Source organism: Paenibacillus piscarius, from assembly GCF_022234545.1.
GTDB lineage: Bacteria > Bacillota > Bacilli > Paenibacillales > Paenibacillaceae > Paenibacillus_AQ > Paenibacillus_AQ piscarius.
The window spans coordinates 1-57,671 of the sequence record NZ_JAIEUI010000031.1 but is presented as its reverse complement, the minus strand read 5'-3'; the positions used below and the strand labels follow the sequence as shown (position 1 = coordinate 57,671).

The 57,671-nt window shown below is 53.9% G+C and carries 45 protein-coding genes (1 of these 45 running past the window's edge); 4 read left to right on the top strand and 41 right to left on the bottom strand.

Features of this window, described 5'->3' with window-relative positions; all coding sequences use genetic code 11:
- The 33 genes from K1558_RS30480 to K1558_RS30320 form a co-directional block, all read right to left on the bottom strand.
- Positions 1 to 278 carry the 5' end (the start) of a sensor histidine kinase gene (locus tag K1558_RS30480; RefSeq protein WP_238655725.1) on the bottom strand. It extends 1,456 nt beyond the left edge of the window, so only the first 278 of its 1,734 coding nucleotides appear in the window; it begins with the start codon at positions 276 to 278; its stop codon lies off the left edge, out of view.
- A gap of 262 nt (positions 279 to 540) precedes the next feature.
- Positions 541 to 1,344 carry an alpha/beta hydrolase gene (locus tag K1558_RS30475; RefSeq protein ID WP_238655724.1) on the bottom strand — a complete coding sequence of 268 codons (804 nt, stop codon included), beginning with the start codon at positions 1,342 to 1,344 and terminating at the stop codon, positions 541 to 543.
- Between the two features lie 26 nt (positions 1,345 to 1,370).
- Positions 1,371 to 2,837 (bottom strand): sucrose phosphorylase, encoded by a 1,467-nt coding sequence (gtfA, locus tag K1558_RS30470; protein ID WP_238655723.1) that lies wholly within the window; start codon positions 2,835 to 2,837, stop codon positions 1,371 to 1,373.
- 13 nt (positions 2,838 to 2,850) lie between these two features.
- A complete protein-coding gene (locus tag K1558_RS30465) occupies positions 2,851 to 3,807 on the bottom strand; it encodes a carbohydrate kinase family protein (RefSeq protein WP_238655722.1) in 957 nt (318 codons plus the stop codon).
- Positions 3,808 to 3,936: 129 nt separating this feature from the next.
- Positions 3,937 to 4,872: an alpha/beta hydrolase gene (locus K1558_RS30460; protein ID WP_238655721.1), complete on the bottom strand. Its 936-nt coding sequence runs from the start codon at positions 4,870 to 4,872 to the stop codon at positions 3,937 to 3,939.
- A 53-nt stretch (positions 4,873 to 4,925) separates the two neighbouring features.
- On the bottom strand, positions 4,926 to 5,900 hold the full coding sequence (locus K1558_RS30455; RefSeq protein WP_238655720.1) for a LacI family DNA-binding transcriptional regulator: 975 nt from the start codon (positions 5,898 to 5,900) through the stop codon (positions 4,926 to 4,928).
- A gap of 605 nt (positions 5,901 to 6,505) precedes the next feature.
- Positions 6,506 to 7,495, bottom strand: coding sequence for a LacI family DNA-binding transcriptional regulator (locus K1558_RS30450; protein WP_238655719.1), 990 nt, complete (start codon positions 7,493 to 7,495; stop codon positions 6,506 to 6,508).
- Positions 7,496 to 7,722: 227 nt separating this feature from the next.
- Entirely contained in the window at positions 7,723 to 8,547 is an 825-nt protein-coding gene (locus K1558_RS30445; RefSeq protein WP_238655718.1) for a carbohydrate ABC transporter permease, read from the bottom strand.
- Positions 8,547 to 9,428 carry a carbohydrate ABC transporter permease gene (locus K1558_RS30440; RefSeq protein ID WP_238655717.1) on the bottom strand — a complete coding sequence of 294 codons (882 nt, stop codon included), beginning with the start codon at positions 9,426 to 9,428 and terminating at the stop codon, positions 8,547 to 8,549. The genes K1558_RS30445 and K1558_RS30440 overlap by 1 nt, the downstream gene beginning before the upstream one ends.
- 87 nt (positions 9,429 to 9,515) lie before the next feature.
- A complete protein-coding gene (locus K1558_RS30435) occupies positions 9,516 to 10,880 on the bottom strand; it encodes an ABC transporter substrate-binding protein (RefSeq protein WP_238655716.1) in 1,365 nt (454 codons plus the stop codon).
- Between the two features lie 433 nt (positions 10,881 to 11,313).
- Positions 11,314 to 12,921 carry a response regulator gene (locus K1558_RS30430; RefSeq protein WP_238655715.1) on the bottom strand — a complete coding sequence of 536 codons (1,608 nt, stop codon included), beginning with the start codon at positions 12,919 to 12,921 and terminating at the stop codon, positions 11,314 to 11,316.
- The gene (locus tag K1558_RS33120) at positions 12,896 to 14,608 is read right to left on the bottom strand and encodes a sensor histidine kinase (protein ID WP_238655714.1); all 1,713 of its coding nucleotides are present in this window, start codon (positions 14,606 to 14,608) and stop codon (positions 12,896 to 12,898) included. Before K1558_RS33120 ends, K1558_RS30430 begins: the two co-directional genes overlap by 26 nt.
- Before the next feature lie 58 nt (positions 14,609 to 14,666).
- Positions 14,667 to 16,382, bottom strand: coding sequence for an extracellular solute-binding protein (locus tag K1558_RS30420; protein ID WP_238655713.1), 1,716 nt, complete (start codon positions 16,380 to 16,382; stop codon positions 14,667 to 14,669).
- Between the two features lie 105 nt (positions 16,383 to 16,487).
- Positions 16,488 to 17,366 (bottom strand): carbohydrate ABC transporter permease, encoded by an 879-nt coding sequence (locus K1558_RS30415; RefSeq protein ID WP_238655712.1) that lies wholly within the window; start codon positions 17,364 to 17,366, stop codon positions 16,488 to 16,490.
- A gap of 18 nt (positions 17,367 to 17,384) precedes the next feature.
- The gene (locus K1558_RS30410; RefSeq protein WP_420800484.1) at positions 17,385 to 18,344 is read right to left on the bottom strand and encodes an ABC transporter permease; all 960 of its coding nucleotides are present in this window, start codon (positions 18,342 to 18,344) and stop codon (positions 17,385 to 17,387) included.
- 682 nt (positions 18,345 to 19,026) lie between these two features.
- Positions 19,027 to 23,358 carry an endo-1,4-beta-xylanase gene (locus tag K1558_RS30405; protein ID WP_238655711.1) on the bottom strand — a complete coding sequence of 1,444 codons (4,332 nt, stop codon included), beginning with the start codon at positions 23,356 to 23,358 and terminating at the stop codon, positions 19,027 to 19,029.
- Positions 23,359 to 23,480: 122 nt separating this feature from the next.
- Positions 23,481 to 23,864, bottom strand: a complete 384-nt coding sequence (locus K1558_RS30400; RefSeq protein WP_238655710.1) for a hypothetical protein — start codon at positions 23,862 to 23,864, stop codon at positions 23,481 to 23,483.
- 375 nt (positions 23,865 to 24,239) lie between these two features.
- Positions 24,240 to 26,609, bottom strand: coding sequence for a glycoside hydrolase family 95 protein (locus K1558_RS30395; protein ID WP_238655709.1), 2,370 nt, complete (start codon positions 26,607 to 26,609; stop codon positions 24,240 to 24,242).
- A gap of 85 nt (positions 26,610 to 26,694) precedes the next feature.
- A complete protein-coding gene (locus tag K1558_RS30390; protein WP_238655708.1) occupies positions 26,695 to 28,428 on the bottom strand; it encodes a hypothetical protein in 1,734 nt (577 codons plus the stop codon).
- Positions 28,429 to 28,443: 15 nt separating this feature from the next.
- Complete coding sequence (locus tag K1558_RS30385) at positions 28,444 to 29,316, bottom strand: carbohydrate ABC transporter permease (protein ID WP_238655707.1); 873 nt, start codon at positions 29,314 to 29,316, stop codon at positions 28,444 to 28,446.
- Positions 29,317 to 29,344: 28 nt separating this feature from the next.
- Positions 29,345 to 30,211 (bottom strand): ABC transporter permease, encoded by an 867-nt coding sequence (locus K1558_RS30380; protein ID WP_274529163.1) that lies wholly within the window; start codon positions 30,209 to 30,211, stop codon positions 29,345 to 29,347.
- Between the two features lie 119 nt (positions 30,212 to 30,330).
- Complete coding sequence (locus tag K1558_RS30375; protein ID WP_238655705.1) at positions 30,331 to 31,926, bottom strand: extracellular solute-binding protein; 1,596 nt, start codon at positions 31,924 to 31,926, stop codon at positions 30,331 to 30,333.
- Between the two features lie 336 nt (positions 31,927 to 32,262).
- Positions 32,263 to 34,500, bottom strand: coding sequence for a helix-turn-helix domain-containing protein (locus tag K1558_RS30370; protein WP_238655704.1), 2,238 nt, complete (start codon positions 34,498 to 34,500; stop codon positions 32,263 to 32,265).
- An 18-nt stretch (positions 34,501 to 34,518) separates the two neighbouring features.
- Positions 34,519 to 35,721: an MFS transporter gene (locus K1558_RS30365; protein ID WP_238655703.1), complete on the bottom strand. Its 1,203-nt coding sequence runs from the start codon at positions 35,719 to 35,721 to the stop codon at positions 34,519 to 34,521.
- A gap of 10 nt (positions 35,722 to 35,731) precedes the next feature.
- Complete coding sequence (locus K1558_RS30360) at positions 35,732 to 36,715, bottom strand: ROK family protein (RefSeq protein WP_238655702.1); 984 nt, start codon at positions 36,713 to 36,715, stop codon at positions 35,732 to 35,734.
- 41 nt (positions 36,716 to 36,756) lie between these two features.
- The gene (locus K1558_RS30355; protein ID WP_238655701.1) at positions 36,757 to 37,944 is read right to left on the bottom strand and encodes an ROK family transcriptional regulator; all 1,188 of its coding nucleotides are present in this window, start codon (positions 37,942 to 37,944) and stop codon (positions 36,757 to 36,759) included.
- A 140-nt stretch (positions 37,945 to 38,084) separates the two neighbouring features.
- A complete protein-coding gene (locus tag K1558_RS30350) occupies positions 38,085 to 38,696 on the bottom strand; it encodes a GNAT family N-acetyltransferase (RefSeq protein WP_238655700.1) in 612 nt (203 codons plus the stop codon).
- Positions 38,697 to 38,761: 65 nt separating this feature from the next.
- Positions 38,762 to 39,340, bottom strand: a complete 579-nt coding sequence (locus tag K1558_RS30345; RefSeq protein ID WP_238655699.1) for a TetR/AcrR family transcriptional regulator — start codon at positions 39,338 to 39,340, stop codon at positions 38,762 to 38,764.
- A gap of 384 nt (positions 39,341 to 39,724) precedes the next feature.
- A complete protein-coding gene (locus K1558_RS30340) occupies positions 39,725 to 40,150 on the bottom strand; it encodes a type II toxin-antitoxin system HicB family antitoxin (RefSeq protein WP_238655698.1) in 426 nt (141 codons plus the stop codon).
- Positions 40,151 to 40,174: 24 nt separating this feature from the next.
- Positions 40,175 to 40,366, bottom strand: coding sequence for a type II toxin-antitoxin system HicA family toxin (locus K1558_RS30335; RefSeq protein ID WP_238655697.1), 192 nt, complete (start codon positions 40,364 to 40,366; stop codon positions 40,175 to 40,177).
- Positions 40,367 to 40,434: 68 nt separating this feature from the next.
- Complete coding sequence (locus tag K1558_RS30330; RefSeq protein ID WP_238655696.1) at positions 40,435 to 40,695, bottom strand: hypothetical protein; 261 nt, start codon at positions 40,693 to 40,695, stop codon at positions 40,435 to 40,437.
- Positions 40,696 to 41,077: 382 nt separating this feature from the next.
- Positions 41,078 to 43,024 carry an alpha-L-arabinofuranosidase C-terminal domain-containing protein gene (locus K1558_RS30325; RefSeq protein WP_238655695.1) on the bottom strand — a complete coding sequence of 649 codons (1,947 nt, stop codon included), beginning with the start codon at positions 43,022 to 43,024 and terminating at the stop codon, positions 41,078 to 41,080.
- 58 nt (positions 43,025 to 43,082) lie between these two features.
- Entirely contained in the window at positions 43,083 to 44,096 is a 1,014-nt protein-coding gene (locus K1558_RS30320) for a glycoside hydrolase family 5 protein (protein ID WP_238655694.1), read from the bottom strand.
- Between the two features lie 187 nt (positions 44,097 to 44,283).
- Between K1558_RS30320 and K1558_RS30315 the strand changes: the two genes are divergently transcribed.
- Positions 44,284 to 45,081: an AraC family transcriptional regulator gene (locus tag K1558_RS30315; protein WP_238655693.1), complete on the top strand. Its 798-nt coding sequence runs from the start codon at positions 44,284 to 44,286 to the stop codon at positions 45,079 to 45,081.
- A gap of 27 nt (positions 45,082 to 45,108) precedes the next feature.
- Here K1558_RS30315 and K1558_RS30310 read toward each other — a convergent pair whose 3' ends face one another.
- From K1558_RS30310 to K1558_RS30280, 7 genes are all read right to left on the bottom strand, one after another.
- Complete coding sequence (locus tag K1558_RS30310; RefSeq protein ID WP_238655692.1) at positions 45,109 to 45,558, bottom strand: macro domain-containing protein; 450 nt, start codon at positions 45,556 to 45,558, stop codon at positions 45,109 to 45,111.
- Positions 45,559 to 45,809: 251 nt separating this feature from the next.
- Complete coding sequence (locus K1558_RS30305; RefSeq protein ID WP_238655691.1) at positions 45,810 to 48,203, bottom strand: glycoside hydrolase family 2 TIM barrel-domain containing protein; 2,394 nt, start codon at positions 48,201 to 48,203, stop codon at positions 45,810 to 45,812.
- 42 nt (positions 48,204 to 48,245) lie between these two features.
- Positions 48,246 to 49,832 (bottom strand): DUF3502 domain-containing protein, encoded by a 1,587-nt coding sequence (locus K1558_RS30300; RefSeq protein WP_238655690.1) that lies wholly within the window; start codon positions 49,830 to 49,832, stop codon positions 48,246 to 48,248.
- Between the two features lie 93 nt (positions 49,833 to 49,925).
- Positions 49,926 to 50,837, bottom strand: a complete 912-nt coding sequence (locus K1558_RS30295; protein ID WP_238655689.1) for a carbohydrate ABC transporter permease — start codon at positions 50,835 to 50,837, stop codon at positions 49,926 to 49,928.
- Between the two features lie 12 nt (positions 50,838 to 50,849).
- Positions 50,850 to 51,818 carry an ABC transporter permease gene (locus K1558_RS30290; protein ID WP_420800483.1) on the bottom strand — a complete coding sequence of 323 codons (969 nt, stop codon included), beginning with the start codon at positions 51,816 to 51,818 and terminating at the stop codon, positions 50,850 to 50,852.
- 268 nt (positions 51,819 to 52,086) lie between these two features.
- Positions 52,087 to 53,136: a LacI family DNA-binding transcriptional regulator gene (locus K1558_RS30285; RefSeq protein ID WP_238655688.1), complete on the bottom strand. Its 1,050-nt coding sequence runs from the start codon at positions 53,134 to 53,136 to the stop codon at positions 52,087 to 52,089.
- Positions 53,137 to 53,373: 237 nt separating this feature from the next.
- Positions 53,374 to 54,057: a CPBP family intramembrane glutamic endopeptidase gene (locus K1558_RS30280; RefSeq protein WP_238655687.1), complete on the bottom strand. Its 684-nt coding sequence runs from the start codon at positions 54,055 to 54,057 to the stop codon at positions 53,374 to 53,376.
- Between the two features lie 204 nt (positions 54,058 to 54,261).
- Between K1558_RS30280 and K1558_RS30275 the strand changes: the two genes are divergently transcribed.
- Together K1558_RS30275 and K1558_RS30270 are read left to right on the top strand one after the other, a co-directional pair.
- Complete coding sequence (locus tag K1558_RS30275) at positions 54,262 to 54,996, top strand: response regulator transcription factor (protein WP_238655686.1); 735 nt, start codon at positions 54,262 to 54,264, stop codon at positions 54,994 to 54,996.
- Entirely contained in the window at positions 54,993 to 56,732 is a 1,740-nt protein-coding gene (locus K1558_RS30270; RefSeq protein WP_238655685.1) for a HAMP domain-containing sensor histidine kinase, read from the top strand. The genes K1558_RS30275 and K1558_RS30270 overlap by 4 nt, the downstream gene beginning before the upstream one ends.
- Before the next feature lie 43 nt (positions 56,733 to 56,775).
- Here the strand turns inward: K1558_RS30270 and K1558_RS30265 are convergent, their stop codons facing one another.
- Complete coding sequence (locus K1558_RS30265; RefSeq protein WP_238655684.1) at positions 56,776 to 57,156, bottom strand: hypothetical protein; 381 nt, start codon at positions 57,154 to 57,156, stop codon at positions 56,776 to 56,778.
- A gap of 119 nt (positions 57,157 to 57,275) precedes the next feature.
- Between K1558_RS30265 and K1558_RS30260 the strand changes: the two genes are divergently transcribed.
- Positions 57,276 to 57,560: a DUF6809 family protein gene (locus K1558_RS30260; RefSeq protein WP_238655683.1), complete on the top strand. Its 285-nt coding sequence runs from the start codon at positions 57,276 to 57,278 to the stop codon at positions 57,558 to 57,560.
- Positions 57,561 to 57,671: the final 111 nt, after the last annotated feature.

Below are 57,671 nucleotides of genomic sequence, written 5' to 3'. Positions count from 1 at the left end.
ACCTTGAAGTACTTACTGCTCTCGTCCAATCCCGCTGTATTCACTGCGGCGTCGATGTTGCGGTCGAACACCTCAATCAGATCCTTAGAGAAGTTATTGAAGTTGTTGTGGATGTTCGCCTGATAGAGGGCAAGCGTATTGCGCGAGCTTGTTATGGCATTGCTGCGCAAGACTTCCAGGGAGTAGATATTGCTCAGCACTAGGACAGACAGCAGGATCGCCAGGATCACGGCCATCTGTAAGGTGAATTTGAATACGATGCTGTTCGTTCGGATCATAGGCCTGCCTCTTCCTCCCTGGAATTTAAGCCGCCCCTGAGCCAGCCAGACTCAGGGGCGTACGATAATGTTATTTGCAGTTAGTTACGCCGAAGTTACCCGTATTGGGATAGCCGTGACTCCGGAGAAGTTTTGGACTTTCGGCCGCTGTTGTGTTCGAATTTCCTGAATTAACCGCATTACGCGGTAGAAATTCAAACACAAAGGCGGACGCTACCGCTCCTACAGTTCCAAAATTCCCCTCCGCCACTTTTCCCAATTATTATTTAACTACAGGACTAGTCGCCCAGCTCAAAGCAGCTTCGATATGCTTATCCCAGTACACCCAGTTATGGTCGCCGGGGCCTTCTTCATAGTAATGGGCGGCCTGCTCGCCTTCCAGGAATTGATGGAACCGGCGGTTCACATCGAGCAGCATATCCTCGGTGCCGCACGCCATGTACAGCTCCGGCAGGGCAAGGCCCTGCGCCTTCACGTCACGCACCAGCTGCTCGGGGTCCTTGTCGCTGCCAAGCAATTGGCTCAGATCGCCGAACACGCTGGCATAGTAGGAATAACTGGCAATTCCGTCTTTATAGTCTGGGGCAATATTGGCCACTCTATACGGAATTAATGCCGAGGACAAGGCGATGATGCGGCCGAAGCGCTCCGCATACTTCAGTCCGTTGCGGATGGCACCGTAGCCGCCCATCGATAAGCCGCCGATCCAGGTATCCTCGCGGGCCGCCGACAGTGGGAACAGCTTGCGGGTGAAGTCTACCAGCTCCCTGCCGATATATTCCCCATAGTATTCTTCACGCAGTTCATCGTTTACATAGAAGCGGTTCTCTCCGGCCGGCATGAAGACCGCCACCTGATGCCTGTCTGCCAGCTCTCTGATCCTGGAGAAGTTCAGCCAGTCGTTCTGGCTGCCGGAGAAGCCGTGCAGCAGATAGAGCGACTTCAAGGGCTGGCCCGACCAGGCCGGCAATCCCCAGCCCTCCGGCAGATCCACCGGCAATATTGCCTGAATCGAGACCTCCCGTTTCAGACTTGCCGAGAACAGGCTGATTTGCATTGTAGCCATCATATTTCCCCCTTATCGAATTAGAATCAGACCCAGTATACCGCTTCCTGTCCCTGCTCATCTATATATTCGATAACAGTCTGATAACTTTGCAGGTTGATATGCAGCTTGCAATATTCTGTACCCTTCTCCCACATCAGCCGGATCTCATCATTGGCTGCCTCCAGCACCCGGAAGGTTCCTCCGAAGGCACCGTATTCGTTGCGGAAGCGGATCAGCTTCATCAGCCGCTGTACAACCTCGCGCTGCGATTCGGCTTCAATCTCCTCCAGCGTATAGTTATGGCGGTTGATCTCCCGCCCTTCGCCTGTCAGAGCCACCTGCTCCAGATCGTTGCGGCCAGCCAGCAGGCCCACATAATAGACCTGCGGAATCCCCGGCGCGAAGAACTGGATCGCCCTTGCCGCCAGATACGCATCGTCATCCTCATTCAGCGCACTGTAATACGTGCAGCGGATCTGATGCACATCGAAGCCATCCGGGGCTTTATGCTCCTCCGACAGAATCAGGCTCAGGTTCGCTCCCCGCTCTACGCAGAGGTCCACCAGCTCCCGGGCTTCCTTCGTATCGATCAGATCATCCAGATCCGGCTTCACCGGAATGCCGTCATGGCAATCCAGCATGGTGAACTGCTTATGCGGGCGGGTCCGCAGATAATCATACAGCGCTGTATTGGTTCTGCCGGTCAGGGCTTCAAGCACCCGGTAAGGCAGGATGAAATCATAGATCCAGCATCCGTATTCGGACAGCTTCTCTTGAATGCTGTGGTGGGAATGCACTTCGGGCAGCAGCTCAATCTCCAGCGAGTCGGCCATCTCTTTGATCCAACCCAGGAATTCATAGATCTCCGGCTCCACATAAAAACAGCTAGTGCCCAGCTTCTTAATCACATACCCGACCGCATCCAGCCTGACAATCCGCACATTCTGCTGCTTGAAATTCAGGAAGAACTGCCGCAGCAGCTCCCGGGTCAGCGGAGAATGAACGTCAAGATCAATCTGCTCGGAAGGATCGGTCTTGCCGAAGGTCGTCCAGACCTTCTCTTCCTCCCCGCTGCCGAGGGTGTAGGAGGAATATGGCAAGGGGCGCCGCAGGAACATTTTATCAATGTCGGCCTGTGCAGGAACTCCGTCCGCCCATATTTTATCCAGTGTAAGGAACAGATCGGCGTATTCAGAGGCCCGGCCCTTCGCGAGGAAGTCCTGGAAGTACGGCGATTGCCTGGAGATATGATTGACCATCAGATCCACCAGCACGTCGAATTCAGCGCCGATGCGGCGCATATCCTCCCAGGTGCCGAACGCAGGCTCAATCTCCAGATACGTCAGAGGAGCGAAGCCGCGGTCCCCCGAGGACGGAAACGGTGGAAGAATATGAATCCCCCCGGCGAACAGCCCGTCCAAGGGTCCATGCAGCACCTGATGAAGCTGCTTCAGGCCGCCGCCCAGCGAATCGGGATAGGTAATCAGCTGTACTTGATTCTTTAGTGTCATCTCTCAGAGCCTCCTACAGGTTGTATTCTTCTTGGATCGCTTCCAGCGCAGGCAGCTCTACTACCGCACCTGTATATTTCAATTTATAGGCGCTGACGGCAAGCCCTGACTCCAGCGCCTCTCTAAGCGTATTGCCTTTGACGATAGCGGTATAGAATCCCGACCAGAAGGCATCTCCCGCGCCCGTCGTATCTTCTACAACGTCAGCCTTGGTAGAGAGAGCCAGCGTCTCTTGTCCATTGGAGACCAATGCGCCATCCTTGCCCAGCGTCAGAATGACCAGCTTCGCGCCCAGCGCCAGGAATCTGGCCAGCTGCTCCTCCGGGGTTCCGGGGCCGAACAGGCGCGCGGCATCATCCTCCGACGGCTTGATAATATCCACCTGCGGGATCATCGCTTTGACATAGGCCACCCCGTCCTCTCCCGGCTGCCATATCGCCGGATGATAATTAGGGTCGAAGCCAATCAGCAGCTTATGCTTCCTGGCCACCTCAATCACCCGTTCAATGGCAGCCCGCGAAGGCTGTCTGGAGACCGGCCAGCAGGAGAAGTGGACAATCCGGGATTGAATCAGCGCTTGCTCCAGCGCCTCCGTATACTCCAGCCGGCAATCTGCCGCGCGGTAGAAGATGGGAACCGGTGTCGCCTGGCTCTTCGTAATCACCACCATGCTGGTCGACTCCTCCACCTGCTGGATTCCGCCGGTATCCATCCCGGCGCTCTGCAGCCTGCGGATCAGGAAGCTGCCCAGGCTATCCCGCCCCACCGCAGAAGCGACCTGCGAGCGGATGCCCAGCTTTCGCACATTGATGGCAATATTGGACGGCGACCCGCCGAAATACCGGGTATATCCGTTACATTCCGAAGCATCCCCGTATTCATTGGAGATCATATCCACGAGCAGCTCGCCCACTGTCAGCACATCATTTTTCTTATCTTCAAGCGGTATGGCCTCATCAAGTTTAAACACCCGTACTCCCCCTAACACTCCATTATCCTGTGATCAACTTTATTCTATGGTTTCCGGACAGGCGTTACTTTCAAAAAACCGTACACTTTTTACAATTCAAAGGGTACTTTCCCGGGGGACCAGCAGGATTCAGGAATTCAGGGCCTTCGCCAGGGCATGGATATACTCCTGCATCGCCCGGTTGCTGATTGCGGCTGCGGGAACAACATGCTCGAAGCCATGATATCCGCCGGGATACAGGTGGAATTCCACATCGACACCAGCCTGCGCCAGCCGGGTTACATAGTCCAGCGTCTCATCGCGGAACAGATCGAGCTGCCCGATACAGATATAAGCGGGCGGCAGGCCCGTCAGATCCTCGGCCCGGGCCGGAGCCGCATAAGGGGAAACCTCCGCGTCTCCGGCCGGTCCGCCCAGAACCATCTCCCAGGCGGTCAGATTGTTCGCCCGGTTCCACAGCGCAGGATGGGTAATCTCATGGCTGGAGGGCGTCAGATTGCGGTCGTCCAGCATCGGGTACAGCGGAAGCTGGAAGCAGAGGGCCGGACCGCCCTTATCCCGGGCCATCAGCGCCAGGGCAGCCGCCAGCCCCCCGCCTGCGCTTGCGCCTCCGACAGCAATCCGCGAGCGGTCAATATTGAGCCCGTTCCCGGCTTCGGCCAGCCATACCAGAGCTGCGTAGCTGTCTTCGATGGCTGCCGGAAACGGATGCTCCGGGGCCAGCCGGTAGTCGGGCGACACAATGACACAATTGGCTGCCTGAACGAAGCGGCCGCATAACGCATCGTCGCCGCCGGGATTCCCCAGAATATAACCGCCGCCATGGGTCCAGAGCAGGGCAGGCAGCGCATGTTCATTTCTGTTAGCCGGTTCATAGATTCTGACCGGTACAGGATGAGCGCCGGGCACGGACAATACTTGCTCTGTAATGCAGACGCCCTCCAGTGATTCGGCTGGCATAGGAACACTGCTTCTGGCTGCGGCCAGACCTTCCGGCAATTGCAGCGGCGGCAAGCCGGCGAAGCCCTCCTGTAATTCAGGGGCGATGCGGTGAATGAAATCCATTTATGGTTCCTCCATATCGTTCGTGTGTGAATGATGCACTGTGTACAACCTGTTCATGTAGTTCCCTTCTCGGATAACCGGACAGGGAGAATCGTCTCCAGCGGAACCGGCTCTCCGGCAATCTGCTGAAGCAGATATTGCACGGCCAGCTCGCCCATCTGCTTGATCGGCTGTACGATGGTTGTCAGATCCTCGGCCTCTAAGGCGGCAATGCCGTCGTAGCCTACAACCTTGACCTGATCCGGCACTGCTCTGCCCAGCCGCCTGCATTGCTTAAGCACCTGCATCGCCAGCATATCGCTGCTCGCGAATACCCCGTCAAGCTCAGGACGCTCCTGAAACAGGCTGCTGACCATTTTCTCATAATCCTTATATTTGAAGCCGTTCAGATCGGTCTGCCGCACGGTATATTCAACCTCTTGTCCGCTGACCTGCTCCAGGAAGGCATCATGCCTTTGCTTGGCCAGCAGATTCAGGCGCAGATTCCCGCTGAGGTAGGCGATGCTCTTACATTTTTTGCGCAGCAGTAATCGGGTAGCCAATACGCCGCCCTGATAGTTATCGGAGGCAATGAACGGGATTGTCTTCGAGATCTGCCGGTCCAGTGACACCAGCGGCAGGTTGATCGACTTATAATCGCTCACGCTCATCGTATGGCTGCCCATAATGATGCCGTCGACCCGGCTGGCCCGGAGCAGATCGATGTATTCCTTCTCTTTTTTCTTATGGTGCAGGGAATTGCACAGCATGAGCTTATAGCCCTGCTCGTAGGCGTAAGCCTCAATATGCTTCGTGACCTCTCCGAAGAATGGATGGGAGATGTCGGGCAGAATCAGTCCAATAATATTAGATTTCTTGCGCAGCAGGGAGCGGGCTACCTCACTCGGATGGTAATTCAGCTCCTCCATGGCGCTGTTTACCTTGTGCTTCAGTTGTTCACTCAGGTACCCCCGGTTATTCAGCACACGGGAGACGGTAGTGACGGACACGCCCGCTCTCTCAGCGACATCTTTGATCGTTACAGTCATCCGTACCTCCAGTCCCGGGTCGGCCTGCCGCCTCTGCATCGTGGGCAGGGACGGGGCTCTATGTTAACCGGTTGATATAATAGGGCAGCAGCAGCTCTGAAACTTTAAGAATGGACTTCGAGCTAAGATTAGGCTGATTCTGCTACCCGTTGGTGAATTCTACTCTTAAATTCAAGTAAGTGATTGTATTTCCTGCAATAGAAAACGCATAGCTGACCGTAAAATGAGATTCTATTGTATTTCATACAGTGGATTATCATGTTTTGGGAGAAAATCGGCCTTTTTTCAACTTTCAATTGTACGGAATACAATAGATTCTATTTTGAAGGCTTTTTTACAGCATTCTATTGTATAAAATACAGTTGCAATCGCTCCAGCGCCTACAGCACCCGAAGAACTGCTGCGGGAAAATTCACAATACTAACTCTGATACTGTAATGGGAGCAACATCAGGTTTAGTGTATGGATTGAATCAGTAAGACGAAACCACCTACTATTTGTGTTCGGTTTTTCGCATACATTTGTCTCATCATGCCCGTTCCACTATTTTTAATCTGATACTCTATTTAGAGCAAACTCTGGCAGAAATCTGCCAGCCGCCAGGGTCAGGTCGTACCGCGTTCAACCACCGTTACCGGAAAAGTATTCACCTTCGGCACCGTCTGGCCTTCAATTTGCTGAATAACCTGCTCGATAATGGCTTCGCTCATCTCGCGAACCGGCTGCCGGATGGTGCTTAACCGCGGTGAGATTAGTGAAGCGACCTGCACATCATCATAGCCCACGATCCGCATCGCCGAAGGGATGGGCTTATCCAGCAGGTTGCAGGCATGAATAACCTCGGCGGCGATCACGTCACTGCTGGCGAACACGCCGTCGATTTCAGGGTGCTCCTGAAGGTATGCGGCAATCGCGGTATCGCCACCGGTATAGCTGCCGTCCTGCACTTCAAGCTGCAGCGTCAGCGGCGCAAGCCCGGCTTGCTTCAGCTCCTCTTCATAGCCCTGCCTTCTCAGACTGGCCAGCATGAAGTGGTGCTGGGGCCCGTCAATTCCCCGGTAGATATGGACAGGATGCTGACAGCCCTTGGAGATTAACAGCCGGGCAGCAAGCCGCCCGCCCTCCAGATTATCCGAGGTGACCACCGGAATATCGTCCGCAATGATCCGGTCGAAGGAGACAACCGGCAGATCCAGATGCAGATAATGCTGCACATCCAGCACGGCACTGCCCATGATGATGGCATCGGCCTGATTTTTCTGGAGCATCCCGATGTATTCCACTTCCTTCTGCACATCGCGGTTGGAATTGCACAGCAGGAGCTTGTAGCCCTTCAGGTCTGCATAATACTCAAGATAACTGGTTAACTCTGCAAAAAACGGATGGGAAATCGTCGGGATAATCAGCCCGATCATATTGGACTTCTTGCGGAATAAGGCCCGGGCCATCTCATTCGGCTGATAATTCATTTCCTTCATGACCCGGTAGACCTTCTCTTTGGTCTTCTCACTGATGTACCCTCTATTGTTAAGCACCCGGGAGACGGTATTGACCGACAGCCCCGCCTGCTTCGCGACATCCTTCAGATTCGCCATAGGAACCACCTTGCTTTTTAGTTCCAATTATAGAGGAATTCTGCCTGAATTTCAGCTATATGAGCGTAATCGTCGCTCCGGTGAACATTTGGACTTCCGGCCGCTGTTGTCACCAGATTTCTTGAATTATTCCGCTCTGGCGGATGAAATCCGTTGACAAAGGCGGACGCTACCGCTCCTACAGTTCCAAATTTCCCCTCCGCTCCTTTCCCGCTTCTCCGCTCCCCTTATTTCAGCGCGCCCTCCGTGATTCCCTTGATAATTTGCTTTTGCAGGAAAAGGTAGATGATCAGCACCGGAATAATGGTCATGATCAGCCCGGCCATCAGCGGGGCATAATCCACGGAATAGGAGGAGAAGAAGGTGTATGTGGACAGCGGCAGGGTCTTCTGGTCCGGCGACAGCAGCACAAGGCTGGGCAGGAGATAATCATTCCAGATCCAGAGCACATCCAGCACCAGCAGCGTGACGAATACCGGCTTCAGTAAGGGCAGGACAATGCTGAAGAACGTGCGCAGTGTAGAGCTTCCCTCAATAAAAGCCGACTCTTCCAGCTCATAAGGAATTCCTTTGATGAAGCCGTGGAAGGTGAAGACGCCGAACGGCACCCCGAAGCCGAGATACATGAACAGCAGCGTCAGCTTGGTATTCAGCAGCCCCATATTCCCGTAGAGCATTACCATGGGGATCATGAGCACCTGGAACGGAAGCGCCATCGAGGCCAGCATGAGGAAGAAGATAATGCCGTTCACCTTCCACTTGAAGCGGACGAACAGGTACCCGGTCATCGCCGAGAAAATAATAATAACCGCCACAGACACTGCCGTGATGATCAGGGAATTCATGAACCCCTGCAGGAAATCCATATTCTTAAAGGCGCTCGCATAATTGCCGAAGCTAATCGAGGTAGGCAAGGACAAAGGGCTCTCGAAGAATTGCTGGGTGGTCTTGAAGGAGTTCATAATAATCAGCAGGAATGGTGTCAAAAAAGCCAGCAGCAGCATGTACAGTAATCCTGTCTTGAATCCGGCGAAAATACGCTGGTTCGTCATTAGGATTCCACCTCCAGCTTCTTGAGCAGATAGGATTGCGTCAGCGCAATCACCGCCACGACGGCGAACAAGACCACGGCTTCGGCCTGGCCGACCCCGTATTGATTTGACAGGAAGGCCTTCTGCACGATATGGTAGGTGGCCAGCTCGGTTGAATTGAACGGTCCGCCCTTGGTTAAGGCCAGGTTGATGTCATACGTCAGGAAGGAGCGGGACAATGAGATGAAAATGCAGATGACAATCGCCGGAACGGTAAGCGGCAGAATAATTTTGCGGATGACTGAAGCCCGGCCCGCGCCGTCGATGCTCGCTGCCTCCAGCACATCTCCCGGAACGCTGGTGAATCCGGCGATGTAGATGATCATCAGATACCCGACGAGCTGCCAGGCGGTCGCAATAATCAGCGCCCAGAAGGCCGTCCCTGTGTCCGTCAGCCAGGAGGTCTGGAACATCGCCCAGCCGTATTTGTTGCCCAGGTAAGGCAGCACCTGTGAGAATAAGGTCTGCCACAGGTAGCCGAGCACAATCCCGCCGACCAGATTGGGGGTGAAGAAGCCGGTGCGCAGCCACTGCTCCCCCTTCCCGCCCCGCGACAGCGCCAGCGCAATGAAGAAGGCGAAGAGGTTGGCAATCACCACGGTGAAGAAGACATATTTCAACGTGAACCACAGCTGGTTCAAGAAGACCTTATCCCGGAATACCTCAACATAGTTCGTGAACCCGATCAGGCTGCTGTCCCCTGTCCGCACATCCCAGTTCGTAAAGGTCAAATATAAGCCGACAATGAACGGTATGATCACAACGGCGGTAAAAGCCAGGATCGAAGGACCGCCGAAGACCAGAAAGGTCCCCGCGTTCCTCAGTGATAACTTTTTATTCATGGCGCTGCCCCCTTTCCTGCTTACAGGACGGGCCGGGGGGAATCCCAGTCCATCCTGTTCCAACAGAAGCTTATGAAGCTCAAAACTCTATTTTCCTGCGTAAGATTTCCAGTAATCCTGAACCTCCTGGGCGAGACCCTGGCGGTCGATGTTGCCTACGAGATACTTCTGCATCGAAGCACCCGTCTTGGCCCAGTAATCCTGCGGCAGATAATTGATGACACCGATGTTGATGATCTTCCCTTGCTTCACGTATTCGCTGACGGCATTGGACATGATATTCGTACTCTCTGCCTTCAGATCCTTATACGGCATGGACAGGCCCATGTCGGTAATGATGGCCTTCTGTCCTTCTTCACTGGTAACCATCCATTCGATAAAAGCCTTGGCGGCCTCCTGCTGCTCAGGTGAAGACTTCGAGTTGTCGATGGCGAACAGCTTCGGCTCGCTGTAAGCAATTTGTGTGTTGCCGAAATCGTCCGGGTTGTTGCTGATAGGCAGCGGCAGAATACCGAACTCGGCATCGCGGCCTTCAAGCGATCCTATGACCGCCCAACTCCAGTCACCCATGAAGTAGAAGGCAGCATTGCCCTTGGCGAAATCGGCGCTGTCCCGGTTATAATCGGAGACCAGCGGATCACTCTTGCGGGCATTGTATTGCTTCAGCAGGTCGAACGTATCCATCAGGCCGGTGAACTGCGGATTCTCCGCCAGATTCACCTTCCCGTCCTTCAGCTCATCTACGAACTTGCGGTTGTCCTCCACCTTCTGCGATTGCAGGGAATAGGTGAGCCCCAGGTAGTGGGCGCCGAGCGACCAGTCTGCCCCGTGAACCATCACCGGTGCCTTGCCGGCTGCTTCAAGCTTCTTGAAGACCGCTTCCAGATCGTCGCGGGTCTTCACTGAAGCCGGATCAAAGGTCCCGCCGATGCCCTCTTCCACGGCACGCTTGTTGTACAGGAGGCCATACCCTTGGGCAGTCCAGGGAATACCCAGGAATTGTCCGTCCAGTAACGCGCCGTCGATGGCTCCCGGATTGGTGAGAGCTTCATACTTGGCCTTCTCAGGCTCCAGATTCAGAAAATCATCTTTATACTGAAGAATCGTTCCGGCATCCAGATTGACCATCGTGGCCGGATTGCCGGAGGCGAGCAGCGATTGGAACTTCTCCAGCTGCGCGCCCCCGATCGGAGTAGGAATCAGTTCAATGGTTACCTGCGGATTCAGCTCATGATACTTCTTGAACAGCTCTTCGAACACGGTATTCACTTCTGCGGAGGTATTGAAGAAGGTAAGCTTAACGTCCTTGGAGGCCTGCTCTGTCTGTGTTGCCCCGTTCCCCTTGTCTTCCTTGACAGCATTGTTTGCCGAATTCCCTTTGGAGCAGCCTGCGAGTAATCCGGTGACCACCGTCAGAGCGATAGCGAAGCTTGCAGCTTTTCTCAATTTCAAGTGAACTCCCCCTTGCTTTTCGTTGGAATGAATGCGCATTCATTCTGAATGCAACTTTATGATAACCGGTTAACATATTTATGTCAATCGGTTATCATATTTAAATTTTAGCTAATGAAAAGGGGACCAATAGTGCAGGCTGCGGCGAAAAAAGCATCTGGCTCTCATCCCCTCCCCACAGCTGCCCATGTAATCGGTTTTTCGATTACATTCCGTCCACACGCCGCTCCAAGCCCAACTGTAATCGGTTTTCCGATTACATTCCGTCCACGCGCCGCTCCAAGCCCAACTGTAATCGGTTTTTCGATTACATTCCGCCCTCCACCCTCGCCCCGGCCCATTGTGTCCGATTTCCACCGCTCAGCAGCAAAAAAAGGCCCCGGCCCCAATGAGCCGAAACCTTTGCTGTTCGCGGATAAGCATTAACTCTCCCCTACAACTTCCCACGATAATCCTGCGGCGTCATGCCGAATTGCTCCTTGAACACCTTGATGAAATACTGGCTGTTGGCGTAGCCGAGCTGCTCCGAGATTTCATAGATTTTCAGATCGGAATCCCGCAGACTCGCGACTGCCTGCTCCATCTTGAGGTTCAGGATATACTCGCTGATGCTGGTGCCGGTCACCTGCTTGAACAGCCGGGACACATACGCAGGGTGCAGCGAGACCGTGTCTGCAACGAATTGCTGGCTGGCCTCCGCCAGATTGGCGGCAATACAGCTCTGGATGTCCTTGATAATGTCCAGCCGGTTGTTGCGGGTGTCCCGTTCGAGCTTGCCCTGCAGGGTATCCACCATCGCCTCGCCCCAGGTGATGAGCTGAGAGACCGAACGGAAGAGCGTCTTCTCCAGCAGCTCCCGGCCCACCAGATCCGATAACAGGGCATGATTCTTATGGGCAATATAGTGAAAAGAGCCCAGGATCATGCTGCGGATCTCCTCGATATACTCCTCATTATAGGCCGGCAGACTGTTGCTGAAGTCCTTCATCTGCTGCAGCCTCTCCTTGTAGCCCTGCCACTGGCCGGTCTCCAGCAGGTGCATCAGGGACGGGGAAGCATACAGGTCCTTCAGCGGCTGGACCGGCGAGCTTTTCTGCTTGTCCGTCAGGGAGATGAAGTAGCCCCGGTCATTACCGACCTGCTGCCTAAGCGCAGACAGGGAGTCGTCATACATGGAGCGGATATCCAGCGGGAATATGCCGGGATAGGACAGAATGACCGAAATCCCGCCATTCAGATATTCGTTCACACTGCTGTGCAGCTGGTGGGTCTTATGAGCGAGCTGTTTCAACAACTGCTCCGGCTCCGCAGCTGCCTCTTCCCTGCTCTTCACGAGAAACACCAGATTCTCATAGGCATCCCGGCAATGCCACACCTCGAACCCCTCTTCCAACAGCTCGCAGGCGATGTTCGTCACCGCATATTCGAACAGCAGCTGGCTGTCCAGCCCGAAATTGGTGAAATGCTCCTCCAGGCGGATCAGGAACAGGAACACAGGATCTTGCAGGTGAAAATTCAATTGATAGCCGGCCAGCTTCTCCTTCAATCGTTCCTCCGGATAAGCCTTGCCTTGAATCAGCTCAGCCAGCAGCTTATCCTTCAGCGCCGGAAGATGCTCCTTGAAGGCCAGCAGCGCCTGCTGATAGGAGGCGGTCCGGTCCAGCTCGGTCTGGATCGACTTGATCGTGCTCTCCAGGGCAGCGCGCAGCTTCTGGTGATCCAGCGGCTTAACCAGGTACTCGACAACCCCCTGCTGAAGCGCCTCCCGCGCGTATTCAAACTCGGCATAGCCGGTAAGCAGGATACACTTGATCCTCCGGTGGGTCCGCCTCACCTGCTTCACCAGCTCCAGCCCGCTCATGCCCGGCATGGCAATATCCGTAATGATAATATCTACGGGAACCTGCTCCATCAGCTGCAGCGCCTGCGGGCCGGAGTAAGCCTTGTATACTTTGTCGACGCCGAATTCCTGCCAGGGAAAAGCAAGCTCCAGATCGTCCACGACATATTGTTCATCATCTACCAGCAGAATTTGCAGCATACGCGTCTGCCTCCTTTGCTATTCGTATCCAGTAACAGGTTCCTTCGGACAGTGAGGATTCCAGAGATAACCCGGAGTCCTTGCCGAAGTAGAGGCGCAGCCGCTGATTCACGTTCCTCAGCCCGGTTCCAAGCCGTTCATTGCTGATGATATTGTCATCAATATGACGGCGGACCATATTCAGCCTCTCCTCCGTCATGCCGATGCCGTTATCCTTCACTGTAATCAGCAGCGAGGAAGCCTCTTCCTTGGCGGTAATCGTAATAATGCCGGGCCGCAGGCTGGGTTCAATGCCATGCTTGATGCAGTTCTCCACCAGCGGCTGCAAAATCATTCTAGGCAGACGATACTTCCCCGCCTCCGCCGTAACGTCGATCTCGAAGGTAATTTCCTTTTTGCGGAGATGCACCATATGCAGGTAATGCTCTACGAATGTAATCTCATCCTGCAGCGTGGAATCAAGCTGCTCAATCTTGTGAATATACCGGCAGTACGAGGCCAGATGAAGCGTCATCGCGGTCACCGCCTGATAGTCCTCAATGCTGGCCTTGCTCTGGATGAAATTAAGACAGTTATAGAGAAAATGCGGGTTAATCTGCGCCTGATACTGCTTCAGCTTTGCCTCCTTGACCTCCAACTCACCCAGCAGCACCTGCTCAATCAGCGTCTGGGTATTCTCCGCCATCCGGTTGAAGGAATTGCCGAGTACCTTGAACTCATTGACCTGCAGATCCACAGCACGGCTGGAGAAGTCGCCCCGGTCGAACCGGTCGATCGCTTTGCGCAGCATAATGACAGGCTTCTGGACCTGCCTCCTGAGCAGCAGCGTGTAGAACATAATGCCGACCAGCACCACCAGCACCGCATAGAGGAACAGCCGGTTGTTGCGGTTAATCGGTTCGATATACTGGCGTTTGGGATATGCGTCTATGAAATACAAATCCAGCAGATCCGCCTTCATATAGTTAATCAGATACTCCGTCTGATTCGTATTCATAGAGAGTGTGCCTCTGTCCCCGCCGATCATAGGCCCCATGGACTGCAGCAGCTCACCGGGGAACTCGGCCCCGCCCTCAATGAACTTCTGCTGCGTGGCATCGAACAGAACCGGCGTCCCGGATACATATTGCTCCAGCATCTTGACCAGGTTATCCAGGGAGATGCGCACTTCAATGAGCAGCGAGCTGATATGGCTGCGTACCACGTTGGAGTAATACCCTTTGCCATCCTTATCCATGTGCAGCACCCAGCGGTTAAGCTTCTGTGCCGGAGGCGAGAACGTACTGAAGGAGAAGGACGAATCCGAGGATACCGTCTCTTCCTCATCCTCATAATACAGAATGACTGTATTCTTCCAGGACGTGGAGGCTGCGTTCAAGGCCAGCTTATCAATAATGGTCAGCTTCATATCATATCTGGCATACTGATCCCCGAACTTCAGAATATACGGATATCCACGCACAGACTGGTCCTGTGACAAAGTAATGGTATTTGTCAGCACCTGTTCAAACTGCGTGGATAGCTGGGAGGTCATGAATTCAACCTCGTACATTTTATTTTTTCTCAGCTCGTTCTGAATGTCCTTGACGTTCAGCCTGTAGATCAGCCAGAACGCACCCACAATAATCAGGAGCATCAGCATAAGAACTAATGACAACCACTGAAAGATAGACAGACGATATTTCACACTTTGCTCCTCCGAATGAAAGGACGGCCTGAGGGGCCGCCCTTGTCTGCTGATTCTGTTACTTCTGAATGGATTCGTACCACTCATTGACCTCTTCGGTCACTTTATCGCCGCCTGTAGTTTTCCATTTCTCTACGAAAGTATCGAATTCGTCCACGGACGCTTTGTCATAAATGATTTTGTTCAGAATTTCCTTCTCCAGCTTCTCCAGCATATCTCCACGGGAGAGCTGTGTCTCAGTAGGTGTACCTGTGAACATCTCAGGCATAACGCTGTCCTTCTGGTCGATGATGATCTTGGCCGCCTTGATCTGCTCAGGAATACGCTCGGACAGGTTCTTCTCATACTGGTTGGCAGGCTCTGCTCCATCAGCCAGCTTAGCCAGTGTGTTCATCATCAGGTTCGGGATAATCGCACCGTCATAAGTCAGCGTGTAACGGATCGCATCCACCCAGCCGCCAGGGATCTTATCGGTATCCTGCTCTTTCAGCACGGTGCCGTCTTCAGCGATATCATAGTCATAGCCTTTGGCGAAGCCGTTAACGAAGGTAGTACTCTCCGGGTTGGCCCAGTGGTCAAACAGATAGTTCTGGTAGACGAAGAAGGCGTCCTTGTGCTCCATATCCTTGTTGATCAGAACAGCGCCGGAGGCAATCTTCGTACCGTGTCTGCCCACCTTGCCGTCTGGTCCTGCAGGAAGCGGATACGCCTTATGCAACGCACCCGGAACGTTCTTCTGCAGATCCGGCAGCGGCCAGCCTGTCATCCAGTAAGGGCCGACAATGATACCGGCTTTGCCTGCAGTGAAGGCTTCTGTTGCTTTGTTCTCATCATACAGACCGGATTCGGAGGAGATATATCCTGCCTTCATCCATTTCTGCATCGTGGCCAGGCCTTCCTTCATCTCCGGCTGAACCGAGCCGTAAGCCAGTTTGTTATCTGCGGTCTTGTTCCACTGGTTTGGCATCGCGCCGAACATCCCGAAGATCCAGCCGGATTCAGACATCCAGGTGTTGAGGTTATTTTTGAAGCCTACAGCGAGGCCTACCGTATCCTTTTTGCCGTTGCCGTCAGGGTCCTGGTTCGTGAACGCGTCAAGCACGGTTTCAAGCTCGGCCAGATTGGTTGGAGCCTTGAGGTTGAGCTTCTGCAGCCAATCCTCGCGGATATACATCACTGGGTCATTATTATAAGCGTTTTCGAGAATCGGAATACCCATACGTTTGCCGTCTCTCATGTAAGGATTCCATACGCTTGGCTCTTCTGCCATCGCTTGCTTGTAGATATCAGAAGCATATTTATCGAACAATTCGCCCGCATCCGTGAACTGGCCGCTGTCGATCAGATCAGAGATCAGGGAAGGGCTTCCACGGAAGGAGATGATGTCCGGCATTTTCTCGCCTGAGGTCAGCATCAGACGCAGCTTGGTTTCATAAGCATTGTTCTGGTCGCTGACTGTCCAGAGATACTTGATATCGATGCCCAGCGTATCCTTGGCCCATTTGGTGTGTACGTTGTTCTCAATGTTCTCGCCGTTCTTGAATTTCAGACTGCTTGCAATCGGAAACACCGTGCTAATCGTTACAGGCTCAGTGTACTTCCCATTCTCAAAAGGAGCGGAATACATCGAATCCCCATTTGCCGCAGGCTTGTCTGCCCCGTCTGTGCTGCCCTTGGCCGCATTGTTGCCGTCGCCGCCGCATCCGGCCAGCAGGCCGGCCAGCATCGCTGTAGATAACACTGCCCCGGTAGAGAATTTCATTTTCTTTATCATTATGATCTTGCACCCCTTTAAATAAAATTTAATCATATTAAGTATATGAGTCAATCTTTTTTAGCTTCCAGCGCGTGCATCACCCCCTTTCGTTAGGAAGGGCGGCTATTCCTTAACCGCCCCGAGGACAATTCCCTTCACGAAGAAACGCTGCAGGAACGGATACACGATGAGAATCGGCGCCATTCCGATGAAGATCTGGGCGGCCTTGACCGTCCGCTGCGAGATATTCTCCAGATCCTCCGGACGTACGGTCACTTTACTGAAGTCCTGCTGGACAATGACCGACTGCAGGAAGGTCGCCAGCGGATAGTTGCGGTGATCCGTCATATAGAGCAGGCCGTCGAACCAGGAGTTCCAATGCCCGACGATTGTGAACAGCGACAGTGTAGCGATGGCCGGCAGGGATACCGGGAGATATACGCTGAACAAGGTTCTGAAGTGGCCGGCACCGTCAATGAAAGCGGCCTCCTCCATTTCCTTAGGCACGGCCCGGAAGAAGTTAAGCAGCAGAATGATGTTCCATACCGAGACGGCACCCGGCAGAATCAGCACCCACAAGGAGTTCATCAGATGCAGCTTCTGAATCAGAATGTACATCGGCACCAGACCGCCGCTGAACAGCATCGTGAACACCAGCAGCCAGATATAGATATTCCGCCGTCTGAACCGGGCGCTGTCCTTGGACAGAGCATAGGCGGCCAGAAGGACGATCCCCATGCTAAAAGCAGTTCCCAGCACCGTCCGCTGCAGCGTCACCCAGATGGACCGGGTGAAATTCTCATTGGCTACGGTTTTGGTATAAGCGTCCACGGTGAAATCTACCGGCCACAGCCCGACGAGATTGGCATTGGCAGCTGATTTGCCGCTGAACGATACGGCAAGGACGTGAATCAGCGGGACAAGACACATGATCGAAATGGCGATCATCAGAGTATAGTTGAACACGGTGAAGATGCGGTAAGGTTTTGTTTTATGATACATGCCAGATTGGCCTCCATTCTAGAAAATACGGTAGTTAGCAAATTTGTACGACAGGCGGTAAGCTGTTACGATCAGGACAAAGCTGACAACGGATTTGAACAATCCGACCGCTGTGGAGAAGCTGAACTTACCGTCAACAATTCCTAGTCTGTAGACAAATGTATCGATGATGTCCCCTTTATCGAAGACAAGCGCGTTGTACAGGTTGAAGATCTGGTCGAAGCCGCCGTTAAGCACGTTACCAAGCGCCAACGTTCCAACCACGATGGTAATCGGCAGCATGGCCGGCATGGTAATTGACCAGGTCTGCTGCCAGCGGCCTGCTCCGTCCACTTCAGCCGCCTCATACAGCGCCGGGTTGATTCCCGCAAGAGAGGCCAGGAAGACGATGGTGTTGAAGCCGAACTCTTTCCAGACATCACTCACGACAACAACGAATCTGAACCAGTTCCCGTCACCCAGGAAAAAGATCGGCTGGATGCCGAATACACTCACCAGCACCTGATTAATTAAGCCTCCATCTCTGGCCAGCAGGTCGGAGAGGATACCGCCCAGGATTACCCAGGACAGGAAGTGGGGCATATAGACAATGGTTTGTACCATTTTCTTGAACGCCATCTTGCGGATCTCATTGAGCAGCAGTGCGAACAGGAATGGAACGATCAGGTTGGCGATCATTTTCAGACCCGCAATAATCAGAGTGTTCCAGATCACCTGCACGTTCTCGGGAATGCTGAACAGATATTCGAAATGCTCCAGCCCTACCCATTTGGACCCGCTGAAGCCTAAGCCCGGCTTATAGTTTTTGAAGGCAATCGCCAGGCCCGTCATCGGGATATAGGCGAAGATCACTGTCAGGATCAGAGCCGGCAGAACCATCAGATCAAGACTGAGGTTCTTCGTCCATTTTGATTTTTTTCGGGGCTTCCCCGCATTGACATCCAGTTTCTCGCCTTTTACGCTGGCTGGCGTAACCATGTTTTTCATGCTTCTGCTCCCCTTTGCTGGTCAACGTGTATCCGTTTACTTTGTTTATAGATTTATCATACCTAGCGGAGCATGGCAGTTACATGATAAATCCAGAGCATCGATAACAAAATGATAACCAAGTTAAGTGTGGGGGGTGGAGTTGCATGAGTTGTTGGCTTGGGTGGACGCTCCACGAACGAAACGTTGTTACAATCGCTGTTGTCTCCAGATTTTATTTATTCTCCTTAGCGGTGAAAATCCGGGGACAAAGGCGACCGCTGCCGCTTTTCCACAATCGTTCCGTTCTCTCCGCTGTTTAAGCGGGGGGCAATTCGAGTAGATTCCAGCTGCGCCGCCTCCAAACGAGGTTTGGGCCGCTTACTACAGAATTAGTTGGAAAAACGTATCTTAATTTAGCCGGCTTGGAGCTTTTGAGGAAATTAGGTGGATTAATGTTATTTATTTTCGGGAAAATCTTCTTTTTGTTCTGATCCCGGCCTAACAAGTGCCTTTTTTCCAACTGTTGTCCCGCTAGGTCTATTCCGCGCGCGAACAAGTGCCTAAAATCCAACTATGTCCTGACGCAGAAGCCGGACAAAGCGGGGAAGGCAGATAAAAACAGCGGCCCCCCCTTATAAGGAGAACCGCTGCTCAATCGAATTTATCCACTCTATCCGCTTGTTCTTTAGAATTACTCGCTTATGCTGAAGGTCCGGTACACCAGTACTGCCGCATGAGCCTTGGTCATCTGGGCCTTCGGCAGGAAGTAGCCGTCCGGTGTGCCCTGGATCAGACCAGCAGCCCGCAGCTTCCCGGCAGCGGATGAAGCCTCAGGCGTCAGCTGGTTCTGATCCTTGAAGCCTGCCACTGCTGTAGGAGAAGGCTTCAGCGTGATCCTTTGCAGAGCAGCCAGTCTGTACATCATAACCGCCATCTCCTGGCGGCTGACGGCATCATTCGGGCTAAACAGCCCGTCTGCTCTGCCTTTAACTATACCTAATGCGCTTGCAATGCCCACGGCCTCGGCATAAGCCGAATCCTTGCTGACATCCTTGAAGCCCGCAGCGCCTGCTGTAGCCTGAAGGTCGAAGGCACTGACCAGCAGCTGGGCGAATTCTGCCCGGCTCATCATAGCGCCGGAAGCATAGGAAGCCTCTGCCCCGATAGGAATAATTCCCCTTGCCGCCAGAGCTTCAATGCTCTCACCGGCCCACTTGCTGTCCTTCTGCTCCGGGATGCTGACGGTGGAGACGGCATACTGGCCCAGCTGCTTCGGCTGGAAGGATACGGTGGCAGAAGCCTGGTCGTATTTACGGTCCTTCACTGCTGCAAGCTTTCCGTTCTCCAGTACCTGGTATACCGCAATCTGATGCGCGCGCTTGCCGGTCTTCAGCTCATAAGGGAGCATAAGCGTAAGGGCATCCGCGCTGACCTCTGTGACCACTGCTCCGTGAATGGCAAGCGAGAAGTCCAGTACAGTTGCCCCATCCAGGCGGGCCTTCACCGCTGCCGCCAGACTATCCTGCGCTATTCGCTTCACTTGCAGTTGTAGGATATCCCCAGCCTTAGTATTCTGCAATTTCAGCAGCTCCGTGTTCAGGCTTAAGACCGCACCGAAGCCGCTCTCAATCTGAATCTCTTTAATCTTGGGCTGTGCAGCGAGACTCTGGAGCGGAAGCCCAAGCTGCAGCACTTCGGCTCCTGCCGCAGGCTGGGCGGCAATCTTCAGAATGCCGCTGTCCAGCGACTGCTGCACGGCCTTACCTACTTCCTCCTGCGGGAGATTCACCTTCACAAGTCCCGCCTGATCCGGGGCAGACTGTACAGTAAGCTGTCCGCCGGTGAAGGTCACTGCCGGACCAGGGGCCTGTGAGGATGGAACCGGGCCTGAGGATGGGGACGAGGAAGTCCCATCTGTAGGAGTTTGCGTTGCCTCCTCAGGCGCCACAAAGGTCAAAATCCCGAAATTAGACGTATCCTTCCACGTATTCTCGCCCTTGTCATTCCACTTGCTTGTGCTGCGTGTGCCGTCACCGCGGTCGTCATTGATCTGCAGGTCAAGCCCGATCGCATTTCCCGCTTTGGCCTTGATGGTTCCGAAGTCGATCTTCGCTTCTACTCGATAACCGGCTTCTGTACGGACCACCGCACTGGTCAATCTGTTATCCGAGGCTCCTCCGCCGAAGGACGCCACATTATTGATATTGATCCGGTATTGGCCGTCATCCCCCTCATAATAAGGAGTTCTGCCGAAATTCTCATCGATGAAGATCTCCACCGAATCCTGATCCCATGGATTTACAGCATCCGCCTTGAGCACAGCATCCTTCACATCCACGATCAGATATAGGCTATCCTCCGTCCACATCGATCTGGCTTCTGCGGTGGTGCTGTAAGGAGCGGAAGTCAATTTGACGTCAAAAGGCTTCGCCTGCTCCCATACCGCGTCCATCTGCCCGTCAATCTGCACCTGCCCCTTCACCGACTCCGCCGAATTAGGCATTACAGCGAGCTGAAGGACACCGTAACGGCTGGTATCCGTATCCTGGGATTGGCTTCTGTCATTCCAATAGGCAGGAACTGAGCCTGGAGCACCGGCATCGCTGACACGGATATCGAAGCCAAGCTCCTTGCCGGCAGAACCTTTGACCGTTACGAGCGGTATTTTGGCTTCAATAGTATAACCGCCTTCACGTTCCTTGCTGGTGAAGCTGACGCCTGCTGTCCCTGTGCCTGAACGCTGCAGGCTGATCTTGCGGTCATCCGGCTCATAGGCTGTGGTCTTCCCATTGTTCTCATCCAGGAAAATCTCAACCTTGTCTTCCCCGTTCACACTGGTGTCGGTAACCTCTGCCTTGACATACAGGTTATCCGTATCCCACAGCGTATGAACCTTGGCAGTTACAGTACTGCCCTGTTCAAGAGCAATCCCTGCGGTCTTGTTCCACAGTGCTTGCCCGGCTGCGCCTGCTTGAGGTGTACCCTCCAGCGCTACGGCTACATTGTGGATGTCAGGCAGCTTGGAGGGGTCAGCCGCTCCCCAGAAGGCAGGCTTCGCCTTGAGCTGCTCATCGAATAACATGGCATGGTTATTGTAGCTTTTCTCATCCTGCACGCCCCAGATGGAGACTGAGGAGATCGTGTCCTTATACTTCTTGTAGAGCTCAAATAGATCGTTATACCGCTTGCCCTGCCGCGCAGCGATATCCGCCGGCAGCGGGGAGGACGGACTAATGCCCGAATCGACATCCAGCTCGGTGATCTGAATATCCAGCCCAAGCTGGGAGAATTGCTGAATGGTCTTCTCGATCTCTGGAATGGACGGTGAATACAGGCCATGGTGAGACTGGAGGCCCACGCCGTCGATCAGATTCTTCGCCTTAAGCGTCTTCAGCAGCTTGTAGATATGCTCACGCTTTTCGGGAATCTCAGTGTAATAATCATTGTAATAGAGCTTCGCCTCCGGGTCGGCCGCACGGGCGAACTCGAACGCCTTCTCGATGTAATCCGGGCCAATCAGGTTATACCACGGGGATAATCTCATGCCGTCCGGACCGCCGCCATTGTCGGCAATCGCTTCGTTTACTACATCCCAGGCATAGATTTGACCCTTATACCGGTGCATTACGGTCTCAATATAATTCTGCAGGCGATCCAGCAGCAGCTCCCGGCTGGCCGGCAGGCCGTCAGGACCTGTGAACATCCACTCCGCAGCATCGACGTGCCAGAGCAGCGCGTGTCCGCGGAGTCCCATGCCGTTCGCCTGGGCAAAATTCACATATTTATCCGCTCCGTCGAACACATAAGTGCCCTCGGAAGGCGCTAGGAACTTGGGCTTCATTTCATAGGTAGCTGTAATGCTGTTAAAATGCTTCTTCAGCAGCTCCCCGTAGACCCCTTCCATCTGCCAGGAATACGCTGCAGCTCCGATGGCGAAGTCGGCGGCGTAGATATCTTTTAACGACGGAATATCCTGTTCAATGCTCAGCTCTGTAGCAGGCTCCACAACCACATCATCGACATAGAAGGACAACGTATCTACCGTATCCTCTGTAATGTAAGGCGTCTCCACGAACAGATTCAGCTCAGACGGCTGATCGCTGTACTGGAACGTTCCCTTCAGCAGATGCCACTGATCCCACTCATCGGCCTTGATGCTCACCTTATCGATTGCATTCCAGCTCTCGGAGCCGGCTTTTTTATACACGGTCATCTGCAGACTTTTGTCAGCCTCCGGCTTCTCCTTCAGACGGACATGCAGCGAGAACTGGTAGCTCTTGCCCGGCCGCAGATGCTCCTTCACACTCAGACTTGGCCCGTAGAAGCTGCGCTCTCTTCCCTCGACCAGCATACTGCGGGTCCCGGTGTTGGCGGTATCCTGGCTCACGGACAGTGACTCCGGTCCAATCCGGTTCTTCCAGCCCTGAAGCGTTCCGTCTTCAAAATCCGTTCTCAGCCCCTCCTCCCCATCCGGGACTTCAACTGCTGCGGCAGTGATCTTGACATCATCCACGTAGAATGCAGTTCCTGCTGCGGCTTCCGCGTAGATTTCGGTGAAGCCTACCTTATCGCCTGTAATATAAGTACCTTCGAGATAAGTCCATTCCTCCGGCCACTGGGCCCCGTTCAACTCCGCTACAGGCTTCCAATCCTCGGCTTCGCCGATTTTGGTATGTACCGTGAATTTGACCGGCGACGGCGATTTCACCCATGCGCCTACGGTGTAGGCTGTATTCGGAGCCATATGGTCCGTCAGCACGTGGTTGGGGCCCTCCCAATCCTTGGTTCGACCATCCACATACAGGCTGTAGGCGCCACCGTGGTAGACTTCGTTCGTAACTGTAAGCTGTTCGTCGCCTTTCTTGGTCCAGCCCTGCGTGGTGCCGTCTTCATAGTCTGAAGCGAGAACCACGGCAGGTCCTTCCTCGGACGCCGCATAAGCTGGTGTGCGCATCGGCAGCACCGAGGCCGCGAGCACGGCCAGCGCAAGCCCTAAGCTCATTATTCGTTTACGTTTAGACATCTGTACCCTCCTAATTTCCATCATAATTAAGCGCTTACACAATGAATTATAGTCGATTGGAAATCGTTTACAAATAACAATTTGATAGTATTGATAACAAAATAATAAGGGGAGCGGGGAAATTAGCGGTTTTCCGCATTCACACGGCCTCTCTTGCACCAGTTACATGTTTCGAACCACGCGCCCCCGCCTCTGTACAATGTAGTCGGTTTTTCGATTACATTCGGTCCGCACAGCACCACCTGGCGAAATGTAGTCGGTTTTTCGATTACATTTGGTCCGCTCAGCACCACCTGGCGAAATGTAGTTGGTTTTTCGATTACATTTGGTCCGCACAGCACCACCTGGAGCAATGTAGTCGGTTTTTCGATTACATTTGGTCCGCACAGCACCATCTGGAGCAATGTAGTCGGTTTTTCGATTACATTCGGTCCGCACAGCACCACCTGGCGTAATGTAGTCGGTTTTCCGATTACATTCGGTCCGCACAGCACCATCCGGCGCATTGTATACTGTTTTCCACATACATTTGCTCCGCGCAGCACCATCCGGCGCGATGTATGCTGTTTTCCACATACATCCGGTCCCCACGGGCACCATCCGGCGCATTGTATGCTGTTTTCCACATACATCCGGTCCGCACAGCACCACCTGGCGAAATGTAGTCGGTTTTTCGATTACATTCGGTCCGCACGGCATCATCCGGCGCGATGTATGCTGTTTTTCGATTATCTTGCTTACCCCCTGGTGACTGATCTCTGCCCCGCCGTAATCCGGTAGACTCCCTACTCCACACAAACAAGCAGCACACTCCATCCCTCCGAAGTGTGCTGCAAACTATACAGTCTATGAGTTACTCTTCCTTATTTACTCTATCCGCTTCACTCCGCATACCGCACAACGACACGTTCCCCAGCCTGCATCTGAACCCGTACCAGCCCGTCCGCCCCAGGCTCGACATGCTGCCGGAGTTCCCCGCGCTCTACCACTAACGGGCGGTCTGCCAGAATGGAGCATTCTCCGCCAAGGTGAGCAGTGATCTCCGCTTGTCCGAGACTGCCGGCGCTCCAGATCAGGCTCACTTCGTAGCCGCCGCGGGCCCGCAGTCCATTCACCCGGCCTTCGCCCCAACTGGAAGGCAAGGCTGGCAGAAGCTCCAGATACCCCTGATGCGATTGCAGCAGCATCTCGGCGATTCCGGCCGTAGCGGCGAAGTTCCCGTCGATTTGGAACGGCGGATGGGCATCGAACAGATTCGGGTACACCCCGCCGCGTTCATTATTGATCGCATCCGGCTTGACCAGGGTAAGCAGATTGGAGATTAGCTGCTTGGCGCGGTCGCCCTGCTTGAACCGGGCCCACAGGCCGATTTTCCAGCCTAGGCTCCAGCCGGTTCCGCCGTCCCCGCGAATCTCCAGCGACGTTCTGGCCGCCTCGAACAGCTCAGGCACCAGCGACGCCGTGACCGCTCTTCCCGGATAGACGCCGACCAGATGGGAGACATGGCGGTGATGCACATCCTCGTCCTCCAGATCCGCCGACCATTCCTGCAGCCGTCCGCCCACGCCAATCTGCAGCGGCAGCAGCCGCGCACGGGCGGCCTCCAGCTCAGCCGCGAACTCCCCGTCCAGCCCGAGCTGCTCCGCAGCCTGGATACAGTTCGTGAACAGCTCGGCGATCAGCGACAGATCCATCGTGGCCGCTTCACTGACTGCATACTTCTTGTCCCCGTCCACGATCTTATGCTCGGGCGAAGTGGAAGGCGAAGTAATGAGATAGCCGTCCTTGTTCTCGATCAGCCAGTCCAGGCAGAACAGGGCCGCCTCCTTCATTACCGGGTAGGCCGTCTCCCGCAGATAGGACAGATCGCCGCCGAAGGCATAATGCTCCCACAGATGCTGGGTGAGCCAGACGCCGCCCATCGGCCAGAACGCCCATACCGGGTCGCCGTCGCCATATCCGCCGACCGGGGCACTCTGCCCCCAGAGGTCGGCATTATGATGGGCGACCCAGCCGCGCGCACCATAATTCGTGCGCGCCGTCTCGCTGCCGTTAACCGCCAGCCGCCGGGTATAGTCAATCAGCGGCTGGTGCAGTTCGGCCAGATTGCTGACCTCGGCAGGCCAGTAGTTCATCTCCGCGTTGATATTCAGCGTATAATTGCTGCTCCACGGAGCGCGGGTATCCTGGTTCCAGATCCCCTGGAGGTTCGCCGGCTGTGTGCCCGGCCGGGAGCTGGCAATCAGCAGGTAGCGGCCGTAATGGAACAGCAGCTCCACCAGCCCCGGGTCCTCACTGCCGTAAGCGGCAATCCGCTGGTCCATCGGCATTCCTTCCGGTGCGGGACTCTCCCCAAGGTGCAGCTCCACCCGGTCAAACAGCGCGCGGTGGTCTGCAACATGACGGTCCAGCAGCCCGGCGTATGGCTCACCGATAACGCACTGCACCGCTTGCGCGGTCTGCTGCTGCACATCATAATCGGCCTTCACCGTGCCGGACTGCGCATCGAAGGAGGTCGCGGCGCTGAAATACAGCACAGCCTCCGTGGCCCCTGTGACCCGGATGCCATCCGGAGTGGCTTCAAAACTGCCCCCGGTCTGGACCGCAGCCAGGCGGCCGTGGAACTTCAGGCTCCGTGGCGACTCCCCGCCGTAACGAACCGGCTGTTCGACATCGTAGTAGTTCGGGGCTACATATTCGGGAGCATGTCCCGTGATCGTATAATGCCCGTCCTCCACCGCCGAACGGAAGCGGAGCGGGCTGTCCAGCTTCGCCCGGAAGCTGAGCTTATGCTCCTTATCGGCCGTGAGGCGCATAATAATCACCTGGTCCGGATGAGAGGCGAAGACCTCCCGGGTGTAACGGACGCCGCCAATAACATAGGAGACAGTGCCAATTCCCGTGGACAGGTCCAGATGCCGGCTGTACTGATCCGCCGTCTGCCCGTGCTCCATCGTCAGCAGCAGATCCCCGAACGGCAGGTAGGATTGCGCGTAGGGGCCCATCATTTTTTTGCATAGCTCATCCGCTTCCTCGTTGCGGCCTTCCGCAATCAGCTCGCGCACTCTCGGCAGCACCTCGCGGGCCTCCGGGTTATTCCAGTCGGTCGGATACCCTGACCACAGGGTGTCTTCATTCAGGGCCAGACGCTCCTGCTCAATGCCGCCAAAAATCATTGCTCCCAGCCGTCCATTCCCGACTGGAAGCGCCTCCACCCAAAAATTCGCCGGGGTGTTAAATGATATATTCATTATGCCAGCTACCTCCATGCACCTCTATTTCTGAACCGTCAGATCCTGATCGATCCTGACAACACTACCATTATAGCTGCATCTGTCAGGAAAGACGAATCCTCATCGTGTAGTCCAGCGGAGTGATCAGCGTGACGATGACCTTCTGGCAGCCGTCCGGGTAATTCATGCCCCGGATCGCTGCCAGGTGATGCTCATGGCAGCCCTGCTCCAGCTCCATCCAGTCCTCCCCGGAGCTGTAGCGCAGCGTGCCCGAGGTCCAGAAGGACGCCCCGCTCATGTCCGGCACGGGAACCAGCCCCGGGCTGTCCAGGCTGCCCTCGCTGCCGAACAGCAGGACGATCTGGGTCAGCACATCGGCCGGAGACATCGCAGTGAAATGCAGCTCCCAGCCGTCCTCCCGCTCGCTTATCCCGACTTGAACGCGGCTCGTCTGGTTATGGGTAAGCGGCCGCTCGCCATGGGGCAGCAGATACCACGGGCTGGCAGGCAAGCCGGTGCGCGAAGGCAGCTTATCGGCAGGAATAGTGCCGTAGTACCCTTTCCCGGCTACAGACTCCAGACGGTAGCCGCCCGGCAATTCCGTCAGCGTATCCATCGTCACCAGACCCGGCTCGAAGCTGGAGGCCAGCTGAACCCCCAGCAGTCTGGCCCGGCCGTGCCGCAGCGAGAACAGGGACGACGCTTCAGTCATCACGCTGACGCTGGTTGCTCCGCTGAGAATTCGGGCGACTGGTGCACCGAATTCAGTATGCTGCTTGCTGTGGCGGACCGGACCGCCGTAGCCGTCCTGCCCGATCCGGCTAAGCAGCTCCCGGCGGTTGAACCCGCTGTTAATCACCTTACGGTAGCTGTCCGGCAGCTCCGCCGGGCGGACGGCATCCGCCTCCAGCTGCGGATACAGCAGGAAGCCCAGCATAATCTGATTGGGCAGCGAACCCGGATGGGTAACCGAGTCGCCCGCCAGCTCCGCCAGAGCAGCGAATTCGGGGTCGCGGTCATGCTCAGCCATCAGCTTGTAGCAGAGATAGTAGTCTGCCAGCGAGAAGACACTGCCGAAGTCCTGCCGCCCCGAATAATCCGTAACCACCTCACCGTCCGGGTGGACGAGATATTTCATCATCCGCAGATTCAGGCGGACCGGCTCCAGCAGCTCGGGCCGGTTCAGATCCTGGGCGGCATAATAGAGCATGATGTCACTGACGGTGTTATAGATGCCGTTACTCCGCTCGGTCCACTCCCCGTCCGGGGTAATGTCCATGCCCTCCTGGAGCCATTCCCCGGCTCTGAGCCGCAGCGCCTCCAGCCCGAAGATCCGGTACAGGGAGCCCAGCGCCGCAGTCAGCACCCAGCGGTGGTTCGGTGTATGCACCCCGCCGCTCAGCATGGCCGGAATTGTCCGCTCCAGGAAGGTTCGGATCTGCTCAGCCACCGGCTGGAGCGGTGCCCAGCTCTGCCGCTCCAGCAGGGTAAGCATATTGGCGAAGCCAACCACCACAAAAGCCGTATCCGGCGGCGAATGGTAATTCGTCCAGCCCGGCGAGACCGTGCCATCCTCATGCTGGAACCGCAGCATGAACGCCATACCCTCCCGCAGCCGCCCGAGCAGCGCCAGATCATGGGCATACCGCGATTGCGGATTTACCAGCGCCGCCGCCCAGGCCGCCAGATACTGGGCGGTTCCGGTATGATTTGGCCAGGCTACACCGCTGTAGGGATCACGGACGCCTCCGAAATAGCGGCTCTCCCGGTCCAGGATCTGCTGCTCCATAGAGGCTTGTGTCCACTCGTCATTAATTGCCGTAATCTTGTTGAACATCTGTCTGCTCCCTCCTTAGCCCTTAACAGCCCCGGTCATTACACCAGACACGAAGTATCTCTGCAGCCAAGGATAGACCAGCAGAATCGGTACGGTAGCGAATACCACAGTAGCCGACTTCAGACTCTCAGGTACGACGGTGCTGACCGCGTTGCCCTCCATCCGCATCAGATCCGTCACCTGGCTGTTCTGAATCATATGGTACAGCTTCAGCTGCAGCGGATACAGCTCCGGCTTCGTGATATACATCAGCGTATCCTGGAAGCCGTTCCACCGGCCCACCGCATAGAACAGACTCAAGGTGGCGAGCACCGGCATGGACAGCGGCAAGATAATGCGGAGCAGGGTACCGAACTGGCTGCTGCCGTCAATCTCAGCGGACTCCTTCAGCGCATCAGGAATACCCGAGAGGAACGAGATCAGGATAATCATATAGAAGGGACTGATCAGCCCGGGCAGAATCAGCGCCCAGATGGTGTTCAGCAGATGCAGCTCCCGCGTCAAAATATATTCCGGAATAATCCCGCCGCTGAAGAACATCGTCACTACGATGAGGAACATGAAGATTTTGCGCCCCTTCAGGTCCTTCTTCGACAGCGCATAGCCGGCAGCAACCGTCATCATCATGCAGAGCGCCGTGAACAGAGCGGTCAGGAAGACCGTGAAGATCAGTGAGCGGATCATGGCGGCGTCACTGAACACTTTTTTATAAGCCTCAATATTGAAGTCCATAGGGAATAATGTCACCTTGCCCGAAGCAATCGGGACCGTTCCGCTGAAGGATACAGCCAGAATATGCACGAATGGAATCAGGCACGCCAGCACTGATAAGGTCAGGCAGAGCACAATCCATGTATCAAACGCCTTGTTAGCTGCTCTTTCACTCATATTTGTACACTCCCGATCCAAAGGTTGATTATAGAATGCTCTCGTCTGTAAGCCGCTTGGAGATATAGTTCGCCGCCAGCAGGAATACCAGTCCTACCACCGCCTGGAACAACCCGACCACCGTAGCCAGCGTGTACTGCCCCGACTCCAGTCCGATCCGGTAGACGAAGGTACTCAGCACATCCGAATACTCCATGACCGCCAGATTACCGATGACGAAAGGCCGCTCGAAGCCAATGGAGATCATGTTGCCCAGGTTAATAATCAGCAGCGTAACAATTGTCGGCTTGATCCCTGGAATCGTAATATGCAGGATGCGCTTGAGCCTTCCGGCTCCATCGACCTCGGCCGCCTCAAACAGCTCCTTATTGATGCCGGTCAGCGCCGCCAGATAGAGAATGGTTCCCCAGCCTGCACTCTGCCAGACACCGGTCAGCAGGTAGGTGATCAGCCAGTAATTTTTGTCGGAGAGAAAAGGAACAGCGTCCAGCCCCAGGCCCGTCAGCAGGTTGTTGATCATCCCGGACTGGTTCCCGAACAGCTGATACACAATCCCGCCGATGATTACCCAGGAAATAAAATGCGGAATATACAGAATCGTCTGCGACAGCTTCTTGAACCACACCACCTTAAGCTCGAACAGCATAATGGCAATAATCAGCGGTGCGGGAAAAGAAACGATCAGATCGAGGAAATTCAGCATCAATGTGTTACGCAGCGTAATATAGAAATCCTGGTTCGCGAACACCTCACGGAACCCGTCTAAGCCAATCCATTCACTGCCGCCGATCCCTTTGAAAAAGTTGAAATCCTTAAACGCAATCTGTACACCGTACATAGGGCCATATTTGAAAATAATAAAGAACAACATTGGCAGCACCAGCAGTGCGTACATCTGCCAATTTCTGCGGAAATAGCGGGTATATTCCACAACGATTCCTCCTCCACGGGGCTTTGGGCTTAAGGTGCAGGGGCCGCCAGACCGGCAGTCCAGCCGCCCCCTACCTTCATGAATTATTTCTGCTCGCTGTAAGCCGCTTTGCGTTCATCCAGAATCGCCTGTCCGCCGCTGGACATATAGTCCTTCATCATACTCTCATAGGTGGCATCGAATTCGCCCGGCGACACCATAATCGATTTCACCATCAGCTGCTTCACCTTCTCGGCTAAGGTCGTGCCGTATTTGCTCTCCGCCTCAATCGGACGGCTGGTGTACACTTGCTCAATCGGATTCGTGTTTGAAATCTCCAGCGCCTTCGCTACGATCTCCTGGTACTTGGTGCGGAAGCTCTTCACGAAGGCTTCATTGTTCTTCTCCTGGCTCTCAAAAATCCGCCCGTTGGCGATAATCCCGATATCCCCGCCGCCCATCAGCTTGTTGGCAGATTCCTCGGACATATCCGGGATGGAGACAGGCACACCATCCTCCAGCTTGTAATGCTCGCCTTCGATCCCGTTCTGGATATATTGCAGATGATCCTCAGAAGCCATCCAGTCGAGATACTTAATCGCCTCCACCGCGTGCTTGCTGGATTTCGGAATCATGATATACATACCGTTCGGAGCGGATACCGGCTTAGCGGTCTTGCCCTCGCTGTTTGTGTACGGGTCAATGGCAGTCAGCACAGCATTCGGGTTATTCTTCGACAGAATGTCGTAGGTTCCGTCAGGATAGAAGATGGCGTCATTGTCATCGCTGAAGGCTCCTACAAGCCCGTTCCCAATATTCTGGGTAAGAGTCTCTTTATTCTCATCCAGGGCAAAATCCTTGCTGATCAGCCCTTCATTATACAGCTTGTTCAAATATTGAATCGCATCCTTGAAGCCGGGCAGCAGCACCGGATAATCGCGGGAGCTGAGGTTCTGTGTAAGCTCGAAGCGCTCCTGTTCGGAGACCGGCTTAATGAAGGACCAGACCAGCGAATCATACTGCGCTGCAGCGATCGTCATGCCCAGCGGGATCACCTTGCCGCCGGTACCGCCCGGGTCCTTCGTTTTGAAGGCGGTCAGTGTATTGTAGAGCTCGTCCGTGGTTACCGGAACCGGCAGCCCCAGCTTATCCAGCCAATCCTGGCGGATGAAGGAAGCGTATTTGCCCACTGTTGAGCGTTTCGCCGGGATGCTGAACTGGACACCGTCATATTGGCCGTAGCGCAGTGTATCCTCACCAAGGAACTTGGTCAGATTCTGCCCGTATTCCTGCAGCAGCGGGGCCAGATCGGTTAATCCGCCCTGCTCGGCATATTTGTTGAAGGTCCCGGAATCGTAGGTGAAGACAATATCAGGGACATCGGTTCCGCTGGCCATCAGCACATTCAGCTTGGTTACTTCTTCCGAACGGGGGATAGGGACAAATTCCACATTGATATTGCTCGCCTTGCCGAAGTTCTCTTTCACATAATTGGTCAAAAAGTTGTCCGAGGCGGTCAGTCCCGCCGGAGCATTGCCGCGGTCAAAAATTTCGATCTTCAGGCTGCCAGCCTGCTGCTCGCCGCTGCCGCTATTGCCTGCGGCGGAGTTCTCCGATGAACATGCGGACAATACAATGGAAGATACAAGAACTGTCGAGAGACCAAGCGCCACTTTTCTTTTACCGTTGCCATTTGTCATCTTTCCTATCACCTATCCCTTTCGAATTCTATTTCAATCAGCCCGTTGTCTCTACGTTACGTTTCAGGCTTGACCATGTGATGAATTATTACACTGAAAGAATGAATGTACAATATACATGTTTCCTGTCGAATTTTCATGAAATTCCAATACTGACGCAGCATTTTTCAATGTAAATATACAATTATCGCAACCAGACATAGCGAAAGATCCTTTCAGTCACAAAAATAACTTCCATAAAGACTACGCATAATGTCAACTTTATCATATAAAAACTCAAAAAAAGCGCAAACCCGGAATTTCCCCTCCGGGTTTACGCGGTGCCTATTCATTGTGCTATTGCTTTTGCTTGCGGTAATCCCCCGGCGTCATTCCTGTGATGCGTTTGAAGACCCGCCCGAAGGTAATAGAATTAGCATATCCAATCTGCAGCGCGATATCCTGTATACTGTCCGAGGTATTCTCCAGCAGCTCCTTAGCCTTCCCTAACCGCAGCTCGGCCAGGAAATCCACGAACTTCATGTTGAACTCTTCCTTGAACAGGTAGCTCGCATATTTGGCAGAGATCTGGAACCGGTCACTCAGATGGTTCAGAGACAGATCAGGATTGGCATAATGCTCTTCAATGTAATGCTTGACCTCTGTTATCATAACCCGGTGACTCTTCAGCTCATTGGCTGATACATAGACATGGTAGGTTTCATTCAGCCAGGCTGTTAGCAGCTCCCTAATCTCCTCGAGATCAGTACTGCTGCGGATGCGTTCCTTCATGCCTCCGGTCCATGCCGCCGCCAGCTGGCGGTCAAGCGTGTCTGATAATCCCTTCAGCTCCTGCTCCAGAGCTTGCAACAGGACCTCCAGCAGCATATAAATCTCTTCATCCTTCAGCCTGTCCCGGCGGAACGATCCGAAGATCTCCTCCAGCCTGGTCCGCCAGTTCTCGCCGGAGAGCCGGAATTCCCGGACCAGCTGGGTGAAGCTTCCGAAGTATTTATAGCTCTGCAGCGCGGAATCTTCCTGCCGGTCTGCGTGGGCGGCCGCCACGCCCGTGCCCAGCGAGAGCCGGTGGCTCAGCACTTCAGCCGCAGCGTTATAGGAATGCCGGATCTCCTGCCAGTCTGTAACCGCCGGGCCAATCCCGAAGGTCAGCGAGAGCCGCAGGTTATCCATAATCCAGCTATGACAGCCCTTGGCCAGCTCCAGCAGAGTATCGGGGTTATTCTCCCCCGGAGGCTGCCGCAGGCCGATCATAATCCCGAGCCGCTGGCCGCTGATCCATTCAGACCAGGCCTGAAGCTGCTGGCTGGCCATCAGATCGCCCATGACATTGGTAAGAGCGAACTTCAGCAGATTCTGATCCTGCTCAGGCAGGGAATGCCAGTCCTTCTCCCGGTTCAGCTCCGCTGTCATGACCACGAAGGCTGCGAAATCCCGTGTGCCCCCGAAGGGGTCCACCGCAGCCAGCCGCTCCGCTGCATCCTCCAGCCGCTCACCGCTCAGGAAGTCCATGAACAGCTCCCGGCGCTGAATGACCAGATTCTCATAACGCTCCCGCTCATAGTCGGTCGTGACCTGAACCAGCCTGTCCAGCGCATGATGCATCAGCGCCAGCTCATCCGAAGCGCCGTCCGGGGCTGCTCCAGCCTTCCGGTGCTCCGGCTGAAGGGACTGAATCCGCAGCATCAGCTGATGGATCGGCCGGTAATTCCGCCGGGTAATATAGATGATATAGAACACACCCAGGGCAATTGTCACCAGTCCGATCACGAACCAGACGTAGGAGATGACAGAGATCCAGTCGAACAACCGCCCGGCCTGCAGGCCGCTCTCGAAGGTCCAGCCTAGATTCTTCGCCTCAATCGTGGACAGCGTTCTGTTCTTCCCGCCGTCCTCGGCTGGCGGGGAATCATAGATCGGGTTGCCTGCGGCATCCTTGATATGCAGGAAGGACAAGTCTTCATTGGTCAGACTCTCCACCAGCCGCTCCAGGCGGTATACGCTGACATTGATTACAATATAGCCTTCGGAGCCCCAGGGGATCGGCAGCCTCCCGGCCATGCTGATCACCTTGTGCAGCTCACGGGAATTCCTGGCCTGAATCTCCCGCACCGTGCTCCAGCCATGCGTCTCCTTGTCCATCGAGAGACGGTTCAGATAATCCGCCTCCCCGGACTGCTCCAGATTCATGTATCCGCTCTGGCTGAGGATCTGCTTGTCCTTGCTGCGGTAGACATAGATGGAATCAATGAGGCTGAAGCGCTCCGAGAGCTTGTTCATGCTCTGCACAATCTCATAGGAGCCGCGGACCGGCGAATCGCTGCCGGAGGGAGCATCCAGGTAATCATTATAGGAATAATTGCCCCCAATCTCCTGCAGCACCCCAAGCTCGATATCGCCAAGCGTCCGCTCCACTGTATCGGCAATATAGCTGGTCGAGATATAATTGGCCTTCCGGGTCTCACTCCGCGACAGCTCGGTCACAATCATGAAGGCCAGGAAGATCAGCACGGTCACTACAAGCAGAAAGACAGGGAAGTATGAAAATAGCATCCGACTATACCAACTGCGCTTCATCCCGCTTCCCCCTCCTTCTTATGAATGCTGCTGGCGCGCCCGCGATACCGATTGCACCCGGTACAGCAGCAAGGCGCCCAGCGCAGCACTGACGGTACACGAGAAATACATCAGCCGCGGTCCGCCGGCATCTAGCAAATACCCGTTCAGCAGGTTCCCGGCCATGCCGCCGAGCCCCACGAATACCATGTTGAACAGGCTCTGTCCGGTGGCTTGCAGCTCTTTGCCGGTGATGGAGGCCACATACTCCACGGCAGCGATATAGAAGAAGCCGAACGACAGGCCATGCAGCGTCTGGACCCCTATCATAACAGCCGGAACCGGAACGAGCCACTGGATGGCCCAGCGGAGCATGTAGGCGACGGAGGCCAGCATCAGAGTTTTCTCATAACCGTATTTGCTCAGAACCTTAGAGGCAACGAGCATAGCCGGGACGCTGGTAATCGAAGCGATCAGCAGAGCAATCCCTGACCACGCGAAGCTGCCGCCCGCCATCTGAAACGTCAGGACAAAAAAGGAGTTGAATGCCGTCAGTGTCTGGTTCACCAGGAAGCAGCCGCCCAGGAAAAGCAGAAAGACCCGGTTGCCCAGCAAGCGCCGGATTCCGCTGGTGAAGGTGACATTATTCGTCCGCCGCTCCACATTCACCGGAATGGTGATGACCAGCGTCAGAGCCAGCAGATTGAAGAGCAGGAACGGAATCCACAGCTCGGCAACTCCCAGCCAGTTGAGGTACAATCCGCCGAAATAGCCGCCGAGCGCCGTACCGATACTGCCGAACAGCCGGATCGTCCCGAAGGAGGTGCCTGCCGCTGAGGCCGCACTTACAGCATAGGAATCGGCAATCGGCGTCTGGGTACTCTGAAAAATCGTATATATGCTATATACAATAACGATGACCGCAAGCCATCGGACATTGTATAGATAGACTATTGTTCCCGGAACAACCAGGGTGAGCATCAGTACCAGCCTTGTCCGCTGATAGCGGTCTACCAGAATCCCCCACAAAGGCTGAAACAGAATCGCAAGCAAGGTGCCGAAGGCCATCATCGTCCCGATGTTCCGGCTGGTCATCCCCTGATGCACCAGAAGCGAGGTAACATAGGGGTTGAAGCTGCCTCCCGCCAGGCCTGTGAAAAGATAGAGCCCGCGCATTTTCAGGAGGGTACTGCTCTCCTTGCTGCTTACATTGAATCTCATTATGCTTGTTCCGCGTTTCATGTTCAATCCCTCAATTCTTTCCTATGCCAGCGGCCAACCCGCTTCTTGCAGCCCCAGCCGCGCCGATGGCCCCCGCCTGATTGCCAAGCACCGCCTGCCGGAGCGTCAGTGCTTGCCGTGGAGCATATCGCCCTACACGCCTTGCAATCTCCTCCACGTAGCCCGGATTCTTCTCCACAACTCCGCCGCCGAGCACGACAAGCTCCAGATCAAGGGTGAGCGCAATATTCTTCACCGCCGCTGCCAGCTGCTCATAGGCCCGGTCCAGCAGCCCGGTTGCCGCTTCATCCCCCCGCTGCGCTGCAGCGAATACATGCTCTGCCCGGATCGGGCCGCCATGTGCCAGCTCGCGGATCAGTGATGGGCGGCTATGCTTGTGCAGCTCGGCTGCAGCCTTGACCCCAATGCCTGTGCCGGAGACCTCCATCTCAAGCGGTCCGAATTCACTATATTCCGCAGCAGGCTTTGCGCTAATTGCCCCGGGCTCCACGATGAGATAGCCGATCTCCCCGGCAGCATATCCGGCTCCCCGGTACAGCCGCCCGTTCAGGAACAAGGCGCTGCCGACTCCTGTACCCACTGTGATCATAATGAAATGCTCTGCGCCTGCAGCCGCTCCGGCGTAATATTCCCCGAGCGCCGCCATATTCACATCGTTGTCCAGCACCACCATCCCACTGTAAAATGAGGCGATAATCGGACGGATATCGGTGTCCGGCGGCCAATTCAGGGCAGGAGCACTGGTGAGTGTACCGGTCTCTTCATTCATGACGCCAGGGAATCCGAAGCCCACTCCCTGCAGGGAGGATAGCGTGCCTCCGTTACGCTTGCAGAGCTGCTCCAGTTCATCGAACAACCAGCGGAAGAACACCTCCGGGTCCCGGCTCAGCCGGGTCTCCAGCTTATGCTCCACCAGAACAGCTCCTGCCTCGTTGGTCAGGCAGATCAGGGTTTTGGTTCCGCCGACATCAATTCCGGCACTATACATCTTCATATCGCATTCCCCCGCATTTCTTGTAGATTCTGAATGGGTGCTCATTGTTCACGTAAGTCCCGCAGGTGGTTGAATGCAGATTGCACCGCAATCTGCACCGCTCCAAGGACAACATCCCTGTCGCCGTTGCCGGAAGCGGCCAGCTTCGGCTTCCGCTGCAGCCCGCTCAGCTTAGCTTCCAATCGGGGCAGCAGCACATCCCCGTGACGGCCAAGCTCTCCGCCGAGAATGATCGTCCCGGGAGCCATCAACGCGCAGATGCTGACAATCGCCTCAGCTAGCAGACTGCAGTAGGCATCGATCACCGTATGGGCCAGCCGGTCCCCTTGGCGTACTTCATCAAGCAGCTGGTCTGCTGTAATCCCGGGCGATGATATCAGAGGCCCGGCGGAGGATTTGGCCTGCTCCCCGGCCTTCTGTGCCGCCAGCCGCAGCAGGCCGTCTGCGGACAGCACCTCCTCCAGCCGGCCTGCGCTCAGCGTCAGATTAGCGAGTTCACCCGCACCGCCGCCAAGCCCCCGGTAGATCTCACCATGGATAATCAAGCCGCCCCCGGTTCCTTCCCCGATGGAGAAATAGAGCAGAGATTGGCCCCCCGCTGCGCCGGAGCTGCTATACTCTGCCATGGCAGCCAGATTCACATCGTTCTCCGTCACCACCGGAACCGGGAAGAGTTCTGCCAGAGCAGCCTTGCTTAGAGCTGCCTCGCATCCCCGCAGCGGCGCGACAAGGTCAGATACCGTGCCGTCTGCCGGGTCCACCACACCGGGAATCCCGAAGGCCGCCGCCCGGATCTTCTCCCAGCTGATCCCGGCTGCAGCAAGCAGTCCTTCCACCGCCTGTACCAGATAATCCTGGAATGCACTCCCGGTCACACTGTCCTCCGGCAGCGGCAGCTGCTGATCAAGCACGATCCCGCTGCTCATATCTGCCAGCGCCAGTCTCATCCTGCTGCCCCCCAGCTCCGCACCTATGATATAGAAGCATGTCGGGTTGAACTCCAGCAGCGTTGCTTTGCGGCCCTGGGTATTCTCTGCCCTGCCTGTCTCCCGGACCAGCCCCCGTTCGATGAGCTGAGTAATCGCCGAAGAGACCGTAGGCTTGCTCAAGCCGGTATGGCGGCTAAGATCCGCCCGCGATTGCGGCCCGCCGGATATAATTTTGTCCAGAATCAGATATTCATTCAGATTGCGCATCGCCTGGGGCGTCCCGGCCGTCTGCATCCTCATGATCCATACTCCGTTCTATATTATTCTATATTGTTAATTAACTTTACTAACTTAATATACCTGCTTCCGGGCGATGTTGTCCAGACTTTTTGCCCAATAAAAATCCCGATCCTTCAGTCGGACCGGGACCGGGCCATGCGCTAATCCAGCAGCTTCTCCATATGCAGCACTTTGTGGAAGCCGGCCTGAGCGGAGAACAGGCGGGTATTCTGCACCTTGAAGGTCCGGAAGCCTACCCGCTCATACAGCTTCTTGGCCAGCGGGTTCGTATCGACGACCTCCAGCATCACCTTGCCGCGGTCCGCCTCCTTGGACCATGCGAAGACAGCCTCCAGCAGCCGGGTCCCGACGCCCAGCCCTCTCGCCTCAGCGGACACGACAAGCGGATCAATATGCACTGTATTTGAAGGGGTATCGCCATTGAGCAGACGGTAGAAGCCATAGGCTGCGTAACGCCAGGCACCGCCGAGCACACCGAAGGTCTGTCTGAGCGAGCGGTAACTCAGCGCCATGAAGAAGCCATCCCCTGTCTCCATACCGGCAAAGCCTACGACCTTTCCCTCATATACGGCATACAGAGCATTGTCATAACGCAAGCAGCGGCTCAGCACCTCCACAATATCCTGCTCTTTACGGGAGAAGATCCATATTCCACTGAATTTCAAGGTAAAAGCCTGATAATACAGCCTGGCGACCTCACGTTTCTGTTCTTCATTCAGGCGGCTCACGATCTCTACTTGCAGTGTTGACATACAGGTTCCTCCTTATTGTTCCACTCTAGATTCTAACCGTCTTGGTGAACGAGCACTCTTCACTTTTACTTGCCGTCCCTTTGTCCTATGCCACCGCCGAAGCCTTGAAGGACTGTATGAACCAGCAGCTTCGGAGCATCATTCTTCGCCAGATTACCCTTCTGGATCTCCTGCCAGGCAACGAACAACAGATTATACATGACCGTTATGATCCAGTGGGCGGGCATTCCGGCATTCAGCAGACCGCGTGCCTGCCAGCCCTCCACCGCTTCCCGCATCGGCTGCTTAATCCGTGCTTCCTCAGCAACAATATGCGGATTCTCGTCCACGGAGGCTGCTGAGCTGAGAAAAAACACCTTGCTGCCCAAAGGAATCAGCACCTCGAACACTTCCGTCAGGAACGGAAGCATATCGTGCTCGTCTGCGGTAACTCCCCCCAGCGCTTCTTCCACCAGCCCGATCGCATTCAGCGCCAGCGCATCCAGCAGCAGCTCCCTGGTAGAGAAATACCGGTGCAGCGTCGCAATGCCGATCCCTGCGTGATCCGCGATCTCCTGCAGCGTAGCCGTCTGCTTGAGTGCCAGCAGCTCCGTAGCTGCATCTAGAATGGCCTTACGCTTGCTGTCCTTAACACTTGTTTTCATGAACCTCTGCCTGCCTCTGCGGTGAATTAGGTGATAGTTTTGTAGTTAAAATGATATATTTATCTATCATATGGTATTATTTTATTCCGCGTGCGGGGTTGTTGTCAAACTGTGGTATCTGTGGCGCAGGGGGATAGCTGTAGTTCATACAACTAAAGTGAACAATACAGGCCCTCTGTGCGACTTAGCTGCATTCGTACATCTATTTCAAGCACATTCTCTAATAGTCTGCCTTCGCTTCATTTTAAATGTACAGAGTGCAGTTATCGCATCTTATCCGGTTTTCAGGCCAATTTTAGCTGTACTGAATACAATTAAACTCACTCCTGCAAAAAGAAGGGAAGACGGCAACCTCCCGTCTTCCCTTATCCTCTTATCTATGGTTTATCTGCGTTCATTTACACCAAGTTGTTCCTTCAATGCATCCTGTAAAATCCGCGAGTAATTCACATTATTTGTCGCAGCGAGGTCATCCAGCCACTTTGGAATAGTTAGTGTTTTTTTCACAGAACGTTCTGATATGGAATTCCGGTAGGGTGGCATAAACACTTCAATAAGAGCAGCCACTTTCCCCGTTCCTGCTGTGAGTTGATTGAGCTTATCTATACCAGAGGGCACAGGGATTAAGTCGCCATCCTCCTCCATTCCAAATAGGTGCAGAGCCAGGCAATCTTTGGCCATCTGGACAGCTTCGTCTATATTCTGACCGCAGGTAATTGCACCAGGAAGATCAGGGAATTCTACAGTAATTCCATCTTCGTCTTGTTCAAAGGTCGCAAAATAACGGTAAAATTTCACTTTATCCTTCATTTGTATGATCTCCTTTCGATGGAGCTATTGAAGTCCTGCCTGCTTGAGGATACTTACGATGGTTTTCTTCGGCAGATCTTTGTTGGGATGAGGAATGGTAACCTTGCCGGGCTTGATTGGATGTTTGTATTGATAGTGATCACCAGTCGCCCGAATATAATACCATCCATCTGCTTCGATCATTTTTATCATTTCTCTTGAAGAATAACCCTTCATATCCTAACCATCCTCCTTCATCAAGGATAATACGTACTTCAGCACGTGTCAATGAATAAATATATGCTTTAACCATATGAACAAAATGCCTGCGGCACCCCCATTGTAGTCGGTTTTTCGACCATATTCCGCCATCGCACCTCCGATGCATCGAATGTGGTCGGTTTTTCGACCACATCCCCCCATCGCACCTCCGCTGCACCAAATGTGGTCGGTTTTTCGACCACATCCCGCCATCGCACCTCCGCTGCATCGAATGTGGTCGGTTTTTCGACCACTTCCCACCATCGCACCTCCGCTGCATCGAATGTGGTCGGTTTTTCGACCATATTCCGCCATCACACCTCCGCTGCACCAAATGTGGTCGGTTTTTCGACCATATCGACCTCAGGCTCAGATGACCATGCGCTGTTCATTGTGATCGGTGAAATCAGCGAAGTCTTTCATATTCCTGATCTAAAATATAGTCATCCTACGGATGCTCCAAGACACTTATCCCCGACTTTTTTACACGACTTATTCACACCGGACGAAAATCATAATTTCCTAATCAACAAGTGGAAACGGCTTTGTCGTCCTTTCAAAGGACGGTACCATTGCAGCGAGAAATAGAAAGATAAGTTATCGTATGCAACATATAAATTCTATTTTAAAAAACCCCTTAAAAAGCTCTAATAAGCTTCTTAAGAGGTTTGATTGTCACCATTCAGATTACTCCGCCCCGCACTCCATCCGCAGCACATGGAACGACTTCGGCTCCAGCTCATATACCATGGTGCTCGCGGTCTCCAGCGGCACACGCTTAGGCGCGATGTTGCGCGGCGCTTCAATCGAGTTCACATCCGTCTCCTGCCCCTGCATCACATAAGCCACCCCGCGTCCGGTCAAGCTCAGCGCAGTCTCCAGCTCCACCTGTACCTTGCGGTCCAGCGTGTTCACCAGCTTCACATAGAGGACCTGCTGCTGCTCATCATAAGAGACGGTGTAAGGAATCTCCTCCTGGTCATGTACCGTCTGCAGCACCTTCGTTCCCATCAGCGTACTGTACATCTGCTGCACATAGTAGCTAGGCGTGCCATAGGTGTTCTCACCATCGAACCAGATCATGTCCGGCGACCACTGGGCGTAACCGAGTCGGGCGAACAACGGCGCATAGGAGGCCAGCACGACGATATCGGCATTGCGCTCAAGGCCCGTGAGGAAGGCGGCTTCAGCAAGTGCAGCCCCCCAGCTGTTGAAGTGCGGCGAATTCATTCCGTTGCCATAATGGCCTGCGTACTCCCCGGCGAACACCTTGATATCCCGTGGGTACTCATCATAGAAATGCACATTCCCGCACAGCCATTCCGGCTTCACATAGTAGTGCTCATCGACCGCGTAGACGAAATTCGGGTTCCCCGCAGCCCGCTTACGGTAATATTCCCACGCCCGGGTGTAGTTGTCCGAGCTGACATCCGGCCCCGCAGAGCCGATTAGCTGCACAGCAGGATACTTGGCATGAATGGCTTCCTCGAACAGGTCATATCTGGTGAAAAAGTCCGCATGCTCCGTCTCCCACTGTTCATTGCCGATCCCGATCATCTCCAGACCGAACGGCTCCGGGTGACCCATCTCACTCCGCAGGCAGCCCCACGGTGAATCCACCGGTCCGTTGGCGAATTCCAGCAAATCGAGCGCATCCTGAATATACTCCTGGAAATCTTCATCATGTACACCTACATGCTCTGTAGACTGGAACTGGCAGGCCAGCCCCACATTCAGCACCGGAATCGGCCGTGCACCCAGATATTCACACAACAGAAAATACTCATAGAACCCGATCCCCAGACTCTGATTATAGTGGCTGTACTCGCTGGTGAATTGATTCTCTTCATTATTCCCGTGCAGCGCCCAGCGGCTGCTGTTATTCTTGCGCTGCTCAGCAGCGCCCACACTCCGCTTCCATTGGTAGCGGTTGTCCAGGTTATAGCCCTCAACAATACATCCACCCGGGAACCGCAGGAAGCCTGGCTTCATCTCCTCCAGCAGTTCGACCAGATCCCGGCGGAACAAGCCCAGCACCGCATTGGAGGGAATCATGGAGACGAAGTCGAAGCAGACCGTGCCCGGAGCATTCAGCCGGATGACGAAATCTCCATAGGACACAGGCTCATCACAGCTAAGCTGTACCGTATAGCGTGTCCACTCTGCCCCTACCGCCGTCGCGATGACAGCCTGCGCCATAACTGCGCTATTTTTCTCAACAGATACTTCAATGCCGCCTGCATAGCCCTCCGCTCTCGCATAGAAGGATACCTCATACGTAAGTCCCGGCTTGAGGGACACCCCATCATAGGCTTTATTGGTAAAAGCGTTCTGCGTCTCCCCGGCGGTAAACGCCAGGTAATGGGGATTAACCTCATTCTGCGGATGCTCCGTCTCAATCTTCAGCGTGGCTCCGCTTGCCTCTGCGGGATACGCCGTCCAGCCATAGAGGCCGTCATAGCTCTCGCTGTAGCTCCCCCGGTCACCCTGCGCCTTCATGAACTCGAAGGACCGGTTCTCAATCATCTCGGCATGCAGTCCGCCGTCCAGACCATAATTGATATCCTCGAAGAACAGTCCGATCATCCCCTTGGAGATCGAGACTCCGGGCTTATCTGTGATTTGTAGTTTCATTTATTTCCCTCCACTACTTTCCCTTATGTGTATATTTCCCAGCTCTCTATGCTACCGACTACAAATAAGAAATAATCTCAGCCGTAATGCTGCTGTCGTAACGGTCGGAGATGCCGAAGTCCATCTTTTTATACGTCCACGCAGCCCGCCCGATCCTGTATTGCTCGAACACCCCATGCACGTCCTTGTACCAGTTCACCACGCTCTGCGAAGGAGCCTGTTCAATGACGCCATATTCCCCGCAGTACAAATACACGTTCCGCTCGGCAGCGACATCAATCGCGTTCTGAATCAGGCTGGTCATATATTCCGGACCCATCTCGCTAATACCTTCTGCATGCAGCCCGGAGCCAAAAGCGCCAATAGCCGCCGAAGTGCTGCGGTAGTTCTCCAGGTCACCCGGATACTCCATGCTGCTCTTAGGCATCTGCTCCACCCAAGCCGCACGCTGGTGCGTGAACAGGAACGGTTCATAGAAATGGAAGGTGTATACGATATTCTCGTCATACGGCTGGTCCAGCAGAGCGAGGGTATGCACGCTGTTCCATTGGATGCCGCCGATGACGATTTTGGTCTCCGGGGCGTGCTTACGGATCTCGGCAATCGTCCGGTGGGCCAGCGCATTCCAGCGGCTGCTGTCCTTCTCCACAATCTCATTCAATAATTCAAAAGCCACAGTATCCTTATAGCCGGCATACCGGCTGGCAATCGCCTTCCACAGATTCAGGAACCGGTTCTGGAGCGCCGGGTCATCGAACAGGGAATTCTCGGCCACGCTGTTGAAGGAGAAGCCCGGTGTCTTATGCAGATCAATAATGAGATTCAGCCCGTTAGCAGCACACCAGCGGATACAGTTGTCGATATGCTTGAACCCGGCGTAGGTCTCTGCATTCCCCGTATCCTCTATCACTTCATAATCCACCGGCAGCCGGACATGGTCCAGCCCCCAGGAGGCAATCGCCTCGATATCCTTCTCCGTAATGAAGCTCTCATAATGGGCATGCTGATACGGACACTGGGACAGCCAGCCTCCTAGATTCACACCTCTGGTATAACCCGTCCATTCTTTCATCTCGATCATCCTCTCCGGCCTCAGCCTTCATTGTAAGCTCTTACTGCTACCTGTCTTAAGCATAGATAAACCCCGGCCGCAGAACAATTACACATCGTGCGTAAGTACTAACCTATTGTGCAATCGTTGTTTGCAAGGCTACGTGTTTGCTTTTACAATAGATCTATCTGCTATGCGGGAGGCTCCTATGAACATACACAACATCGGCTACAATCACAGCCATGACGCGGACTTCATCATTAACCGTCCCCAGGGCTCGGGCGATAATATGCTATTGCTGCTGAAGACCCCGGCTATCTTCACTTTGGAGGGAGAGAGCCGGGTAACGGGGGCGGATTCCTTCATTCTATACAGCGAGCATACCCCACAGAACTACCAAGCGTACGGACCGCAGTTCACCAATGACTGGTTCCATTTCCGGCTGGACCACCCGGGCGATGAAGCACTGCTGGAGCGGCTGGCGATCCCCAGGAACGAAGTGGTCCCGATTGGCGACCTGAACGAATTGTCGATCATCATTAACCATTTGTGCTATGAGGTGTATTCCGGGAACCCGCATAAGGACGAGACGATCGAATTATATCTGCGCTTATTCTTCATTAAGCTGAGCAACCGGATTCACTCCGCCCAGAAGGAAGTCGGCAACACCCACTACAACAAGATGTCCGTCATCCGCACCAAAATCTACAACCAGCCCTTCCTGAACTGGACGATCGATGGCCTCTCCCACGAGCTGACCATGAGCCGGTCCTGCTTCCAGCACCTGTATAAGGACTTCTTCGGTGTAAGCCCGATGGCCGATGTCATTGCCAGCCGGATCGAACATGCCAAATACCTGCTAACCACCACGGACACCTCCGTCAAAAAAATCGCCGAAATGAGCGGCTACGCCAGCGAGATTCATTTCATGCGCCAGTTCAAGCAGCAGACAGGGCAGACGCCCACCCAGTATAGGGAGCACAAAATAAAGCCAGACCGCCTGTAAGCAGTCTGGCTTTATTTTTAGTGATATTTAAATCTTATACAAAGTAACTTCATAGTCTGCAAAAACCTTCCCGAGCATCTCCTCCACCACACTCCACTCCCCGTTCGCCAGCCCGCAGCCAATGTTGTAAGGGAGAGCGACTGACAGCCCCTTGGCCTGCGCTTCGGTCTTCAGTGTAGTTAATGCTTGCTCCAGCGCAGCATAATCGGTATACCGGGTTTTGCTCCTTCCGAATTTAAGCTGGCCGAACAGGTTCGCCGTGTACTTCTCGTCCGTCTGCACCAGCTGGCAGTGCCCAAGCAACCCGTCAGGCGTGTGCTGGTCACAGTATTTTTTATACTCCGGATACAAATTCGGATAACGGTCCCGCAGGATCTTCGCAATCCCCGACCCCATCACCCCCTGACAATTCACCTGGTGTCCCAGAATATCTTCTTTAGCTTCTAATAGATCGCCGTTAACGAGTTGGATGGTCATGGTTCTCTCCTTGTTGTTGTGACTTAAGCTTCCGCTATTCTAAAATGTGTAACCCACGTGGCCATATAGCATTCCTCCTGAGACTAACTATACTCCGATAGTATGCACTTTCAAGTTTGGTATCTTATGAACCTGCACATTGTATGTTGTTTTCGGCATACATTTGGTTTTATCCCGGCACAAAGCGGTGAAACCGCAAATAAAAATGACTGTGCCGGAATTGGCAGCAGTCATTTTATTAGAACCAAGCTCTAAGACTGAATATAGGTGCTTATTTCAAGCTCGGCCGGCGGTAGTCCTGGAGTGACCGCAGTGACCTTAATTGTTCCGGAGACGGCTCCGGCCCGGATATAGGCCAGCAGCTTGCCGTTATGGGTATTGCGGGTATGGGAACGGTAAGGCTCCAGATCCTGCACATTTCCATTCTCTAGTCCCAGCAATTCACCCGCTCCCTCTACAGTCACCGTGACAGGAACCTCCGCGCCGTATACCACAATGCCCGCAGCATCCACAATTTCCAGCTCCACATGAGCGATATCGCACAGGTTGGCCCGCAGCTGCAGGGTATCGGCTGTCAGCCTTAGCTGCTCCGGCGCTGCCGCCGTGTACAGCTCCCGCTTGACCGTTCGGCCCTGTTCGTCTGTCCCCGTCAAAAGCAGCGCTCCCGGTTCAAAGTTCACCTCCCAGCTCAGCAGCAGCTCTCCGCTCTCACCAGGACGCCCTCCTCCCAGAAGCTTGCCGTTAAGGTACAGTTCCGCAGCCGCCAGATTGGTATATCCGTCTACGATCAACCGCTCGCCCGGCTCCCAGTTCCAGCTTGGCTCACCGCCCGACCGTCCACCGGTGTCTGATATTCCCGGTTCATCTGCCCTGCGGACGGCGAGATAAGCCATCGGCGTAGCGCTCCACAAGCTCTGCCGGTAATAATAGCTTGGCTTCGGGAAGCCGGCAAGATCCATGAACCCTGCCTGCGAGGCCCGTATTGGCCAGCCATGCGCTTCTCCCAGATAGTCGATTCCAGTCCATATAAACTGTGCGCAGATATCGGGGTTATCGCGGACCGCCAGCCACTCCTGCAGTCCCGGACCATTCTCACTGCCGTAGAGCACACGGTCCGGGTAAGAGCTCCGGTCCTTGACATATAAAGACTCCCTGTAATTATAGCCAACCACATCGAGCGTATCAGAATAACCGATAAGATTAGCTAGTTCCGGATAAGCAAGCGCCGCCGTTACTGGCCGTGTCTGGTCACATGCCTTCACAGCCTCGACCAGCTTTCCGGCTATGAAAGTAAGACGTTCAGCATTCGGCTTGTTCGGATCATAGACACGTTCTTCAGCAGGCTTGTTGGCATCATTGTTGCCGGTCATCGTCTGGAAGGAGGGGTGACAGTAAGGATCATTAGGATAGTCTACCTCATTGCCAATACTCCACATAATAATAGAAGGATGATTCCGGTCGCGCTGCACCATCTCCTGAATATCCGTAATCCCCCAGTCCGGGAAATCCTCATAATAGCCGAAGTGCTTTGGAGGATAGACATTATGTCCCGTAGACCACTTGTTCTTGACACCCTCCCATTCATCAAAAGCTTCGTCCATCACCATAAATCCCATTTGATCGCACAAGTCCAGGAGAACCGGAGCCGGCGGGTTATGGCTCATGCGGATTGCATTGCAGCCCATTTCTTTAAGGTAGCGCAGCCGCCGGACCCAGACATCGCCGGGAACGGCAGCGCCGAGGCAACCGGCATCATGATGCACACAGACTCCCTTAATTTTAAGAGCCTCTCCATTCAGTTTGAACCCTTCTGCCGGATCGAAGTTAATGCTCCGGAGACCAACGGGAGTGCGGACCTCATCAACCGTTGCACCCTCCCAGATTATTTCTGTAAGAAGTGTATACATGTTGGGGGCTTCCGGCGACCAGAGCTTCGGCTCCTTGACTTGAATGACCTGTTGACTGAGTTCCTTACCGCCCGCCGCCGGCAGCAGCTCGAATGAGGTTCCCGAATCCATGCCTTCCTCATCCAAAAGAGTATGACGCACACTGATCTCTGCCGCTTCCCCTGTTTCGTTCATAATCCGGGTCTCTACCTGCAGTTCTGCCCAATCCCGGCCAATTTCAGCTGTCGAGGCAAAAACACCGTACTCTGCAACATGAATGTCATGCGTAAAGGTCAGATAGACATCACGGTAGATCCCGGAACCGGTATACCAGCGGGAGTCTGCTGTCTCGGCATGGTTCACTTTTACTGCAATGATATTCTCGGCTCCGCCATACGCCAGCAGGTCCGTGATTTCATAAGTGAACGTGCTATAACCATAAGGCCGTTTGCCCAAATAATAGCTGTTCACCCAGACCTGCGAATGGTTGTAGACGCCCTCAAAGGTAAGGTACGCACGCTTCCCCTCCAGCCGGTCCGGCAACACAATATGCTTGCGGTACCAGCCGACTCCGCCGGGCAGATATCCGCTGCCGCTGGAATAATCTCTGGAAAAATCCGCCTCGATGGCCCAGTCATGGGGAACAGTGACTTTACTCCAAGCTTTGTCGTCATATCCCTTATACCATGCCTGGGGTACATCCCCGCGATTGAAGCACCACTCCGCATTAAACCATATCTTACTTCTGGACTCGTTCATGCGCTTCTCCTTTATCCGGAATAAGAATTAGTTATTAGCCGTTTATTTCGCAGATTCCATTTTTTGCTTAAAAGCATCCAGCTGCTTCTGCAACTCAGCCTTGACCTTATCATATCCGGCTGTCTTGATTTTGGCTCTGAACTCCTCCACTGCTTTGGCCGGATCACTTACCTTCCCGAAGTTGATAGCCGGTCCAAGCTCCCCGGCCACCTGCGAGACCGCGGTCAGTTCACTCTCTACAGGCGTTTTGTCGAAGACAAATTGGCCGTAAGGATATGGAATTTTGATTTTGTCGTATTCATCATAGAGGGTGCCGATTTCACTCCACACCGTTTCGCTCGGGATTTCGAACTTATCCACCCGGCCGCCCCAGAAATCTGCATAGAAGCTGTCAGAAGCTTCGTTGTAGTTGGCCGGCAGTGTTCTTTTTCCATCCTTAATCTCATATTGCACGCCTTCGATACCATAGTTGATCAGGTGATAGATTTCCTCGTTGTTGCGGATCAAATCATACGCCATCAGCGCCCGCTCCGGATTCTTGCTGTGGGCACCCAGGGAGGTACCGCCGTGTGTAATCGACAGCTCCATCAGGTTCTTCCCGCCGGTCCGGTTGAACGGGAACATCTGCAGCTCAGATCCAGGTTGGGCTTTGTCCATCTCTACACGCAGCGTGGAGAAGGTTTGGGTGTGATGCTGATCCAGACCGGATAACCCGGCTTTGAGGGCTATACGGTTGTCATTTTTGTTATTGAGCGCGTCCTCGCGCCAGAATCCTTTATCGGCCCATTCTTTCATCAGCTTGGCATAATCCAGGAAAAGATCGCTGAAGATGGGCTCAGCTACAGTATATTTCTCATCGTTCGATACCGCTGTAAATACTGGCATGTAGCCTGTAGAGATCGGGAGGTCCAGGTTATCCGTATAGGACTGAATATAGCCGCCCCAGGTCACCGCACCGGAAGCCATATCCCATGGAACGACATCCGGCTTGTTGTCTTTGATATATTGCAGATACTGGCCGATTTCCTCCCAATTCTTGATCGGTTCGCTCAGCCCGGCTTCCTTTGCCCAGTCGCCCCGGTAGAAGAATCCATGATTGACCCATTGCGTGTAATCGTTCTCAGGAATCAGCACAATTTTGCCGTTGTAACGGCTCTCGTTCCAATCCTCCTCCGGGATGGATTTCCAGGTTTCCGGTGCATACTTGGGCAGCAGCTCATCCAGATTCATGAAGGCCCCGCGCTGCGCATTGGCCCAGGTATCGAGCCAATCCGTTCCGATGGTGATCAGATCAACCGCCTCCCCGGAGGCCAGCAGCAGGTTGTATTTGGTCTGCCAATCGGCCCATTCGACCCATTTCCATTCCAGCTCGGCATTGATTTTTTCCTTCATAATTTCATTGACCTTGGCCAGCACCTTCTCGAATTGTCCATTCTTCGGCTTATCACCCAGCACCACATAACTGATCTTTACGAACTTGGAGGTGTCCGGCGCCGAGCTGTCTTTGTTTCCATTGTCATTAGTCGTCTTAGCCCCATTGTTAGCCGCATTATTTCCGCCACCGCAGGCGGCCAGTGTAAACAGTAAGAGGAACGTCAACAACATGCTTGATGCTTTTTTGATCCCCATTCTTGTACAACCTCCCTGTATTTAATGTACTCTATGTGAGAAGGCTTGATGGCCTTGGCACATCGTTGCAGCAGAATTGAATGGTCCGGAAGATCAGCCCTTTACGGCCCCTACGGTGATCCCCTTAATGAAGTAGCGCTGTACGAAAGGATAGAACAAAATGACTGGACCCGTGGCAACTACTGCTGTCGCCATCTTCATGGACTCGAGTGGCACATCGCGCAGCTGCACATTCGAGGCAGCTGCGGAGTTACGGACATAATCCGCGCTGGTGATCACGTTATACAGAAACAGCTGCAAGGTGCGATATTTCATATCCGGCGACAGAAACAGCATGGAATTATACCATTCGTTCCAGTACCCCAAGGCGATGAACAGCCCGATTGTGGCCAGGGCGGGCGTGGTCATCGGCAGAATCAGCCGCAGGAAAATCGTAAAATCGCCTGCCCCGTCAATCTTCGCCGATTCCGTAATCGCATGAGGAATAGAGCGGACAAAGCTTTTCATCATAATGATCAGGAACGGACTTAGCAGACCAGGGAGCAGAACCGCCAGATAGTTATCTTTTAAATGGAGATACTGGGTGATCAGCAGGTAGAACGGCACCAAACCTCCAGAGAACAGCGTAGTGAAGTAGATGAAGAAAGAGATTTTATTGCGGTACATGAAGTCCGGCCGCTGCAGCGCGTATCCCGTCATAGCCACCAGCAGCAGGCCAACCGCCGTACCCACAATCGTCATAACTATGGTTACGATATACGACCCGATGATCAGATCGGGATTCTCAAATACGATTTGATAAGCGAACAGACTGAATTCTTTGGGCCAGAAGTTGAAGCCGGACAGCTTGATGGCCGACTCGGAGGTGAAGGAGGTGCCTAGCACCAGCAGGAACGGCAACAGGCAGCAGAGGGCGAACAAGCCGATAAACAGATATCCGATCCACTGAACGACAAGTCCGCTGGCATCCGTTTTTTTGCGTGCGCTTACCAAAGTCTCATCCATGGGCAAGTCCTCCTAAAAAAGTGAATTGTCAGGCGATACCTTTTTGACCAGCCAGTTAGCAGATAGCACAACGACGAAGCCGAACAAGGATTGATACAGGCTGACCGCACTGCCCATCGAGAAGTTGAAGTTGGTCATCAGCGAGCGGAACACATAGGTCTCGATAATATCCGTAGAGGCGTATAACGCTGTGTTGTTAGCACCCACCAGATTGAAGAATAATCCGAAGTTCCCCTTAAGGATTCCGCCAAGCGAGAACAGCAGCAGAATGATGAAGGTCGGTTTGAGCCAAGGCAGGACGATATACCGGATACGCTGAAAAGCATTGGCCCCATCGATCTCCGCAGCCTCCACAATTTCACTGTCCAGCCCCATAATCGCCGCAAAATAAACAATGGAGCCGTAACCGGTGCTTTGCCATAAATACGTGATGACTATGATAAAAGGCCACGCCTCCGGGCTAGAGTAAGCCTTCACCGGATCAAGTCCCAAGGAGTGCAGTACCGAATTCAAAATGCCATAATCATAACTCAGAATGTTGTAAGCGATGAGGCCGATCAGAACGGCGGATACGAAGTACGGCAGGAACATCATGGTTTGGGATACTTTTTTGAACCATTTGGACCGCATCTCGTTCAGCAGTACAGCGACCGTAATCTGAAGCATGTTCCCAAGGAGGATAAACGCGATGTTATAAGCGATGGTATTGAACGTCAGACGCCACAGGTCACCTGTCATGACCAGGAAGCGGAAATTCTCCAGCCCGGCAAAGGCGCTGCCGAAGATGCCGTCAGAATAGTTGTACTTGATAAACGCCAAATACAGCCCGGGCATCGGCAAATAGGAAAAGATAAGAAAAAACGCTATCGCCGGAAAGCACATCAGCAGCAATGTCTTGTTGTTCTTGAAACGTTTCCAGCGGCCGCGCTTGGGTGTGGTATACCTCTTCTCTGTCACTTGGGCAGGTGAAGCAGTGGACATAAGACCCCTCCTAAATTGATTAGATGGCAGCTAGTCAACTGTTAATTTAATGAAACCCATTTCACAAGAAAACAAAAAAATGAAACCTGTTATTCATCCTGTCTCTCTTCCTCTCGCAAATTTCCCAGGGAGTTTCCTTGTTCATTGAGCAAGTAATCGGACTATAGATGAAATGGGTTTCATTAAAAAATAAAATGTAAGGGCTTTCTTCATCAGAATAAGCCCTCGTTATTTCAAAGTCAACTATTAATTTATGTTCACGGAGCAATTATTTCCGGGGAGGCGCCGTCGTCTGGCGTACCCTTAGCTCGGGAATAACCGAATGCAAACGGGGCACCTGTTTGCCGGCGATCAGCTTATGCAGCATGTCTGCCGCCAGACCGCCGATCTCGCTGGCCATCAGCGAAACCGTAGTCAGCTCAGGAATGCTGAAGGACGCAAATGGAATATCATCGTAACCGACGATGGACAATTCAGCCGGCACGCTGAGGCCCGCGCGGTCAGCCGCTTTCAGTGCGCCGATGGCCACCAGGTCGTTCATACACATGATCGCTGTCGGCCGGTCCGGCAACTTCAGCACCTGCTCGGCAAACCTGAAGCCCATATTGACAGAGAATCCCCCATGGACCATCCATTCCTTTCGGACCTCCAGACCGTTGTTTCGCATGGCCGTCCGGAAGCCTTGAAGCCGCTGCTGAGTGTTGGACATATGCAGAAAACCGCCAATGACAGCGATATCCCGGTGTCCAAGATCTATTAAATGCTGTGCGGCCAGTTCCGCCCCCAGCCTCTGGTCGACCGCCACCCGGTGAATCTTCGTATTGGGCAGATTCCCGTTAATCATCAGCACTGGGACACGTTTGGCCGCTTCCTCTACCTCCCGCACCAGCGCCGCATCCGGCTTGGACAAATCCAGCCTGCCGCCAATCATCACAATGCCATCGACCTGCTTCTCCATCAATATCCCCAGATATTGTGATTCGCGCGCATACTGGAGGTCTGTCTCCTCGTCCGAAGAGACGGTATCGCACAGAAAACAGGTGTAGCCCAGTTTTCTCGTCTCCCGGTCAAAGCTGGCCAGAACCTCCGGAAAAAACGGGTTGGTGATATCTGGCAGGATGAACCCGATCATCCCGGTTTCTTTGCGGATCAGGCTGCGCGCAAGCGCGTTGGGCTGAAACTGGTGCTTGTCGATCAGCGCAGTAATCCGCTCCCTCGTTTCTTTTTTGACGGGGGCGGTGTTATTCAGCACTCTGGACACGGTGGCAACCGAGACGTTGGCTTCCCTGGCGATATCATATACGGTAACGGGTTTCATTGCTGCTTCCTCTCTTTGCCCATAGGCAATAACTGGTTTTGGCTTCATCTTATCGTTAAGCTCTGTATTAGTAAACCATTTATTGCTACTTGCGCTGCGGCTGGGAAAAGTGGATGCTTGCAGTGTAATGGGTTTCATTGAAAAAGAGCTACCGGGAGTCTCCCGACGGCTTAGTACTCTTATATTCACTCGTTTATTCAGTCGCCTATTCACTCGTTCAGTCACTCCCTCCCCCATCTACAGCGTAGAATAATAGAGAAGATTTAGACCATTATACACGATATGCACTACGACTCCCGGCCAGATGGAGCCTGTCTTGCGGAACAGGTACGCCACCAGAATGCCGACCATGAATGCATCTAACAGGATAACGGTGAATCCATGAACCATGCCGAAGATTGCAGCGCTGCCTACGATTCCGGCCCAGGGGCCATAACGGTTCAGGGCATTGGCAATGACGCCGCGGAAGACAAATTCCTCGCTGAGCGGCGTGAGGATGGCCCCGGTGATCAGCAGAATGAACATGGAGAGCGGACCGCCTTGCGCTGCCGTCTGGAAGTCCGCCTGGGTGTTGATCTCGGTAATAAAGTGATAATAGATCCCTTCGATCACAAAACATCCCCCGAACGCGGCAATCCCGATGACAACCGCCACCAGCAGCCATTTCCGCTCCGTCCTCCGAAACCCGAAGGCTCGTAAATTGCGAATCCGCAGGGCATAGGCTGCGAACAAAGCCAGGAAGCCAATCAGACCATTGCCCGCACCTCCGACATTAATCCGGAAGATGGCCTGGTCATCAGGGATTTGAAGCATCCAGACTCCAAGGATAACAACGCCGATCATATAGAGGGACAGTGCAGTTAGGATCTCCGGCCAGCCGGGCCGTGTGAGAGTTTTTTCAGACAGAGATGGGCTGCTCATTGCTCTCCCCCCGATTTTGACCGTTTTTTACTCATGCTATTTCCTCCTTCTCTTCTCATCGAAGCTTGAATGTGTGGCTTAGACCTATCCTACCAACCCCGCCGGAACGGAACTTAAACGAACCGCTGAATTTTGGTTAAATTTTCGTCCCTGCTGTTTAGGTTCTGTTAAGATAAATATGCTATTTTGAACTAGGGTGAAAAAATGCCAAATCTATCCGCGATTAAAATCGCTATCATTGACGACGAACCTTCGATCATCACCATGCTGCAAATGGTGCTTCGCCGCGAAGGCTTTCAACAACTATACGGGGCTTCCACTTGTGCTGAAGCTATCAGCCTGGTACAACGTGTGGTCCCCGATATCGTTCTGCTCGACATTATGCTTCCCGACGGCAGCGGGCTGGAGCTCTGCTCCAAGATCCGCGAATATGGGAATCCTTATATCCTGTTCCTCACTGCCAAGGCATCCGATCTCGATATTCTGCGAGGCTTCGCCATGGGCGGAGATGATTATATCACCAAGCCCTTCAACCCCTTGGAGGTAGCCGCAAGAATTCAGGCGCGCATACGCCGGTTAGAGCCGGAGGCTCTGGCATCCGCTGCTGCGAAGGTTCCCGATGCGGGAATTTACCGGTTCGGCCGCTTTACCGTTAACGAGGCAGAAGGCGAGCTGACCGTAGAGGGACAGCCTATTCCTTGCCCTGCCCAGGTCTTTCAGCTATTACTGCACTTCTGCCGGCATCCCGGAATCGTCTTCTCCAAAACCCAGCTCTACGACAAGGTCTGGGGCATCAACGGACAGGGCGATGATTCAACCGTGATGGTGCATATCCGCCGCATCCGGGAACGGATCGAACTCGATCCCGGCGACCCGAAGCTGCTGCTTACGGTACGCGGACTCGGCTACAAGCTGGTGAAGGAGCCCGAGGAACGATGAAGATCCAGCAGCGCATGGCCTTCCATTTCACGTATCAGCTGATTTTCTATGCTCTGGCGATTGTGACCCTTGCCTTGGCTGCCTGCATTATGTTGTTTCAGAACATGACCAGCAATGAGATCCGCCGGAACTTTCCGGTTGGTGTCCTGGAGCAGATTGCCCAAGAAGCCCAGTACCAAGACGGGAAGCTTCACATCTTCTCTCAATGGAGCAAGCTTATCCAGGAGAAAGAGATGTGGCTGCAGGTGGTTAATGCAGAAGGAGAGGTCGTCTACAGCATTAACACAACGCCCTACCCTGCACTGCCTGCCTCCTACTCCACCGCTCAATTGCTCGATATTCAAGAGACACGGAGACTGGACGCATATGCTGTACAGACCCAACTGAACTTCTCATTCCAGGACCCGCTACTATATGTACTCGGCTATCCAACTCCTGACCTTGACCAGCTCACGGCGTGGTTCAACTCATACGAACAGCAGGGTGTGGTAAGAAAAGAAGCCGTTCCCCTCTTGGAGCAGCAGCTTCGGGAGACTGGGAGTTATCTGCAAGTGATCGATTCTGAGAGTAACACCGTACAAGGCATTGGCGATCAGGCGTATGCACCAAAGGCCTATCGGCCCCTGGACATTCTGGCCATCCAGCAGTCTCCGGACAACTATGACGCGGGGATTGTAGCCCACCGGGACGAGCCGAGCGGAATGACCTGGATCGTCTACACGCCCCATGCAGCGGGACTCCCCCTGAAGCATCCTGTATTGGAAAATGTAACGCCAAGGCTAATCTGGATTGCAGTGCTGATCCTAATCCTTGCGCTGTCGGTCTCCATCTGGCATGGCTACCGCTTCGGGCGGCCCCTGATTCTGTTCGCAGGCTGGTTCGAACGGATGGGCCAGGGCCAGTACGATGAGGTGCTGACCGCCAAGGACAAACGCAAGGTCTTCCGCCGCAACGGCACTATGCGAACCCGCAACAGGCTCTATCAGGAAGTGATTCAAGCCTTTTATCAGATGACTCATCAATTGGCTCAGATCGAGCGGGACCGCAAGAGGCTGGAGAAGGAGCAGGCGGAGTGGATGTCAGGGATCTCCCATGATCTGCGCACACCGCTGGCCACGATTCAAGGCTACGGGTATATGCTGGAGAAGCTGCCTGAGCAATGGAGCCAAGAGGAAATGCGAATCATGGGCGCAACCATCCGGGAAAAAGGGGATTACATGCTGGAGCTGATCTCCGACTTCTCGCTGATCCATCAGCTCAAGCAGAGCGATTCCATCATGGTCCGCCGGGAGATCGATCTGGCTGAGTTGGTACGCTGCTCCGTATTGAAGTACGTCAACGATGCCACGATGTCTGAATATCATTTCCACTACACCGGGGAAGAAGATTGCCTGCTCATACAGGCAGATGTAACCTGGTTACAGCGGCTGATGGACAATTTACTGTCCAATGCCGTCAAGCATAATCCGCCCGGCACAACCATTACTGTCACTCTTGCCCGAGTCAACGGCCAGGCTTGCATACGGGTACTCGATAATGGTAAAGGGATGGACGAGGAAACACTGCATCATCTGTTCAACCGCTACTACCGCGGAACCAATACCGAGGAATCCACCGACGGCTCCGGCCTCGGCATGAGCATCTCCAAGACCATCGTGGAAGCACATGGCGGGGAAATCAAGGTTCAATCGACAATTGGGCAGGGCACGGAGTTTGAGATTGTTTTGCCGTGCTGAGCAAACAAGGGCACCAGCTCATGAGCTGGTGCCCTTGTTCCCGTTAAGGCTGAATACTAACCTTGGTCGCATACCACTTCCCGGATTTCAATTTTAGCGTTAACTGGACTGGCTCTCTAAATCCAAAATCATCGTCATCATATTTCTGAGTTACATATACTTTTGCACCTGCGAAGTAGTGCAGCGGCAAACCAAAACCGATATGATGAGAGCTTGAATGATACTCAAAAGCATCAGATGTCATCCCGCGTTCAACAGGATTTATTTTGCCGAACACAGAAGGACTCATGTAATTCATATCAGCGTCCTTCTTCATCGCTTCTTCTAATATGATCTTGGTATCATGCGATATCCATGCCCCAAACGCGATGTAGGCAATAAGAAGTAGAAGAAGGAATGAAAGCAGCAAGCTTCTCTTTTTCATGGATACCTCCGTTTTAAAACCATATTTCCATCGTTCTGTAGAGTATACTACGTGGATTTACCAGTTTATATCTTTTATTGTTGAACACAAAGTTCTCTATCGATGAAGGAGATGAGCAAGTGGACAGTATCCTAGAAAGCCTGTATCACGGCAATCTGCATCCCGATGAAAACATTATACCCGATGACCCGCAGTACTCTATTTTAAGAAAAAGAACATCTGACATCATAGAGATTTGGAAGGAGCGGCTTTCAGCGGAGGAATTTGATGAACTAGACCCGCTGTTAGACTTGTACGGTCAGACTCATGGCATGGAGTTAGCAGCAAGTTTCAAGTATGGATTTCGCTTGGGAGCGGGGATTATGGTGGAGGTTTTAACGGGGGAGGAGAGCAAAAACTACTAGACTTATTAGTGTTGCTGAGAAGATTCGCATATGCCAAATATCTACTAGAGTAAAGGGCTGGCTTCAAACCAGCCCCTCCTCATCAAACCGTACGTGAGGTTTTCCCTCATA

What these genes read in the sequence shown, in the direction of transcription:
- K1558_RS30350 (WP_238655700.1), bottom strand. Translation starts at nt 38,696, where the DNA reads ATGTCAACACTGCAAGTAGAGATCGTGAGCCGCCTGAATGAAGAACAG.
- K1558_RS30395 (WP_238655709.1), bottom strand. Translation starts at nt 26,609, where the DNA reads ATGAATATATCATTTAACACCCCGGCGAATTTTTGGGTGGAGGCGCTT.
- K1558_RS30340 (WP_238655698.1), bottom strand. Translation starts at nt 40,150, where the DNA reads ATGAAGGATAAAGTGAAATTTTACCGTTATTTTGCGACCTTTGAACAA.
- K1558_RS30410 (WP_420800484.1), bottom strand. Translation starts at nt 18,344, where the DNA reads ATGGTTACGCCAGCCAGCGTAAAAGGCGAGAAACTGGATGTCAATGCG.
- K1558_RS30400 (WP_238655710.1), bottom strand. Translation starts at nt 23,864, where the DNA reads ATGCGCCGGATGGTGCTGTGCGGACCGAATGTAATCGGAAAACCGACT.
- K1558_RS30325 (WP_238655695.1), bottom strand. Translation starts at nt 43,024, where the DNA reads ATGAAACTACAAATCACAGATAAGCCCGGAGTCTCGATCTCCAAGGGG.
- K1558_RS30310 (WP_238655692.1), bottom strand. Translation starts at nt 45,558, where the DNA reads ATGACCATCCAACTCGTTAACGGCGATCTATTAGAAGCTAAAGAAGAT.
- K1558_RS30450 (WP_238655719.1), bottom strand. Translation starts at nt 7,495, where the DNA reads ATGGCGAATCTGAAGGATGTCGCGAAGCAGGCGGGGCTGTCGGTCAAT.
- K1558_RS30345 (WP_238655699.1), bottom strand. Translation starts at nt 39,340, where the DNA reads ATGAAAACAAGTGTTAAGGACAGCAAGCGTAAGGCCATTCTAGATGCA.
- K1558_RS30330 (WP_238655696.1), bottom strand. Translation starts at nt 40,695, where the DNA reads ATGGTCGAAAAACCGACCACATTCGATGCAGCGGAGGTGCGATGGTGG.
- gtfA (WP_238655723.1), bottom strand. Translation starts at nt 2,837, where the DNA reads ATGACACTAAAGAATCAAGTACAGCTGATTACCTATCCCGATTCGCTG.
- K1558_RS30415 (WP_238655712.1), bottom strand. Translation starts at nt 17,366, where the DNA reads ATGTATCATAAAACAAAACCTTACCGCATCTTCACCGTGTTCAACTAT.
- K1558_RS30375 (WP_238655705.1), bottom strand. Translation starts at nt 31,926, where the DNA reads ATGACAAATGGCAACGGTAAAAGAAAAGTGGCGCTTGGTCTCTCGACA.
- K1558_RS30440 (WP_238655717.1), bottom strand. Translation starts at nt 9,428, where the DNA reads ATGAATAAAAAGTTATCACTGAGGAACGCGGGGACCTTTCTGGTCTTC.
- K1558_RS30380 (WP_274529163.1), bottom strand. Translation starts at nt 30,211, where the DNA reads ATGTACGCACTGCTGGTGCTGCCAATGTTGTTCTTTATTATTTTCAAA.
- K1558_RS30370 (WP_238655704.1), bottom strand. Translation starts at nt 34,500, where the DNA reads ATGAAGCGCAGTTGGTATAGTCGGATGCTATTTTCATACTTCCCTGTC.
- K1558_RS30360 (WP_238655702.1), bottom strand. Translation starts at nt 36,715, where the DNA reads ATGAAGATGTATAGTGCCGGAATTGATGTCGGCGGAACCAAAACCCTG.
- K1558_RS30445 (WP_238655718.1), bottom strand. Translation starts at nt 8,547, where the DNA reads ATGACGAACCAGCGTATTTTCGCCGGATTCAAGACAGGATTACTGTAC.
- K1558_RS30275 (WP_238655686.1), top strand. Translation starts at nt 54,262, where the DNA reads ATGCCAAATCTATCCGCGATTAAAATCGCTATCATTGACGACGAACCT.
- K1558_RS30270 (WP_238655685.1), top strand. Translation starts at nt 54,993, where the DNA reads ATGAAGATCCAGCAGCGCATGGCCTTCCATTTCACGTATCAGCTGATT.
- K1558_RS30475 (WP_238655724.1), bottom strand. Translation starts at nt 1,344, where the DNA reads ATGGCTACAATGCAAATCAGCCTGTTCTCGGCAAGTCTGAAACGGGAG.
- K1558_RS30335 (WP_238655697.1), bottom strand. Translation starts at nt 40,366, where the DNA reads ATGAAGGGTTATTCTTCAAGAGAAATGATAAAAATGATCGAAGCAGAT.
- K1558_RS30290 (WP_420800483.1), bottom strand. Translation starts at nt 51,818, where the DNA reads ATGTCCACTGCTTCACCTGCCCAAGTGACAGAGAAGAGGTATACCACA.
- K1558_RS30355 (WP_238655701.1), bottom strand. Translation starts at nt 37,944, where the DNA reads ATGAGGATGCAGACGGCCGGGACGCCCCAGGCGATGCGCAATCTGAAT.
- K1558_RS30455 (WP_238655720.1), bottom strand. Translation starts at nt 5,900, where the DNA reads ATGACTGTAACGATCAAAGATGTCGCTGAGAGAGCGGGCGTGTCCGTC.
- K1558_RS30385 (WP_238655707.1), bottom strand. Translation starts at nt 29,316, where the DNA reads ATGAGTGAAAGAGCAGCTAACAAGGCGTTTGATACATGGATTGTGCTC.
- K1558_RS30405 (WP_238655711.1), bottom strand. Translation starts at nt 23,358, where the DNA reads ATGTCTAAACGTAAACGAATAATGAGCTTAGGGCTTGCGCTGGCCGTG.
- K1558_RS30280 (WP_238655687.1), bottom strand. Translation starts at nt 54,057, where the DNA reads ATGAGCAGCCCATCTCTGTCTGAAAAAACTCTCACACGGCCCGGCTGG.
- K1558_RS30300 (WP_238655690.1), bottom strand. Translation starts at nt 49,832, where the DNA reads ATGGGGATCAAAAAAGCATCAAGCATGTTGTTGACGTTCCTCTTACTG.
- K1558_RS30285 (WP_238655688.1), bottom strand. Translation starts at nt 53,136, where the DNA reads ATGAAACCCGTTACCGTATATGATATCGCCAGGGAAGCCAACGTCTCG.
- K1558_RS30295 (WP_238655689.1), bottom strand. Translation starts at nt 50,837, where the DNA reads ATGGATGAGACTTTGGTAAGCGCACGCAAAAAAACGGATGCCAGCGGA.
- K1558_RS30420 (WP_238655713.1), bottom strand. Translation starts at nt 16,382, where the DNA reads ATGATAAAGAAAATGAAATTCTCTACCGGGGCAGTGTTATCTACAGCG.
- K1558_RS30315 (WP_238655693.1), top strand. Translation starts at nt 44,284, where the DNA reads ATGAACATACACAACATCGGCTACAATCACAGCCATGACGCGGACTTC.
- K1558_RS30430 (WP_238655715.1), bottom strand. Translation starts at nt 12,921, where the DNA reads ATGCTGCAAATTCTGCTGGTAGATGATGAACAATATGTCGTGGACGAT.
- K1558_RS30460 (WP_238655721.1), bottom strand. Translation starts at nt 4,872, where the DNA reads ATGGATTTCATTCACCGCATCGCCCCTGAATTACAGGAGGGCTTCGCC.
- K1558_RS30390 (WP_238655708.1), bottom strand. Translation starts at nt 28,428, where the DNA reads ATGTTCAACAAGATTACGGCAATTAATGACGAGTGGACACAAGCCTCT.
- K1558_RS30365 (WP_238655703.1), bottom strand. Translation starts at nt 35,721, where the DNA reads ATGAAACGCGGAACAAGCATAATGAGATTCAATGTAAGCAGCAAGGAG.
- K1558_RS30265 (WP_238655684.1), bottom strand. Translation starts at nt 57,156, where the DNA reads ATGAAAAAGAGAAGCTTGCTGCTTTCATTCCTTCTTCTACTTCTTATT.
- K1558_RS30305 (WP_238655691.1), bottom strand. Translation starts at nt 48,203, where the DNA reads ATGAACGAGTCCAGAAGTAAGATATGGTTTAATGCGGAGTGGTGCTTC.
- K1558_RS30320 (WP_238655694.1), bottom strand. Translation starts at nt 44,096, where the DNA reads ATGAAAGAATGGACGGGTTATACCAGAGGTGTGAATCTAGGAGGCTGG.